Here is a 57,671-nt window from a genome sequence, read left to right on the forward strand (position 1 = left end):
ATCGTATTTCCCAATCATTCCGCCGGACAATGTTGAGAAAAAAAAATCTCCGTCTTTTCCCACGGCCGGTCCTTCGGTGTAGTAGGGAAGATCCAGCAGTTTCCTCGTTACGTAACTATTCATAAATCTCCAGATTCAAATGGGAACATGGGTTTCCTTCTGTTGTGATAGGTAAACAGCGTCATATCCGCCTGAGTTACACCGGGTGTATCGACTTGCACAATGGATGGGCAAACCTCTTTGTATGCCGCGATGGGCGCATTTACGCCTTTGGCCACGATAACTCCGAAAGAACCCGGATCAAGACCAAAGCCCGTGAGCTGCCCCAAACTATATGGTGGCGTTCGGTGGGTCGTTAGCATGATCACATTGCCTTTCAGCGTTTTCACAATGGCCGTGGGGCCCATGTCATAGCCCGAAAAACCGCCGTGTTTTGGTGTATTTTCAGTAAATTTTCCATCCACCAGTTGTAAAAGTTCGGCCCCGACACGACAGATTTTGTCAACCCCTGCAATACTGAGTTCAAAAAAGTCGTCGGCTTTGTATTTTGCCGACTGCAAAACTGCCTGCGGATCATGAATGCAAATAAATGCCTGACTGGCAGTCTCCTCTTCCAGTGCTTCAAGCAGGAAAGTGCTGTTGCCGGGTGCGCCACCTCCTACGTTATCGCCCATATCCAGCATAAGAACCGGCTTGGGTAAACTGGCAAGTGTAGACATCACGGACCCAATTGAAACTTTTTCACCACTGAAGTCTTCTTTTCCGGCCAATATAAAACCAGCCAGTTCATCGGCACATGCCTTGTTTATAGCTATTGCATTGTCATTTACTCTCCCATCACTAACGATAATAAAAGCAGAACCCATTTCAACGACATCGGCATAGGGAAATCCCAGTATTACACTCACAGACAAAAGGTTATTATCCAACCGGACATTATCGGCATGAACATACAGGCTCCTGCAAGGGTCTTGCGAAGTATACTGCTGTTCAATACTGATTGCCAAAGGAAGCTGTACCAATTGCTGCACAGGCCGGATATTTCCCCTTAATGTTTCTACCATCCAACCCGCAGCCTTGCGTCCCGTTTCTTTTTGATCAATATGGGGATTTGTCGCATAGGCCACCAGTGCATTGGTGGCTGATGTCATCGCTTCACTCACATTGGCGTGCGGATCAAGGGTGCCGATCATGGGTATTGAGCTTCCCATTTTTTCACGCAGTAGGCTCAGCCAATGCCCATCCATATCCGGATAACCTGCTGCCACACCTGCACCGTGGGGAACAACGATACAGCCGTCCACAACACCTGCCTGATCCAGCGCCTCCATCATGGCCTGCACGATGTATTCGTAAGATGCCTTCTCAATAAGACCGCCCGGCGTTGCAGATGCATACAACACCGGCACGAGTTCCATGTCGGAACAACCGTCGAGTACTTCTATTATGCCGCTGATCTCGTGGTGGCCCCCTTCAAATCCGGCACGGATGGCTTCGCCTTCCAACCAGTAACCACTTTTAAAATCGTCCAAAGTGGTTGGAAGATTTATAAAAGTATTGGTTTCGTGGTAAATGCCGAGCAAGGCAACCCGTTTGGCATTTGTCGACTTTACTGACATAAATTGTTGCTTTTAGCGACTACTGATAGCCAGCTCATGGCCAAAAGCTATGAGCTAATGGCCATGAGCTGTTGGCTACACTTATTTTCCAATATAAACCACTACATCAACCTCGAACTTAAGGATATCACCCAGACAACCGATCAGGGTAGTTCTGGCCGGAAATGGTTCTTTGAAATATTCTCTGTAAATGGCGTTGAATTCTACCAGATCTTCCTGTTTAGACACATAATTGCGAACCTGAACGGCATCGTCCAGGCTGGCACCTGCGGCCTCAACAATTTTTTTAAGGTTGTCGAAAGAGCGGCGGCATTCCCCGGCAAACGTGTCGGTCACAATCTTGCCTGTATCATCCACGGATGCCTGACCTGAAACAAAAAGATAATCGCCGGCAATAATGCCCGGCGAAAATGGCAAATGGCTTTTAGGGAGGTTGTCTCCCTTTACTACTATTTTTGAACTCATAATACTCCGTATTTTAAATAGGCTTCTGTTGCTTTCATTCCATTTTTTATTGCATCGCGGGTGATGTTTTCAGCGGACACTTTTTCCAGGGCTGCCTTGATCACCTGCTCCTCCAAATGCTGCGGCACGACAACGATCCCGTCCTCATCGGCCATTACCAAATCGCCCGGTGCAAATTTCACACCATCGATTTCCACAACCACGTCCACATCCACCACCCGCTGGCGGTTCTGGCTGTCGTAAGGATTTTTGCCCGTAGCGAACACCGGGAACTGCATATCACGCATCTTATCGATATCGCGTACGGATCCGTGCACGATCACCCCCAAACACCCGCTGTTCCTGGCTGCTGTCGACAAAAGCTCTCCCCAGATTCCTGAACGGTTGGAACCTCCCGCTGCGGCAATCAGAATGTCGCCCGGCTGGCAGGAATCCACGGCCTGTAATTCCAGTTCATAAGGATTTTGATCTGTATCATACATGTCCGTCCACAGGGTCGTTTTACATCGGCCCATAATCTTATTGATACCTGTATAGGCATGAAAAGATGTTCTGGTCGCCTGCTGCTTATACCCAAGCTGGTCAAGCACATCAGATAACACTGCCACGTAGAGTTTTTCTTTTAATTCGTCAAAATTCATATTTTAGATTCATTTGAATTGATTTGCCCGTTATTTCCTATTTTAATATACCATAAGACAACCGTACACAATAACATGATCCCGGAAGCCACCTTGAACATCAGGGAAAGGTCTACCTGCGCATCCCGCAGCCATCCGCCCGCATAAATGCCTAGTCCGCCCACGATACAGCTGAACATATTCAGAATACCATAGGCCGTTGCACGGTAACGGGCATCGACAATCATACTCAGAATTGGCATCATATTGGCATCGGAGAATGTGCGTGTCAATGCAAACAACATGAAACACGCAATCGCAACCGATAAAACCGCTGTATTGCTTGCCAGAAAAATGGCGGGGGCGCCGATCAGTAATCCATACAGCGGCACCAGTATACGTGCTCTTGGATTGCGCCTACTCCAACGGTCGGCCAGGTAACCGCCAAGCAGTACACCTGCCAAAGAAGCGGCATGAAAATACCCGGTAGAGTACACACCGGCAGCACTTTGTGAAAGTGAAAAATGTTCCTTGAAATAAGTGGGAAGCCAGCCTACGACAACCCAACCCACGATACTGATCAGCGACCAGTATAGAATGGCAAGTACGTAGGCTCTTTGGGTAAAAAGCGCTCTGACTGCGTTTCTGAAACCAATATCCCGGCTTTTATCCACGGCTGCGATGGCTCCATTCGCCCCCTTGACAGGATCTTTCAGGGTAAGTACCAAAATCACCGAATAGATAATCCCGAACCCGCCGAATATCGTAAAGGCAAAATTCCAGGAATGATTTTCAGCCAGCCAGCCCCCGACAAAACCCAGACTTTGTCCTATCATCACACCGCCCATATGGATACCGGCCGCCAATGATTTAGTCTTTTCGGGATGATAATCCATGATTAAAGCAAGTGCCGCAGGGATATAACAGGCTTCGCTCACGCCCATTAAGGCACGTGTAGCCAGCAATTCCTCGAAAGTGGTTACCTGCGAGGTAAGCCATGTTACGAGCGACCATACAAACAGACTGCCAATAATTACTTTGCTTCTACTAAAACGATCAGCCAGAAAACCCGCTGCCGGACTTAACAATCCATATATCCACAAAAAAACCGAGGTAAGCAACCCGAACTGCGTATCAGACATGGGTATTGCATCGATGATCGAGCTACGCATCGTCGTAATCATCATCCTGTCAAGATAGTTCAGGCAGCCTACCAAACAAAGCAGCGCCACAACGGTCCACGCATAAGTCGAGGGCTTGCTTTCTAAAAGTTTTTCTGCTTTCATATGGAGTAAGTCAATTCAGGGCGAATATTACACAAAAGATTTATTACACGATCAATGCGCGGCGACAGTGTTGCTGGCGGGTATATAAAACCGGTCAACCTCGTCCATCATGGCAATAATTTCCTGATCCGTCCAGGGAAGCTTATGGCTCATCAATGGTCTTCTGGCCTCTCCGATGGTGATGTTATGGCGCAGTTGCATCGATTTATTGAAGAAGGACCAGGCGTAAGGCAAAATCTTTTCAATAAATTTCTGGAAAGTCAACATAAAATCGACAGCCATCTGTGTTTCGCCATCCAAAAACCGCTGACGGATCTGCTTACACGTAGGTCCAAACATGTTGTAAGTGGTTCCAATAGCACCCACCGTACCGCATAAAGCCGCCTGACATATCAGCTCGTCGGCTCCGCTGAAAAGTTTCCATTTGTCTCCAACCCGGTTTCTGATCGAGCTTATTTCCAACATTTTATCGGTCGTAAGCTTCATTCCTAAAACTTGTGGCAATGATAGTAAATTATCAATCATTTCTCCACTGGCCGCATTTCCGATCTGGTATGGAAAAAAGGGAACCTCAGTCGCCCCGGCAATAAGCTTGTAATGTTCAAATGCCATTTGCGCATTGCTCCCATAATAAATGGGCCCTACCGATGATATTCCGCACGCACCCAGTCCCGCAGCATGTTTAGCCAGACGAATGGATTCGTCTGTGCTCATGGCTCCCACCTGAACCATAACCGGAAGACGGTTATTGACAATTTCGATGGTCGCGCTGGCAATTTCTTTCCGTTCTTTTTCGCTGAACAAAAACCCCTGGCCCGTAGAACCCAGTAAATATATACCATCCAGCTCCTGAACGATCATTAGTTCAAGGAGTTTCTCCAATTCCTTAACGTTTAAAGCTCCGTCGGGATGAATCGGCGTAAAAAGTGCTGGCCATACGCCCTTAAAAATACTCGTGCTGCTGCTCATAGCTTGGTTGATTGTAATTATAAAAATTTTAAAATGCTTTCAATGGCAACTTTTTCATCCAGCGGAGATACCGCCGCCAATGAAAAATTATTTTCTACAGACAACATGTCTTTAAAGCCGCTTCCCGTGATCAGGCACACAACGGCATCATCCTGATCGACCTCCTGCCTTTTTAGCGCTAGGCTCAAACCGGACAGCGCAACGGCGGCCGCTGGTTCGCAAAAAATTCCTTCCTGACGTGCCAGAGCTTTCTGCCAGCCAAAAACCGCTTCATCTGCAACGACATATCCGTTTCCACCCAGTAACCTTACATTCCCGACCACCGCGTCTCCGTCGAGCACATTGGCTACCTGCAGGCCACTCACAGCCGTGGTGGAATATTTTACGGCATTGGCATGAGCCCGCAGTTCTCTGATCGCAGACGCAATCGTGTCATTCCCTTCTGGCTGCACACAGCTTACTTTCGTTGTGGCCGAATTTCCGCCGGTAAGCACACCTTTGGTAACAGCCAGGGTAAGGCCACCACCGCCTGCCGGAGAAAAAATATGGCAATTTTTATCTCCCAGTTCTTCCGCAATTTCATAACCAATCGTTTGTACACCCTGCATGGCCGACGGACAATAACGGTATCCGCTGATGGGCAAAGGAAGTCCTTGTGCTTTACTTATCGTTTCCAGTTCATCGAAAATCCGGGCTGTAACCTCAGGGTCTTTCCCAAACCCTTTCACCATTAAAATATGGGCGCCGTAAAGCTGCATTTGTTTTACCTTCGGCAACGGTGCGCCGTCCACCACAACGATGATACAGATTATTCCCGCAGCCGCACAATAGGCTGCCAATGCCGCTCCGGTGTTTCCGCTGGAAGTCGCAATACAAACTTTCTGGCCCCTGGCTACCATTTCACTTACCAGAATTGAGGCAAAACGATCCTTGTAAGAACCGGTCGGGTTCAGATTTTCGAGCTTAAAATACAGGTTATTAATCCCAAGCGCCTTGCCTATGGATTTTGATTTTACCAAAGGCGTCTGGCCTTCTCCCAGCAGTACACGGTAAGGTTCAGCTACCTGGGGCAGGAACCTTTCATATTTCCAGATTGTGTTCAAAATTCGTTCGGGAATTGTAATTTTTTACTTGAATACTTACTAAAATTCGGCTTAAAGCCGCCGTCGATTACCAGTGATGTTCCTGTGATATACGATGCAGATTCTGAACTCAGCCAGAAAATAGCCTCCGCAATTTCCCTTGGCGCACCACCCCGGTTCAGGGGAATAAACGCTGTAAGATCATTGATCAGCCGGGTACTGATGTTTTCCCCGTCCGACGCTTCATAATCATTGCTCAGTGAAGTTTCTACATAACCCGGACAAACGCTTACCACCCTTATCCCGCTTCTTCCGTAGGTTACAGCGAGCTCCCTTGTAAGGCTTTCCAAACCTCCTTTGGCTGCAATATAACCGGAAGCCATTCCCGATGGACGTTCCGACATCACGCTGGATACATTGATAATTACACCGCCATGCCCGGTTTGTTCCATCACAGCAGCAGCCCACTTGCTGAGAAATGCCGGTACCGTCAGACAGATTCTCAATGTTTTTTCCCAGTCCTCCAACTCCATATTACGCATGCTTTGCAGTGTGCGCCAGGCTGCATTATTTACCAGGACATCAATCCTTCCCCAGTTCTTTACGGTTTCATCGATACAATTTTTCAGAAAACCAAAATCACCCAGGTCGCCGGCGAGCACCAAACATTCCGTCCCGAATTGTTCTTGTATTTCTACCGATACTTTCTGTAAAGCAGCAGCATTGATATCTGACAACGCAAGGACATAACCTTCCTCTGCGAATCTTAAAGCCGTTTCCTTTCCGATACCACCGGCTGCGCCCGTGATAAAAACTACTTTTTTATTATTCATAAATCACAGTTTTTGCAATCTGCTGAACAGGTAAAATTCCTCCCAGAGAATCCCCCTGATTTACTTTTACAATATTGCGTATCAGAAAGGCCAGCCCGTCCATATCCGCGTAAACCGGTGTATAATCACCAGAAACCGGGTTGATGACGCTTCCCCACTTTTGTCCTCTTAAAACCACATCACCTATGCTGACATCCTTTTCAAAAATACCGTCGGTCGGAGAAGGCATTTTTCCCTGCAGAAATCCACTGTCAAGGCGGTGGTCCTCTAACCAGTAACGGCCTTTCAAAGGCAGTGTATCAGGCTGGTTATCGATCATCTGTAAATGTTTCAACAGATTAACTACGCCATCTTTGTATGCCTGTACAACCTGTGTGCGAAAACCCGTTCCGCCTCCGTACTCAAGATATATGGCCGGAATATGCGCATCGCGCGCAATGGACAGGGTTCTTCCTTCTGGACCCGGTTCTGTTCCCCAAACAATGGGCAGGTTAAATGCCATGGCCATATTCCGCTGTTTTTCCAATACGTCGTCAGACGGATGTAACATGTAACCGGCCAATGGTAAAATATCATACATCAGTCCTCCCGTATGCATATCCACGAGATAGTCGGCTTCCCTAATGAGCTTACTGATGTGATAGGCAGTCTGCTCCGTGATACTTCCATTCTCCTTTCCGGGGCATGTACGGGCGAGATCGAGGCCATCAGCTCCACATCTTGCCTGGCTGAGGTAGGCGCTGCTATTGACCACGGGCACCACCATTACCTCTCCTGCCGACAGGATTTCAGCAAGTTCGCTGATCAGCGCAGTTGCGGCCAGCATCGGTTCATACTCGTCACCGTGGACGCCTGCAATCAGCAAAAGCCGCGGACCGGGCCTCCCGCCGGACAACTTTTGATATTTGATAAATTCTCCGTTTACACTCATTTATTTATCTCACAATAATCATTGTTTTAAAAATAACCTTCCGCATGACCCGCCCTTCTGTTATTTCTGATCAAGCATTTTCTGGCTTAACCGGGTAATATTAAGAACGGACAAATGTGTCTTTTTAGATTGGCTTCCAGCGCAATAGCCAAGCAAGACGTCCTTTTTTGTAAAATGAATGGCCGTGTAACAAAACCAGCCGTCCGGGTCTGTTTCTATATCCCTGCTATTGATCCAGGTTTTACCTTCATCCCTGGAAATCGCCATGGTCAGCGGCGTTCTCTTTCCACCATGCCAGCCGGTTTCTCTTATTTTATTGTTATTCCAAACCATCAGCAAATTGCGTGATGACGGAATACGGACAATCGACGCCGGAGAAACGGGCGAATGAATATTGCTGGTTTCGATGTGACTCCACGTTTCTCCCTGATCACGCGAATAGGAAAGCATCTGAAAACCTTCGCTTGCCCGGATGAACATCATCACCCTTCCGTCTTTCAATTCAATGACACCCGGTTCCTGGGTCACGATGGAAGTTGTATCCGGAATCTGGTTCCCCGACTTCCAGGTAATCCCGCTGTCGTCCGAATAATAGCTAAACAATGCCCCTTTATTAACCCATTTGGTATCCGGAGTCCTGTGACGGGCAACAGCCATTAGCAGCCTGCCATTGCCGAGTTGGATCACACGATTGTTATTCAATACAAAGTATCCTTTCCGGTCAGTAATACATGCCGTTGGTTCACTCCATGTGCGGGCTTCATCCGTTGAAAATCTGACCATGGGGATACAATCTGTTTCGGCATTCTTTCTCAGGTAAAACATCGCAATTTTGTCGTTCTGCATTCTCAAAAAAGAAACGGACATGATATTCATATCCCCTTCACCCTTTAAAATTACATCGTCCTTATCCGACCACGTTTTGCCGCCATCCGATGAATATCTTCCGGCCAGAAAAGCGGGAGCGTGATCATCCGTTGACACGCCCGTGTAATGGGTGTAGACAAACAAAATCCGGCCATCCCGAAGGGTAATAAAATCGCCTTCGCTGTTTCTGGGATTATCGGTCCCCGGATTGAGCTGAAGAGCCAGCTCAGGTGACAAAGATTTACCGGCTTTCTGCCCCAGGCTTTGATAAACCGTGCAGACAGCAAAAAGCATGACAACGCCAAACTGAAATATACGTTTCATAAGGATTCTGTTTTTTATCAGGACCTAACCCGCTGTTTGTTATTTTGCGTCAATAAAATCTTTTTCCAGGAGCTTCATTTTCAAACCTCCCTGCATGGTTGTGATCCATAATTCGCCGGGTTTCGCCTCAAAAGCAAACGGATACGCAATCCAGGATTTGACTCTGTCGACATTTTGAAGTTTGTAAGACTTCGCAATTACCTTGGGAGTGCTCCACGTTTTCCCCTCATTATCCGAAAATGCAATGGATAATTCCTCTCTGTGATTGCTTGCCGCTATCTCGGAAAACTGCCCATCACCGCCTCTTAACGGATAAGTATTTTTGCCAAATGGAAAACGTCTGTTCCATAAAAGCACCAAACGGCCGCTTTCCATTCTTTTAAGCAACCCGGGTGCAGAACTTGCGTCTATGGTCGTGGTTCTGATATCCTTCCAGGTCAGGCCCTCATCACTTGAAAAAGCCTCCCAGAAAGTGCCCCAGTTGGTTCTCATCAGCTGCCATATTCTGCCATCCTTTAACTGTGTGATCGTGGATTCCGTTACCCCACTATGATCACCCTTTCCTCCCAGATCGATGATGTTTGACCGTGTCCAGTCCTGTCCGTCATTGAAAGAAGTATAAGTAAGCACGGTATGGTGACAAGGGTTATGGAACATCATCATCGAAGTGAAAACAATATTCCCGTTGCGGGTTTCAATGATGGTCCTGACGGCACCCGTCCAGGTGTTATGGAGCTTTTTAATATCCTGCCAGGTCTTTCCACCGTCCAGGCTTCGGGCCGCATAGGTGGGCAGAATTGCGTCCGGGAAATCCGAAACTTCCTTTTGCCATTGCAGCTTGGTTGCCTCCTTCATATTCATAAAGGCCAGGATCACCACACCGGTTTTGGTCTGAAGCAAAACCCTTTCGCCCGAAATATGGAAAGCTTCGGGTTTGCTAAAAATCTGATATTCCTCCCAAGTTTTACCTTCATTCCTGCTGATAAGACTTTTTGTTTCGTTAACAGTCAGAATACCGCCATCCTGTAAACGGATAAAAGGACCAGTTTGGCCAAGACCTTTCAGTTCCTCCGTGTTTTTAGGTATCCAAAGATCATTGGACGTAATGCTTCCGGTTTTTTCATCGAAAACAACACCCTCCTGAGCCAGGACAAACGTGATATTCGTCAGGATCATCAGCACCGTCAACAACATTTTTTTTGTATGCATCATCATTTAAAATATTTACTTAATCGTTCATTGTGCGGCGATCTGTCCACGCTTCAATTGTAGCCAGGATTTTGCTTAACCTTTGATTCCAGACTTAATGTCGACTCCGGAATCGGAAATAATAAAAGGTAATCCTGTGTATTTCTATCCTTTAACGAGGCTACTTTCTCGAACGCCTTACCAAATCGTAAAAGATCCCACCAACGTTTTCCTTCCAGGCCAAGCTCAAGCATTCTTTCTTTTAAGATTGCCTCGTCATTTGCATCTTTGGTTCCTGAAACAAATTCGTGCATTGCAAAATTGGTCTGATAAGCACGTTTTCTCACCAGATTTATTTCCACAGCAGGATCCTGGCTCATTGCGTTTTTTGCTTCTGCGATCATCAAAAGCACATCAGCATATCGGTAGACAACGTAGTCATCGAGGAACAACCGCGCGCCGGCATTGATAAGGCCTTTAAACTTAACATTGAAGGAGCCAAAAAACTTTCGTGTTCCGGTTACAGAGGAGTAAATCTCCCTAAAAGTGCCATTTTTACGCTGGTCATCACTGGTAAACTGACTGCGAAAGGCCTCAGCGGGTGCCCATGTGTTCAGCCCGGCCGCTACCCCAAGCGCGGCGGACGTTTCGCTGTCCATATCCTTGGGTATGTAGGTAGCCGGAAAGTACATGTTCGCATAGTCATTGTCTGTCACCTCATTTTGTTTGAAGTTTACAGCAAGCAAAATTTCCTTATTTCCCTTATTGGCATACTCAAAAATGCTGCTGTAATTGTCTAACAGCGATACATCTGCCGCTTTTACTTCATTTAAAGCGCCCAAAGCCACGGCAAAATCTGCTTGTCCCCCGGCAAGTCTTTTGGCGGTCCATAAATAAACTTCTCCTTTCAAAGCATTTAGCGCGGGCTTCGACCACATGTTCCGGCCAGCAGCAAAAGAATTATTTGAAAACAAGTCCTTTGCTGCGTCTATATCCTTTTTTATCAGCGCAAAAACCGACTCAACCGGGGCTCTTTCCTTCTGAATTGCTTCCGGACTAAAATCTTCTGTGGGTTCGGTAACAATTGGAAGTGCCCCCCATGTTTTCACCATACAGAAATATACGTAGGCCCGCATGGCGTAGGCCTGTGCCAAAATATTGTTTTTTGACGCTTCGGACGAAAACGGAATGTCCGGTACATATTTGAGGATCAGATTGGCATGATGCACGATCGTGTACATTCCCTGCCAGTTAGGCCCCGCATTGGTGGCATTCAGCTGGTTCAGATAATAGGCATCCCGGCCGTCCAGCCCCTGAACACCACTTCCTACGGTTTCACTTCTTGCCTCGCCCAGAAGAAACAAATTTTTGGTAGCCTGAGCCCGCAAGTTGACATACATACCATTCAAACCTCCGGTGGCATTGTCCTCGGTCTTCCAAAAAGACGCGTTACTGATCACACTCGTCGGTTTCAGGTCAAGGTTATCGCTGCACGAAACCATAAAAATGGCCAGGACCGCTATTTTCAGATTTAAGTATTTAGATATCAATTTCATAATCATACAATTATCAGATAGAAACATTAACTCCCAAAATGAATGTGCGTGGTATCGGATACCTGCCACGGTCGGTACCACCATCCTCAGGATTTAGCCCCTTATATTTCGTTAAATAGCCCAGGTTATTGGCAGTCAGGTTAAACCGGAGATTACTTACCTTCACCTTGCGCAACAAACTCTTTGGCAACTCATAGCTCAGCGAAACCTCTCTCAAACTAAGGAAATCTCCCGATTCGTAATACCTGGAATTCCCGCCATTGGCCGACAATGCCCCTCTGAAAAGGTTGTTCTGTGCGTTCTGATCAGCCCAGTAATATTTGGGAACATCGGTAACATCACCCGGTTTCTTCCATGAACCCAGCGCTTCTTTGGATATCGCAACATCTCCCTGAAACTGGCCTATCATTTGAGCCCGTGGGTAATTGAAAATTGTGTGTCCGGTGGTATAATCCATTCTTACAAACAAATTAATCCCTTTATAGGTAAGCGAGTTTGAGAAACCTCCGGTCCATACCGGATATGGATTTCCTACATACACCCTGTCGGTAGCATCAATAATACCGTTGCCATCCGCATCGAGCCAGTTTACATCCCCGCCGTATTTGGTTTTCCTGGCTCTTGAAATAAGGTTGTCGACTGGCGCTTTTGCTGCTTCTTCGTCGGTTGCATAAATCCCCAGTTGCTTGTAAGAAAACATATCGCCAACCCGGCCGCCTTCCTGAAGACCGCCTTTCCAGGCCAGCGCACCCAGTTTTTCGTCCCAAATCTGTACGCCGCCAATCCGGTTATTCTCATTCAGGTTATCGGGTAGTTTAAGTATTTTTTGTTTCGTTTTGGCAGCATTAAAGGAAACAACCCATTGCAGGGTAGATGATACCGGCAGGATAGCCGCTCTTATTTCAAGTTCTACTCCCTTGTTTTCCAAACTTCCCAAATTCGTACTCACCGCAGCAAAACCGGTAGATTGCGGCAGACTTAGGTTCGTTATCAGATTGTCTGTTACACGACGATAATAATCAAACATAATATTGATACGGTTGTCAATCAGCCCGATATCGGTACCGAAGTCGATCGTTTTTGATCGTTCCCATTGCAGGTTTGGATTAGGTAAAATCGTGTTGGTGATCCCCGCGTTCCCGTTGTACTGCGAACCTACACCGTATTGACCCTGGGATTGAAAGTCGCCCAGCCCGCTAATGTTTCCATTGATACCATAACTTGCCCGAAGTTTTAACCGAAGCAGGTTTTCAGGAATATTCTTCCAAAATTCTTCTTTGTGCAGGTTCCAGCCAGCCGATACGCCCGGGAAAAATCCCCATTGGTGGGTTGCACCAAGATTTGAAGCACCGTCGTATCGCGCACTGAATGACACCATGTATTTCCCATTATAATCGTAATTGATCCTTGAAAAATAGCCCACCAGTACCTGCTGACTTTCCGACCCCGAAACGGAAACCGGTACCGCCGAAGAATTCAGCGTCGGTATCAGGTCCGAAGATGCCCCCTGACCGGCCGCATACAAGCTCACGGTATCCCGCTGAAAAAACGACAATCCGACTTTTGCATCCAGATTATGTCCTTTTCCAAAAGATTTGGCATAAGATAACACCGCATCCGCCTGGTATTGCGTACGCTTTCCGTACGTTCCGGTTGCTGCACGGGTGCTGATATACGACGTTGGCCCGTTGTAATATGCCTCCTGAAATGACCGGCTGTTACCATCGGTTTTATAAATCGACAATTGCGGATCGAATGATAGCCCCGGTAGGATTTCCCAATGGCTGCCTATTGCAATGGAAAGGTTATCGGTACTGTTTTTACCCTTTAATTTATCCAAATGATAAGCCGGATTGCCTATGGATTGCCCCAGACCCGGTGCCAGCGAACCATCTTCGTAGGTATACTTGGTCGTAGGTGCCACGCCGATCGACCTTTCGAAAATACTGTTATTTGAGAAGACCTGATTATTCCCCGAATTGGAATACATCATCCTTCCGAAAAATTTAAGCCGGTCGTTCACATGCAAATCGCCGTTAAGATCAAAAGTAAGCCGGTTGTATTTCGTAGCAATGGCAATACCCTCTGCCTTCATATAACCAAGGCCTGCACTAAAAGTCGCTTTTTCAGAACCTCCTGATAGGGATACATGGTGGTTCTGAGACACACTGGTACGGAATAATACATCCTGAAAATCAGTCCCTTTATAGATAATGGTTTTTGAAGGATCAAGCGGATCCGCCATGCTTTCCCAACCCTCATTGAGTTTGTGCCGGTTGGCATCCGTAAGGAGCTGGGGTGTATAGGCTGTATTTTTGCTGAGGTCATTGCCCGTACCAAAGCCCATACTACCGGTAAGATATGTCAGGTAAGCGGAGTTCCCCGATACCTGTGAAGTAGCAACAACTCCCTGACGCTGGTAGGCGATGTAATCGGCAGCTGATGCCAGATCATACCCCTTAACCAACTGAGAGAACGAATGATTGTGCTGATAAGAGACCCGGATTTTCCCCGCCTTCCCCGATTTTGTCGTCAAAATAACCACACCATTCGAAGCCCTCGCTCCATAAATGGCAGTAGAAGCCGCATCTTTCAAAACCTGCATCGACTCAATCTCCTCCGAGCTGATATCGTTCATGTTAGGTCTGATCACCCCGTCTATAACATACAATGGAGCCGCGCCGTTGGGATTATTGATGGATGTCCCGCCCCGGAGTATCACACGAGGTGCCGCGCCGGGTTGCCCCGACGTGCTTTGTACCCTTACCCCGGCAATGCTCCCCTGAAGAGCAGAGGCGGCATTGGCGTAGGGAACGTTCTCCAAAACTTTAGTATCGAGCTTAGAGATGGCCGAAGTAACGTTTTCTCTGGACTGCGATCCATAACCGATTACCACTACTTCATTTAGATTTTTTTGATCCGGTTGTAAAAAAACATTCACCGTTGTTTGGGCCCCCAGCGTAATTTCCTGAGTCTGGTAGCCTACAAAACTAAAAATCAGTACCTGTCCGGTCCCCGCATGCACGGAATATCTGCCTTCCGCATCCGTATTTACACCCTGCTGGGTTCCTTTGACTACGATTGTTACAAATGGCATCACCGATTTGTCTTCACCAGACCTGACCACGCCGTTAACCTGTTGCTGCGCTAGAGCGCCTGGCACCAGGCCAAACAATATACAGCAAAGGATAATCAATGGACAAACAAACTTCCGCTTTGTTTTCATATACATAAAAGTTCAAATCATAAATATTTTATACCACCTTTTACTAGAAACAACAAATTTTATTCTTAATTTCATTTGTAGGACAAATGTAATAATAGTATTTTAATATAAAAGGAATTGTATGTAAAATAAATTTTCATAGTCATATGGGCATAATAATGTTACTTTTGCAGCTTCATACTGAGAGAGTAAAAAAGATAAAAAACGTTATCACAGCGACATGCTAGAGCCCCTTGAAAGCTTATCAATGACCGATCGGGTGGAAAATATCCTCCGTGAATATTTTGAACAAAATGCGTTCAAACCAGGAGATTCCCTCCCCAATGAAATGGAGATGGCTAAAAAACTGAACGTAAGCCGGAATGTGGTGCGCGAAGCTTTGAGCCGCCTGCGTATGTTGGGCATGATTGAAACCCGTCCCAGAAAAGGCATGATTATGTCTCAGCCGGATCTGTTAACCGGCATGGAAAAAGTCCTCAATCCTTTTATATTGGGGACCGAAAATTTAAAAAACATCTTTGAATTAAGGCTAATCCTCGAAATGGGTATAGCCGAGTTCCTGTTTGCCCGTAAAACCGAAAAAGACATTGAAGAACTGGAAGCGATTGTCTCCCTGCAAAGCAATGACTTCGAGGCAACCAAAGAAGAAGAAATAGCCTTTCACGGAAAACTGTATGAAATGACGGGCAATGATACCTTCAAAAGGTTTCAAATTTTGCTCATGCCCGTCTTCAATCATGTGTTCACCGACTATTATAAAGAAAAGGTTCATGTAGAAATATCCAAACCCGTAACCCACAGAGATCTGCTGGAAGTGATGCGCAATGGCACCTCCTTCGAATTCAGGGAGGCTATGTTCAAACATCTGGAGCCTTATTATGCCACTTCGTTGAAAAAGAGATAATTTGTTAAAAAATTGGTCCTCTAGTGCTATCAACCCAACGCCGGGTAATGAATTCTAGCATTCATTGCCGGGCGTTGGCACTATTCTTCCAAGGAAATTTTCAAATTCAGCTCAAATCTCAATCAAATCCCGAAGCACTACCGAAGCGCAAGTTGCGCCAAAAGTCGCCGGCAAATAGGACATCGTACCGTATGCTGACTTTTTATAGTTACTGCCGTCCGTCAGCATCAAGGATTCTTTCAATTGCTCTTCCGTCGAAAAAACAGCTTTAATTCCCTTATAAATCCCTTCCTTTTTCAGGTTCTTCCTGATCTGCTGGGCAAAATTACAATTGAAGGTTTTAGAAATATCAACGACCTTTAACAGGGTAGGGTCGATCCTTCCCCCCGCGCCCATCGAACTCACGATGCGCATCTTACGCTGAAATGCTTCTTTTAAAAAAGTAATTTTAGGCGTTACGCTGTCAATGGCGTCGACGATGTAGTCATAGGGATATGCAGAAAGCATGTCTGCGACAGCGTCCGGATTGATAAATGTCTTAATCACATGGAGCGTCAATTCAGGGTTAATCGCCTTCAAACGCTCCGCCATAATATCCGCTTTGCTTTCACCGTGATTGGTCGAAAGTGCAGGCAATTGCCTGTTCCTGTTACTTGGATCGACAATGTCGCCATCTACGATGGTCATCGTACCCACGCCGCCTCTGCAAATAAATTCCGCTGCGAAGGATCCCACGCCGCCCAACCCAATCACCAAAACATGCGCTTTGCTAAGTTTGACTAATTTTTCTCTTCCAATTAACAATTCGGTTCGGGACAGCCAGGCGAAATCTTCCATGATCGGTCAAATACGTTTAAAAAGTTTTTTTCGAGCTGCAAAAGAATCTCTTTTTCAGCTATATTCTTAATCCGCGCCGCGGATTTATAAATTTCTCTGATGTCCACATCGGCATCATCGGTTTCCAAAAAAACCTGTTCCAGGGGTGTTGATTTAAAAGTTTTAAGAATTGCCTCATTAAAACCTAACAGCGATTTTCCGAAAGACAGATAAAAACCGCGGTCAATAACCGGCTGAATAATGGACAGCTTATTGTTGATTCCATGGAAAATAACCGGCACCTTCACATGCTTCAACTGTGATAAAACTTCACTATGGGCTTTCACGCAGTGGATGATCAGTGGTTTTGCCAACGCCTGAGCCAACGCTATCTGCCGTTCAAAAGCATTAAGCTGCAAAGACCAAGGGGTGGAAGAAAGTTTGTCCAGCCCGCATTCACCGATGGCAAGCACTGCTGGCTGGCCGGCATTATTTTCCAGACTTTCCCATTGCTGTTCTAAATGGTCTGCATCCAGATACCACGGATGCAGCCCCATGCTCATTTTATTCCCGGTAATATCTTTTTCAAAACCCTGGTACAGATTTTGAATGAAAACAACATCTGCTTCCGAAGCATTGTGATGGGTGTGAATGTTATAAAACATAGCGGTCAATAATCAAATCTTATAGCGATATTCAAATTCGCAGCATTATTTAAATAAAAGACTGGCTTTAAACAATAACAGAAATAATTCTATTTTTTGATTAAGCGGGTATTTATTCTTAAACTTATCAACTTTATTTACGTTCATCAATCTTATAAAAAGCCGGTTTCTAACAATATGAATTATTCTATTTGGTTTAGTAATAAGGACAACAAACTTAAAATCATAATACTTGCATTTATAGTCCTTCTTTTCCCTTTTATCATACTCTCGTTTTACGTCTTCCCCACTACCGACGATTATTGCCACACACTCGGTGTACGTGATATGGGCTATTGGGGCTTTCAGGTACATTATTGGAAAACCTGGTCGGGGCGTTACATCGGAACCATTATTTCAGCCACACAACCACTTGCCTATGGCTCTTACCTGGGCTATAAAATTGCCGCAGTTGTAATCCTTGGCCTGTATACCCATGCGATCTTTCGTTTTGTCAGGGCGATTACACTGGGTAAACTTGAATCCTGGCAAACTGCACTGATTACGTTTCTGTTTTTATTTGTCCTGATCGCGGAACTGCCTATTGTTTCGGGGTATTTTTACTGGTACACGGGTTACTACTATACCCTTGCCGATATTGGCACGCTCCACTTGTTTGCATACTTTTTCCAAAAATATGCACGGTTAAGCCGTTCAAACATAACTGTCATTTGTCTGGCCCTGATCATTCTTATTGGAACCAATGAATACACCCTGGTATGGCTGGTCGCCCTGACCGGTGCTTTATTCTTCTTCGGCTCACTAACCCAAAAGAAAATCCAGTTCCCGGCGCTGATCATGTTTCTGGTCGCCCTGGCCTTTGGTGTCTTATCAATAACCGCCCCCGGAAACGCCGTACGGGCAGAATCAGGGTTATATCCGACACCTTTAAAATTCAATCTGGTCTATTCCATCCAGCATAGCCTGGTCGCGAGCGTCACCAATTTTTCAAAAATGGCGCCTTCTTTATGCATTTTGGCACTGGTACTTATCCCTTTTGCCGCCCAGCTTTATCATAAAAGAGACAAAAATGAATTCCGGTTTTTAGCCGTTCACCCGGTCATTTCATTAATTGTTTTCTTCGGCTGTCTTTTTCTCACTTATTTTCCGACATACTGGTCCATCGCCGGTCCGCCGAATTTACGCGGACAATGTGTGATCACTTTCTGGACGCTGATCGGTTTTAGTTACAATGTTTTTGTGATCACTTTCTGGACCATTGAAAAATATAATTCGAAAATAACTACCCGTTTCGGATTGCTTGGATGGGTGATCGCTTTATACTTTGTTACGCTTTATACCAGCAACTTTAATTATAGATCTGCCTGGTCGGATGTGCTTACCGGCCGAGCTGCACGCTTTTATAAGGAAATGGAAGCACGTACACAACAGGTTTACGACACACCGGAACATTCGGTTTATGTTCCAAAACTGAAAAATATTCCTTATTCCATTTTGATCATCACCGAAGCACCGGACCCGGCCTGGGGGTCCGTAGAATATAACAACGGCTGTGCTGAATGGTACTTCAAAAAGAAATTTTTCTTAAAAGAATAATAAACCTATAATCCACTGGCGCAGCCAAAAGAAGGCTGAAAATTCTATAAATTTCATAGTACCTGCATGTTATAATTAAAAAAACAATTCAGGTCTTGTCTTAATTGGAAAATTTATTTACCTTTGCAAGCCAAAATTACGGGTAGAAGAGATTTATAGCGCAATAATTTGATAATGAGATGAAACGTACCTATCAACCATCGAATCGCAAGAGGAGAAATAAGCACGGATTCCGTGAAAGAATGTCTTCGGCTAATGGCCGGAAAGTTGTAACGGCCCGTCGCAAGAAAGGTCGTTGGAAACTAACTGTTTCAGACGAAAAACGTCATAAGCAATAATCAAGGTTTGAAAGTTTGAGTAGGGTAATGCCTGGTTGGTAGTACCAAATCGGAGACACCTTGTCTTTAATCGTGTATTAAGTTCGATTAATTCTCAAACTTAATACACGTTTTTTTCTACGAGAACTTGAAACAAACATTTGGTAAAAATGAGCGTTTGTGTAGCCCACGAGTAATCGGACGGCTTTTTCAAAGGGGTAGTGCGGATGTACATACGTTCTACCTCTTTCCTTTTCGCGTATTGTATATCTACGATTCCGAAACTCCTCCCCCATTTCCACAGCTTTTATTCTCGGTTTCCAAACGGCAATTTAAAAAGGCCGTCGACAGAAATCTGGTAAAAAGACGCTGTCGCGAAGCCTATCGCCTCAACAAGGCTGCATTACTTTCTCTTCCTGCCGAATCACGCCCTGCTTACATTGCTTTTTTGTATATTGCGAAAGAAATATCAACTTTTGACGTTATTGAAACGGCCATGAAGCAATCGGTAAATCGTTTGCTGAAATTGCCTTCCGCTCTCCGGAAAAATCAAAGTCAATGATTTACGACTATCGATGAAAAAGTATCTTCGTTCAATCTTAATTGCTACGCCGGTTGTTGCCGGACTGGTATTTGTGTCTTTCAAGCAAGATGACCGTCTGTTTGAAATTGCGCGCAATCTGGATATTTATGCCACGCTTTTTAAAGAGCTGAACGCATACTATGTCGATGAAATCAACCCCAATCAGCTGATTAAAACCAGTATAGACGGCATGCTCCGGTCACTGGACCCCTATACCGTTTATTACGCGGAAGATGATATCGAAGATTACATGACAATGACCACCGGAAAATATAACGGCATCGGCGCCATGGTAAATTCTTCGGAAGGGAAACATACCGTCATGATGGTTTATGAAGATACCCCTGCACAAAAAGCAGGTTTGCAACTTGGGGACGAAATCACAAAAATTAACGGGATTGATCTTTCAACCCGTGAAGATTTTGACTCGGGAAAGCTGTTAAAGGGACAGACACAAACCAGTGTTACGCTGACGATCAAGCGCTACGGGAACACAAAGCCGCTGGAAATCACATTGAACCGTGATATCGTGAAGGTTACGAATGTTCCTTATTATGGCATGATCAGTGAAGACGTCGGTTATATTGATCTTAAAGATTTTACGGCAACGGCTTCACGTGAGGTAAAAACCGCTTTTCAGGAGCTGAAAGGAAAAGGCATGAAACACTTGGTGCTGGATCTGCGCGATAATCCGGGAGGTTTGCTGAATATGGCGATTGAAATTTCGAATATTTTTATCCCAAAAGGAGAAGAAGTTGTTTCAACAAAAGGCAAGGTGAGTGAGTGGAATAAGTCGTATACGGCATACAATCCCGCTTTGGATACTGAAATTCCTATCGCAGTTTTGACCAACAACCGCAGTGCCTCGGCAGCGGAAATCGTTTCCGGGGTTATTCAGGATTACGACCGTGGGGTACTGATCGGACAGCGGACTTATGGAAAAGGTCTGGTTCAAACGACACGTGATCTTTCTTATAACACCAAGATGAAGATCACAACCGCGAAATATTATATTCCAAGCGGCCGCTGTATTCAGGCCATTGACTATGCGCACAGAAATGAAGACGGTAGCGTTGGAAAGCTTCCTGATTCGTTGATGACGGCTTTTAAAACACGGAATGGCCGGGTGGTTTACGACGGCGGAGGAATTTTGCCTGATATTATTACCGAAAAAGAAACATTTTCTCCTTTGGCAACTTCGCTTGCTCGGAACCGCTTGTTCTTTGACTATGCGATCAAATACCATTTTGAGCACCCGACCATCAAACCTGCCAGGGAATTCCATCTGACGGATGCCGAATACGGTGATTTTGTAAAATGGCTGAATAACAAAGAATACGATTATACCACCCAGGTTGAAAAAGACCTGAATAATCTGGAAGCTTCTGCGAAAAAAGAGAAATCGATTGACGTTATCCAGGATCAACTAAAAGGGCTCAGAGCCAAACTCGCCCATAGCAAGGATAACGATTTGCAGTTATCAAAAGCAGAAATCAAAATGGTTCTGGAAGAAGAAATTCTTAAACATTATTATCTGGAAAAAGGTATGCGCGAAGCTTCGTTCAATGAAGATCTTGAAGTAAAAGAAGCTTTGAAATTGTTTAAGGACCAGAATCGTTACAGCGAACTTTTAAAGGGAACGAAAAAATAAGCTTTTGGCTATCGGCTATTAGATATGGTCAAAATTGGATTGTAGCGAGTTCCCAGCCAATTGCTGACAGCCGAAAGCCGACGTTATTAATTTATGCTTTTACTTAGTATTGATACTTCTACGCGCGGTTGTTCCGTAGCGCTTCATGGCGATGTCGGCCTGCTGGCCAACTATGAATTATATACAGACCGGTCATCTTCGGCGATGCTGACAACGCTGATCAGCAGTGCTGTTGAACATGCCGGATACACTTTACAGGATCTGGATGCGGTTGCTGTTGCGAAGGGCCCCGGCTCTTACACGGGCTTACGCGTGGGTGTTTCTACCGCCAAAGGGCTGTGCTATGCATTGGATAAGCCACTGATTGCCATCAATACGCTGGAGGCAATGGCACTTCAGGTTAACGCTTTTTTTCCGAAAGATCACCTTTTTTGTCCGATGATTGACGCCCGGCGCATGGAGGTTTATTCCGCAGTTTTCGACGCTGAAAACAATATTGTGGAGCCAACCAAAGCCGTTATTCTTCAGGAAGATTCATTCGGCGTTTTACTTGAAAACAATAAAGTTGTTTTCTTTGGTGATGGTGCTGCCAAGTGCAGGCCGTTATTTGACCATAATCCGAACGCTGTTTTCATTTCAGAGGATATCAAACCTTCTGCGCGAACAGTTGGAAAACTGGCTGTTATTTCTTTCGAAAAAGGTGAATTTGAAGATGTTGCAACGTTTGAGCCTTTTTATCTTAAAGATTTCATGACCCCTCCTTCCCGAAAAGTCAGTCCGGCGGTTCAGTAAAATTTTAGTTTTGTCGGCGTTAAAGAAAACAAACTACCGCCATTTCGTGTTATGCTATGCAAACACCAGAATTTCCTATGCAAACCGAAGAGATTGTCAACCGTGTCGCTACCAGTGGTCTTATTTCTTTTGACCTTGAAGAACTGTACCATCCCGGCGAGCGCGTACTGTATGATATAAAAGATAATTTATTCATGGGTATGATCCTTAAGGAAAAGGATTTCCGTGACTTCCTCAAGGCGCATGACTGGGCACAGTATACCGGCAAAAATGTAGCCATCATCTGCTCGGAAGATGCCATTGTACCAACCTGGGCCTATATGTTACTCGCCATCCAGCTTGAACCTTATGCCAACGCAGTTGTTTTTGGAGATTTAACCGCCCTGGAAGACAAGCTGTTTTCGGACGCGATCGGTAAAATTAATCCGGAAGAGTTCAGTGGAAAAAAAGTGGTTGTGAAGGGATGTAGCAAAGTGTCGGTTCCTATTTCCGCCTATGTTGCCATTACGAACCTCCTGAAACCGGTAGCGCAAAGCCTCATGTTTGGAGAACCCTGCAGCACCGTTCCGCTATACAAAAAACCAAAAGCTTAAACATCTTCCGGCGTTTCTTCCTCTTTCAGCAGCTTGAAGCTCATGCGATGATGCTCGCAGGTGCCGTGCAATTTTATGGCTTTTCGGTGATGCATGGTGGGATAACCCGCATTGGTTTCCCAGCCATAATACGGAAACTGTAACGATAAGCGGCTCATTAAGTCGTCCCGGTAGGTTTTTGCCAAAACAGAAGCCGCCGCAATTGACAAATAATGCGCATCACCCTTGATAATGCAGGTATGCGGGATCATCGGGTAAGGCGTAAACCGGTTTCCATCCACCAGCAAATGCTCAGGCTTCGTATGCAGCTTATCCACGGCATAATGCATCGCCAGAAAACTCGCCTTTAAAATATTGATCCGGTCAATTTCAAAATTATCCACCTCGGCAACGGCCCAGGCGATAGCCTCCTCCATAATTTCCTTTTGCAAAACATCACGCTGCACGCGGGTAAGCTGTTTGGAATCGTTGAGATAAAGATGAAAATAGTCTGGTGGCAGAATGACTGCCGCAGCAACAACCGGTCCGGCCAGACACCCTCTGCCAACCTCATCCAATCCCGCCTCCCGGACGTTCTTATTATAAAAAGCTTTTAACATTAGTCTTCAAGAATATTGGCCATAAAAGTACTCTTTGTGCTAAGCGCGATCAAGAGCAGCAAAATGCCCCAATAAAGATAAATACGATAATAATCACTCACATCCCGCGACACGACATTCCGGGATTTCACTTTCTCGATCTGGTTGATCTGTTTAAAAACGGCTCCCAAAGCCGTATTATCCGTAGCCCGAAAGTATTTCCCGTTTCCCAAAGCAGCAATCTTTTGCAGTTCACTTTCATCCACGAGTGCATTCGAAATATTTAAAGTATCCTTTTTCAACACCTTAACCGCTTTACCTACCGAAATACTATAAACCCGGACGCCAAATGCTTTTGCAAGCTGGGCGGCCGTCGTTGGCCCAAGGTTTCCGGAAGTATTATCCCCGTCACTGATCAGAATCGCCACTTTACTTTCGCCTGAGGTTTCCCGCATCCGGTTTACAGCCACGGCCAGGGCACTTCCTATGGCCGTTCCGGCTATCGGGATCATGGTCGGCTGAATTTCATCCAGAAAACCATACAACAGCTCATAATCCGTCGTAAGCGGACACAATGAAACGGCTTCTCCCGCGAAAATGATCAGTCCGATCCGATCCTGCAAACGGCCCTGGATAAATTGACGCGCGACGAGTTTGGCCGCTTCCAGCCTGTTTGGGCTCAGATCTTTTTCCATCATCGAATCGGATATATCGAGCAAAAGCATGATATCAATCCCCTCAGAAAACTTATCCGTTCTTTCCGTTACAATTTGAGGGCGGGCCAGCGCAACAAGCAGCAAGACCAAAGCCAGCGCCACGCAAATGGGCTGTAAAAACCGGAGCCACGTAAACCAATCCTGTTTGGCATGTTCGGTGCTATAAGTAACAAACAGCCGTTGCTGGTGTTGCCTGTGAAATGCACTTCTCAGCCAAAACAAAAAGGGAATGGCCGGTAACGCGTACAGAAAATAGGGATAAGCCCATTCATATGACCTTAGGACATCCCACGTAAACCATCTCGGCGACAACCATTCTTCCATAACTCAAATATCGGCGGATACATTACCTTCTAAAACTTTCCTGCGCTTGTTTCGGTAAAGACGCATCGCGCCGGCTTTTAAAACCTCAAGAGATTTTTCCATATCCTTGGACTTTACCTGTCCATAAATAATTCCGTCCATATTTTTCAAGGCGGCAGCAAGGCCTTCGTCCGGCAAATTATCCATAATTTCTCTCGTCGTATAAGTCGCAAACGGCTTTTTTTCCAGTTTTTCAAGATAATTTTTCCAGACAATAATCGCCTTTTCTGCATCCCTGATATCTTCCCGCTCCTTCGCATTTCGAAGCAAACGGTTATAGGAACGGTTATATTCCATATGCCTGCGCTGTAATTTGAACAACTGCCACTGTTTATAAATATCCGTTCCGAAAAGCCAGTAAATACTTCCGGCAATACCTATTGCAAGGGCCAAAAAGCCGATAAATACCGAAAAGTTAAATTCATGGCTTAACGGTAATAACCCCAATTCAGGTTTCAGGGACGTTGTGTCGGTAATATTCTGAAAATTATCTTTTCGTAAAAAAATGGTATCCGTGCTGCTGTACAACGCCGTACAGTCCCGGTCTTTGCCTTTAAAAACAAAAACAGGCATTTTTAACGACTGCCCCGGTGAAACATTAAAAGAAACCAACTGATACACGGCGCTATCGAGACTGCCTCTTTTGTCCGTTCTCGTTGTAAAATTCTTTTTGGAAATTACTTCAAAAGGAGAAAAATTATAACTCGTATCGGGAAAAAAAACTTCGGTTTGCGGCGGATGCAAAAAACTCAAGGAGAAAAAAAACGGCTTGCCAACCTCAATACTATCCGATAAAAATTTCCCGTCAGGCACTTTACGCTGCGCCATAACCGACTGCCCTGATTGGAGAAGTCCAGTCAGACAGAGGCATAACACGTAAAAAACTCTTTTGAAAAGGGGATCAATACCGGCAGTGAACGACAATTTCTTTAACCATTTAGTAAGTTTTAATACATTTTTCCCGTCAGGATGAAGCCATGCCGCTTTTTGCGTAACGCCTTACCTTAAACAAACGAATAAGTGCCGGAACATAATCTTCCTGTGTGTTAATAGAAATATAATCTGCCCGGTTCTGGCGACAAAGCTTTTCCAGTTCTGCACTTCTTTTCTGAAAACGGTTGGTCATATCCTCCCGGTATTGTTTGGAAGAAGTATTAACCCAGGTTGTCCGTTGTTTTTCAGCATCATATAGCGGAATAATACCCAGTTTAGGCAGATTTGTTTCGCGAAGATCATACAGATGGATCACGATCAGATCATGCTTCCGGGCAATTGCTTTAAGGTTGTGCTGATAATCCGAATCTATAAAATCCGATATCAAAAAAATCAGGCTCCGGCGTCTCAAAACATTCAAAGTCACTAAAATAGCCTCAGAAATATTTGTTTTTGTAGATTCCGGAACCAGTTTATAAATTTCTGACAAAACGCTGTACCCGTGTTTCATGCCGTCGGAAGGGCGGATATAACGCTCATTCCTGTCCGAAAAACAAAGCAGCCCTACCCTGCTAGCCTCCTGAATTGCCGACAAAGTCAATACGCCGCAAATTTCTTTGGCAATATCAATTTTAAGACGGCCCGCCTCTCCCACTTGCTGCGAGGCACTCACGTCCAGCATGAAAAAAGCAGTTTGCTCTTTATCCTCCTTAAAGATCTTGATGAAAGTCCCGTGTCCCTTGGCCGAAGTATTCCAGTCAATAGCGCGGACATCGTCTCCGTATTGGTAAAGCCTGAGGTCATCAAATTCCAGACCCGAACCTTTAAAAACCGAATGAAAGTTTCCATGCCGCTCACTCGTGACCGCTTTCCTCATCCGTATTTCATACTTTCGGAGTTTCCCCAAAAACAGTTCAAACATATGTTTTCCGAAAAAATTACCACCTTTGTACCTTAGAGCAGCTAAACAAAGATAGGTATTTTGAGAATTATGACGCGACGGATTATTAATTTCTCGTTCAGTTTAATGCTGGCAGGGAGTATGGCAATCATTTTTGCGGGCTGCACTAAGGAAGAAAAACCACCCGAAGGTACTCTTTCAGAGGAAAAAATGGCCGACATTCTGACGGATATACACATCGCAGAGTCCCGTGTGACCCGTTTACAATTGAAATCTCTCGATTCTTCGATTCTTATATTTGACCAGCTGAAAAAGCAGATCTGGCAAAAAAATAAGGTCGATACGGTTTTGTACCGCAGCAGCTACGCTTATTACATGACTCATCCGGAATATATGACCCGTATTTATGAGAAAGTTGCCAAAAAAATTGAGGTCCGGGAGAAAAAAAAGGACATTAAACTTTAAAAAAAGTTAAATTATTGAATACCCGAAGACACCACTTGTAATATCAATCGTTTAAAATAACCGGCAAAACCTTTTTCTGTAACCCTAATTTGAACCACAGTGAACCACAGTATTGTAGTGATCCCCACCTACAACGAAATAGAAAATATTGAAGCGATCATTAGAAAGGTATTCAGCCTTTCCACGCCTTTCGATGTACTGATTATTGATGATGGATCACCGGATCAAACTGGTGCTGCGGTAAAGGAATTACAGAAAGAATTTGGCGAATCACTTCATCTGATCGAAAGAAAGGGAAAACTCGGCCTCGGCACGGCTTATATTCAGGGCTTCAAATGGGCACTGGATAAAGGCTACGAATATATTTTTGAAATGGATGCCGATTTTTCTCACCCACCGGAAGATCTGATCCGTTTGTACCAGGCTTGCGCCGAACAAGGCCACGATGCCGCCATCGGTTCGCGATATATCACCGGTGTAAATGTGGTAAACTGGCCGATCAGCAGGGTTTTGATGTCTTATTTTGCAGGCTATTATGTGCGGATGATAACCGGCATGCCGATCATGGACCCTACCGCCGGATTTATCTGCTACACACGCAAGGTATTGGAAACGATCGACCTGGACAAGATTCGGTTTATCGGCTATGCGTTTCAGATTGAAATGAAATTCAATTCCTGGAAGTTCGGGTTTAACATTGTAGAGGTTCCAATCATCTTTACAGACCGGACAAAAGGAGCCTCTAAAATGTCTTCGGGAATTTTTAAAGAAGCTATTCTGGGCGTTATCAGCCTGAAAATTAACAGCTATTTTAAAAGATATATTCCTGCTAAAACGCAAGTTCAGCAATAGCCAGCCAGCTCATAAGTCCCGGTGCTATTTCCAGCGATGTTTCATCGACATCAAAAGTGGGGGTATGCACGCCGGAAATGATTCCTTTGGCTTCGTTACGCGTCCCCAATCTGTAAAAACAAGAATCGACAACCTGCGAATAAAAGGCAAAATCTTCGCCGGCCATCCATAGATCAAGATCGATAACATTTTCTGCGCCCATATATTCCGTAGCCGCAGTTCTGACGCGACGGGTCAATTCAGGGTGGTTTTTCAGGAAAGGATATCCTTTTACGATCTCAAAAACACAGCTGCCTCCCATGGCTTCGGCCATTCCTTCCGCCATTTTTTTCATTTTCCGTAAACCCTCTTCCCGCCACTGTTCATCCATACAACGCCAGGTTCCCTGCAAGGTTACTTCGTTGGGAATGACATTGGTAACCCCGTCGGCAATAAATCTTCCAAAGGATAAAACCGAGGGATTGGAAGGCTTGCGATAACGGCTGATGATCTGCTGCAAAGCCACAACGATATGCGAAGCGATCAAAATCGGGTCTATCAACTGGTCGGGTGCAGCCGCATGGCCGCCTTTCCCAATCACTGTAACATATAACTCATCGGTACTGGCCATGTACATGCCCTCACGAAAACCGATTTTACCAACCGGAATATTCGGCGCCACGTGCTGACCCACCATACTGGCCGGCCTTGGATTTTCCAGTACACCTTCCTTGATCATTAGCGAAGCGCCGCCCGGTGCTTTTTCCTCAGCGGGCTGGAAAACCAGCTTCACAGTTCCTTCAAACTGGTCACGCAACTGGTTCAAAATCCGGGCTGTACCCAATAAAGACGCCGTATGCACATCATGCCCGCAAGCGTGCATGACACCGGGCACTTGTGATTTGTAAGGTACATCATTCGCTTCAACAATAGGCAAAGCATCCATATCTGCCCGTAAACCTACTATTTTCTTCTCTGGATTTCTTCCTTCAATCAGTGCAACAAGTCCCGTTCCGGCAATACCTTCCTGTGGGGTAAGGCCAATGGCACGCAGTTCTTCTGCCACAAAACGCGCCGTTTTAAATTCCTCAAAAGAAAGCTCCGGATGCGTATGTAAATGCCGGCGATTAGCAATAACACTGGCCGCCTGGTCTTTCGCGAGTGACTTTATTTTTTGTTGCAGGTCAAACATATGTTCAAAGAGAAAATTGAGAGTTTTGAGAATGCCCGAACTTGGAGGTATTCAGGCAAAAGCGATCCAAAGGTACAAAGAAATAGAATCGGGCAGAATGCGGGATACCTATGATTGAGAAAAATCAGCAGATTTATGCAGCCCTTTTGATAACAAGGGTGTCTAATTTTAAAGTACTTCTAAGAAAAAAAAGTAATTTTGGCTTAATACATCAATATAGCAAAAAACATAATGACGCATCAGGATTTTCTAAAAGCGTTGGTTTGTCCGCTTACCGGCAGTCCATTGACAATCGCCGAAGACGGCAAAACGCTTACCAGTGAAGATGGTACAATATATGAAGTAGGTGATACTGGCATTGTTAATATGCTTTATCCCAAAGAGTTACTTCCAGGCGACGCGCATGAGCAATATCTTTACGATCAGGCATTTCTTCGCTACGACAAAGGTGTTTCATGGGTTTTCGAGTCGCTGAACCATTCTGATGAAGCAGCCACACGCCGCTTCTTTATTGATCTGATGGAATTGAAACCAGGTATGAAAGCGCTGGAAGTTGGAGCCGGAACCGGAAAAGATTCTGCACTGATTCTTGAAAAAGTTAAACCGGGCGGAACGGCTGTTTTGTCAGATTTATCCCCAAACATGCTTAAACTGGCTCAGGAAAAACTTCCTACGGAGGATGTGAATGTTCATTATTTCCTTGGCAATGGCTCTTACCTGCCCTTTGCTGATGATACATTTGATGCGGTTTTCCATTTTGGCGGCATCAATACTTTCTCTGAAAGAAAAAAAGCATTTGACGAACTGACACGCGTTGTCCGTCCTGGCGGAAAAGTTGTTGTGGGTGATGAAAGTGTTGCGCCGTGGTTACGGAACACGCCGACTTATGCTACTTTATTGAAAGCGAACCCGCTTTTCCGTGCAGAGGTGCCTCTTGAAGATGTTCCTGCAAACATAGAAAATTTCAAGTTACACTATGTTTTCGGTAACGCCTTTTACGTAATGGAATACACCGTAACGGCAAAAGCACCGGAAGTTGACATTGATCTGCCGATTCCGGGAAAAGATTTTGTAGACAACTGGCGCCTGCGTGCTGAAAAAGCGGAGGCATAATTATTGATCGTATTCATTCATTGATTTTGCAGCCATAACCGACTGCAAGTGATTTGCCGGAAGGCAATGCTTTGAAAAAATTATAAATATGTGGGTTAAAAAGGGAGTTGTATATAAGCCCGATGGAACTTTGCCGCACAGCCTTTCGCATGCACAGGTTCCGTTTGCTTACAAGCATAAAGATTTTTTACGTGTCTATTTTTCATCACGTGATGCCAGCGGCCAGTCCAGGCCTACATTTATTGATGTAGATTACGAGGATCCGACCAAGATCCTGTACATACACGACAAACCGGTCCTGGAATTGGGTGGACCTGGTGAGTTCGATGAAACCGGTGCCATGCCGGCCTGGTTTGTAGACATGCCCAATGGCGACATCTGGCTGTATTACACGGGCTGGAACAGAACGCATAATTCTTATCGCCTTTCCATGGGGCTGGCGGTAAGTCATGACGGCGGGTTAACCTTTGAAAAAATGTTCAAAGGCCCAATTATGGACCGCAGCATTCAGAACCCGATCTGGGCCGCGCAGCCATCTGTAATCCGTGAAGACGACGGAACGTGGCGAATGTGGTACATTTCAGGGCATAAGTGCGAATATATCCACGGATATCCTGAGCCGTTTTACCGTGGTCAGTCGGCAACATCAAAAGACGGAATTCACTGGGATATCAGCGATATTCCAACCCTTGATTTTGACGATTTCCTTCATGCGGTAGGCCGCCCGAGTGTGTTCAAAGAAGATGGTATCTACAAAATGTACTATTCTTACCGACACACCCGTGATTACAGAACCGATCGTAACCAAAGCTATCGTTTGGGTTATGCCGAGTCAGTAGACGGAGAAAACTGGGAGCGGAAAGACAATCTGGTCGGTATTGGAAAATCTGACAATCCGGAAGATTTCGATTATCAAATGATTAATTATGCCAATTTTTATGAGCATAACGGCAAAAAATATTTGCTGTACAATGGCAATGGTTTTGGCGCTGCCGGATTTGCCTATGCTGTTTGGGAAGATTAAGTTTCTCAATCATAAAAAAGAATAACGAAAGTCATTATTCTGACTTCAAAAAGAGTTATAAATTTGCGTGTAACAAATAAACGGATATCGGTATAATTATGTTTATGTAGTTTTCTGGTTTTCAGAGCAATAAACATAATTATACACGTATCCATTTTCATTTTTTCAAAATCGCAAAAATCAATAAAAAATGAGCACACTTCAGCAGCAATTCAATAGCGACGGATACGTTATCCTGCGCAATTTTTTAGATAAAGATTTAATCAGTTCGATCTATACAGAAGCCCGTAAGATCTTCGCTGCACAGATCAAAAGAGTAACCGGAAAATCCGTAGACATTGACGATAAAGATGCCTTCGAAAATGCAATGTTTGAATTTTTCGAAAAAGACTTTAACGCTTTTGTAAATACCGGAAAAACCGTTCAGCATTCTTTTTCACTTCACAGGCTGGGTGTTGACCCTCAGATTGAAAGCCTGTTAAAACAGGTAGGCCTGGAAAATCCGATCATCGGAGCTCGTCCGGCCATGCAGTTTAACAGTCGTTTTTTATCAAAAGACGGTAGTAAACACTGGAAACTGGATGCGCATCAGGATTGGCGTACCGGTCAGGGCTCACTGGACAGCACGGTGATCTGGTTCCCGATGGTTGATGCCGGAGCCGACATCGGCGCTTTACAGGTCATTCCGGGAAGTCACAAGACAGGGTTGCAGGAATCCAACACGTCCGGCTATCAGGGTGGAATCACTTCGGGTATTAAAGACGAAGATTTTATACAGACAGAATTTTCAGTTGGCGATATCCTGGTTTTCTCGGCTTTTCTTGTGCATCAATCCGGTAACAACATCACCAATAACATCCGCTGGTCGGTTCAACTCCGGTATAATAACCTGGAAGAGCCAACATTTATAGAGCGCGGTTATCCGATGGCCTATATTTATGCCCCTGAAAAAGAACTTGTCACACCTAATTTCCCGAGTGTGCAGCAGTTGCAAAATGTATTTAGCTGAAAAGATTCCGGCTCAGGCCATTTCGGGTAAAAGACACGTGAAGAATATCAGCTAATCTATTGACAATACAATATTATGATCAAAGTAAGTGTCGTTATACTTACGTTTAACCAGGCGGCTTTTATAGGCGATACCATTGAAAGCGCTTTAAATCAAACAACAAATTTCGAGTATGAAATTCTTGTTGGGGATGATTTTTCGACGGATGGAGCACGAGATATTATTTTAGATTATCAAAAACGTTATCCCAATAAAGTAAAGGCCGTGCTTCATTCCCAAAATCTGGGACAGAACGGCCTTTTCAATACCATTGAAACGCTTAAACTAGCCCAGGGCCAGTACATCGCTCCCCTCGACGGTGACGATTACTGGACGTCCCCGGACAAGCTTCAGAAACAGGTCAATTTCATGGATGCACATCCTGATTACTCCGCCTGTTTCCATAATGCACTGATTACTTTTGAAGACGGCTCTCCTTCGGTAGAGGTAAATCGTCCGGACCAGAAGAAAAAAATCGAGGTGGAGGACCTGATCGGGGAAGATGAAATCTGGTTTATGGCAACCTCGGCGGTGATGTTTAAAAACCATCTGATGTATTATCCGGAATGGTTTTTGAAGTCAACCAGCGGGGATATTCCGCGTTATGTCATTCTGGCAAAACATGGTCCTATTGGCTACATTCCGGGGTTAATGTCTGTTTACCGAAAAAACAAAGGCGGTGCCAGTTTCAAGGACCATTACCGCGACGAGCGTTTTTTGACAAACCGGATCATGATGTATGAAGGCATCAATAAGGAAACGGATTATAAATTCGACAAATCGATGCGCCGGAACATTGCAAGATATTACCGCATGATGCTGGATGCCAGACAATTGTCCGGAAGTTATTTTAAAAAAGCAGCACTGGCAGCAAATTATTTGCTCATGAAAGGTGCTGATCTGGCCGAATGCAAGGAAATCACCCGTGATTACATTTTACCAAAATGGATCATGAGCACCTATAGCTTTTTTGCCCTGTTGCCTTATAAAATCCGCCAGTCAAGTCATTGATATCATTTCACTCCCAAGACTATGAGCAAGGTTTCTGTTTGTGTCCCGACTTTCAATCATGCGCGCTATATCACGCAAATGCTGGAAGGTGCCCTGAATCAGAAAACCACATTTCCATTTGAAATTGTGATCGGTGATGATGGCTCCACAGACGGCGCACAGGACATTATCAGCACTTTTTCAGCACAAAATCCCGGCAAAATCAGAGCCTTTTTACACGCCGAAAACCAGGGGCCTTTTGAACCCCGGGAATTCGCAGGCAGGAATAATGTTCTGCAATTGCTGAAAGCCTGCCGGGGCGAATACGTGGCCATGTGCGAAGGCGACGACTACTGGACGGATCCTTACAAGCTGCAAAAACAAGTGGATTTTATGGAAAATCATCCCGAGTTTTCCATTTCCCATCATAACGTACTGGTTACTTACGAAGATGGCTCTCCGAGCCATCATTTCAATAAAGAAACCCAGCCATCCATTTCAACCATCGACGATATCCTTCAAGATCAGTGGTTTATGGCAACGGGGAGCTGGTTGTACCGCAATTATTTCCGCACCGAAAATTTTGCCGACTGGCACGCGAACGCCGCTGCCGGTGACTGGGCCTTAAGTATCCAACTGGCTGCCAAAGGAAAAATTGGTTACCTGTCGGACGTGATGGGGGTTTACCGGAAACACAGCGCGGGGCTCAGCCATGTACATTCACATAACAACACCTGGTTTTTGAGAAACAGAAAGGAAATGTTTGAAAATGTAAATCTGTGGCTGGATAAAAAATACGACAGAACGATTATCCGGACCGTTGCCCGGTATGAGGAACAACTCGAAAAATTAGAAAAAATTGGCAGTTCGCTATAATAATCTTTAATTTGTACTGTTTTTCAATCCAGACATACATGAAGCTAAGTGTTGTAATTCCAGCATATAACGAAGAAGAATCTATTACTGACACACTAAGGTCACTTTACAATACCTTAAATAAGTACAATGTCCCGCACGAAATTTTCGTGACGAATGACAACTCAAAAGACGGAACACTGCGCGTTCTGGATGAACTTTCCCTTGAAATACCAACGCTGGTTTATCAGACAAATCCCGGCCCAAACGGCTTTGGCTATGCCGTACGTTTTGGTCTTGAAAGATTTTCAGGTGATTGTGTAGCCGTATTTATGGCCGATTTGTCGGATGATCCTGAGGATCTTGTCAAATATTATTTCAAGATGCTGGAAGGGAACTATGACTGTGTTTTCGGCTCTCGCTGGGAAAAAGGCGGAAAAGTGATTGACTATCCGGCTTTGAAAAAGGTAATTAATCGGGTGGCTAATCTCATCGTCCGCATGGTGATGGGCATCAAATACAACGATACCACGAACGCATTCAAGCTTTACAAAAGAGAAACCATTGATGGTATCAAGCCTTTTCTTGCTCCTCATTTCAACCTCACGATTGAACTTCCTTTAAAGGCCATTGTGCGGGGTTATAACTACGCCGTTGTTCCGAACAGCTGGACGAACAGAAAATATGGCGAATCGAAATTGAAAATTAAAGAAATGGGAAGTCGCTATTTCTTCATTCTGATGTACTGTTTCATCGAGAAATTTTTCTCCCGCGGCGACTACATGAAAAAATCGGTCGCGCCGAAAAAAGAAGTCAGCAGATAATAAGACTACAAATATAGATTTTCAAAAAGCGTACAGCGATGTGCGCTTTTTTATTTTATCCATTCCTGAATAAAAGTCATTTTGTGCGCAATGTAGGAGACGAAAAAGCCCCAGCCCAACGCGCTGAGCGTCATCCATAAAAAAATGGAAGCTCTTGGCACACGGAAAGCAACGGCCAGTGCCGTTCCAAAAATGGGTGTAAACAACGGTGGTGTCAATAGCGCAATACCAATGATCCCGAATTTCTTCCAGATTCTCACGGCAATACGATTTGTTTTGCTGAATTTCTTTGGCGTTTCTTTTCTGTATTTTTTTAGAAGTGCCTGAATGCCTTTCCCCACATAGGTAACCACCAGGACGCTGAACATCATGCCTACAATGGAGCAGACTGCCGTTTCAATCCAGTTCAGACGCAGGACAACCCCTGTGATAGGGCCTCCAAAAAATTTCAATGTACTTGCGAGTGCAACAGATATATACTTCAAAAAAATGGCTTTCATTTATACTTTTACTTGAATCATTTCCAGGGCAAAGCGCCTTGTAGCTTCATTGGTTTCAACATAATCAAGGTATGCCGGATTTTCAATATAGGCAATTTTGGCAATGCATGCTATAATCACATCGGATATTTCTAAAAAACCGATCCTGTCTTGAAGAAATGCTTCTACGGCAATTTCATTTGCTGCGTTGACAGTACAAGCTGCATTTCCGCCTCTTTCCAGCGCTTCATAGGCAATCGCCAGATTACGGAATGTGTCCAGATCCGGCTTTTCAAAGGTCAGGGACGGATAGGCCGTAAAATCAAAACGGGGGAAAGAAGATTTTAAACGATAAGGATAATGCAGTGCGTACTGGATCGGCAGCTTCATGTCAGGCAAACCCATTTGCGCTTTGATGCTCCCGTCTTCAAACTGCACCATCGAGTGAATAATACTTTGCGGGTGCACGATCACGTCAATCTGACTGGCTGAAAGATCGAACAACCATTTGGCTTCAATCACCTCCAGACCCTTATTCATCAGCGTAGCCGAATCGATGGTGATTTTGGCCCCCATACTCCAATTCGGATGTTTCAGTGCCTGCTGCTTGGTAACAGCTGCCAAAAAAGCACGATCTTTTCCACGAAAAGGCCCACCCGAAGCGGTCAGGATAATTTTTTCGACCGGATTTTTTTCTTCACCAACCAGACATTGATAAATCGCCGAGTGTTCCGAATCCACCGGATAAATGCTAACGTTATTTTCCCTGGCAAGATTCGTGATCAGCTCACCCGCCACCACCAGCGTTTCCTTATTGGCAAGGGCAATATTTTTGCCCGCTTTGATCGCGTGAATCGTTGGCAAAAGTCCAGCATAACCTACCATGGCCGTCAGGACAATGTCAATGGAATCGGATTCCACGACTGAAACCAGCGCGGAGTTTCCGGAATAAACCGTAATGGGGAATGACGCAAGCGCAGCGGTAACTTTGTCGGCCAATAATGCATTACCAATAACGACTACTTTGGGCGCAAATTTCACCGCCTGCTCGATCAATAAATCTGCATTGTTTTGAGCGGTCAGCACTTCCACGGAAAAAACATCCGGGTTGGCTTCAATTACCTCAAGTGCCTGCGTTCCGATTGATCCCGTGGAACCCAAAATGGCTATTCTTTTCTTTGACATATTATTTTAATATTAAACTTTACAACGCATTCATTTTCGTTAGCTCGTCGGCTATCTTACGATCGTTGGAAAGTCTCGGTACTTTATTCTGCCCGCCCAGCTTACCGCTGGCACGCATATAATCTATAAATGAATTTTTTCGCAAAGGCGTCATCACCAGCTGGCGCAGAATACTTCCCTTGATCAGATCATCATAATAAACATTCAATTCCGTCAACCGGCGGTCGATATCCTGAACAAACTGCTCCATGTTCACGGGCATTGTCGCGAACTCGACAAACCATTCGTGGTATGGCAATGTGCCCTGATTCGGCGCTACCATGGGTGCCACGGTAAATTCGACTACCTCAACCTCCGGATGCCTTTCCATGGCATACCGAAGCGCCTTTTCTATTTCTTCTCCAATGACATGTTCACCAAAAGCAGAAATAAAATGTTTTATCCTGCCCGTAACCAGAATGCGGTAAGGGTTCGTGGAAACAAATTTGATCGTATCTCCAATCGAATAACCCCAAAGTCCGGCATTGCTGCTTACGACAACTGCATAATTTTTTCCAACCTCAACTTCTTTGATCGACAACCTTTTCGGATGCTCGTCAAAATAATTCTCCACCGGAATAAATTCGAAGAAAATCCCTGAATTCAGCAGCAAAAGCAGTCCTTCCTCCTTCTGAGAATCCTGATAGGCGAAAAAACCTTCTGAGGCAGGATACAATTCTATGGAATCAATCCTTTTTCCGATAGACTCATAAAGTTTGGCTCGATAAGGTTCAAAATTAACACCTCCGTAAATAAATAAGGAAAAGTCAGGGAAAACATCCTTGATCTTTTTTCCGGTGCGATCGATGATCCTGTCGAAATACATCTGGACCCAAGGCGGAATTCCGGAGATCAGCGACATCGGCTGGTCAATGGTTTCGTCAATGATTTTATCCAGTTTCGTCTCCCAGTCCTCGATACAGTTCGTCTCGTAGGTTGGCATCTGGTTTGCACGCAGATAAGCCGGCACATGATGATTTGAAATACCGGATAAACGGCCTGTCAGCACGCCTCCTGTCTCCGTCATCACAGGGCTTCCCGAAAGAAATATCAGTTTTTTATCAAGAAATTCTGCCTTGCCTGTTTCAGCAATATAGCTCAAAATCGCATTCCGGGCCGAATTGATATGATTTGGAATGGATTCGCTGGTGATCGGAATATATTTGGTGCCGGATGTGGTACCGGATGTTTTGGCAAAATAAAGTGGTTTACCGGGCCAGAGAATATCCGGTTCCCCCGCTTTCAGCTGAGCGACATAGCCTTTCAGGTCTTCATAGTCCCTTACAGGTACTGCATTTTTAAAATCCTCATAGGTATGAACGTCCTTAAAAAAGTGATCTTTACCAAACTGAGTATTTGCAGCTTTTTCGACCAGTTTCATGCGCCATTCTTCCTGTACTTCCGTACTTCTGGCGATCCATTTTTGCTGTTCTTCAATGATATATTTCGCCAGCGGCTGGCTCAAGAGTGCTCTGATTCCCATAGTAAAAACAAATGTACACAGGATTTATAAATTCTATTCTACAAGCACAAATCACAGCCCCCGAAAGGTTAAAAATCATCCCCTTAGGGAAATTTGTTAAATGCCTTTGTTTGTGGGTAATAATCTGTAATTTTGCACACCTGAAATCAAAGTGAGCGAAAATTTTAAAAATATATATGGGATTGTTTGATTTTTTGACAAGTGATATAGCGATTGATTTGGGTACGGCCAATACTCTGATCATCCATAAAGATACCGTAGTTGTTGATGAGCCCTCCATTATTGCCATGGATAAAACCACCGGCAAGGTGTTAGCGATAGGCCACACAGCGATGCAAATGCATGAAAAAACGAATGAAAATATAAAAACCATTCGTCCCCTGAAAGACGGCGTAATTGCCGACTTTACCGCTGCGGAAATGATGATCCGCGGTATGATCAAGATGATCGATACCGGCAGTCGTTTTTTCACGCCATCCCACCGCATGGTTGTTTGTATACCATCGGGAATCACTGAGGTTGAAAAACGCGCCGTTAAGGATTCGTGTGAGCATGCAGGAGCCAAAGAAGTTTACATGGTTCATGAGCCTATTGCAGCGGCCATCGGTATCGGCATCGATATCACCCAGCCAAACGGTGTGATGATCGTTGACATTGGCGGTGGTACTACTGAAATTGCCGTTATTGCACTTTCGGGTATTGTTTGTGAGCAGTCTGTGCGTATTGCCGGTGATGTCTTCACAAGAGATATCGTTGACTACATGCGTCGTGAGCATAACCTATTGATTGGTGAGCGTTCTGCTGAATTAATTAAAATGGCCATTGGTTCAGCTTCTCCGGAACTGGATACGGCGCTGGAAGACTACCAGGTTCGCGGCCGTGACTTAATGACGGGTATTCCAAAAGAAATTCGTGTTACTTATAGTGAGATCGCATATTCATTAGATAAATCAATATCTAAAATCGAAGAAGGCGTTATGAAAGCCCTGGAAATCTCTCCTCCTGAACTTTCAGCCGATATTTTCAAAAACGGTATCTGGCTAACAGGCGGTGGTGCTTTGATCCACGGTTTGGACAGACGTATTTCCCAAAAAACTAAATTGCCTGTACACATTGCAGAGGATCCGTTAAAGGCGGTTGTGAAAGGAACCGGTGAGGTTCTTAAAAATCTGGAATTGTACAAACCCGTATTGATTTCGTAGTATCGGATCGTTCACAGGATGTCAGTTAAAAGGCCAGATCTTTAACTGACATCCTGCGTGTGAACATATTAGCCCATGCTTCAGCTTGTAGATTTCGTTGCCCGGAATCGGTTCTTTTTGGTTTTCGTTTTGCTGGAAATATTCAGCGGATGGTTAATTGTGCGCAGTAATTCCTATTGGGGTGCCACGTATTTCAACACGTCCAACTATTACGTTGCCAAAACACTTTCTCTTTCAAATTCAGCCCGCGAGTATACGCGCCTCGGCGAGATCAACGCCGACCTGGCGAATGAAAATGCCCGTTTAAATGCACTGGTTGCTACATTAAGTCAGAAAAACGCGAAAGACGCGCCGGCAGGTTATGTCCCGGATTCGGCATTTAATTCAAGGTTTACTTATACCGTTGCGAAAGTTGTCGACAACGAAACCAACAGAACCAACAATTACATTACGATCGATAAGGGCACGGATGACGGCATTCAGCCGGACATGGGTGTCATATCGGCGACAGGTGTCGTTGGTAAAGTCCGTTTCTGTTCAAAGAATTACTCGATCATTACATCCATCCTGCATTCACAGTTTATGGTTTCGTCCAAGCTCGTACGCAGCAAAGAGATCGGCACAGCCAAGTGGCCCGGGAAAGATCCTGATTTTATCGACCTGGTGGACGTTTCCCGTTATACCAAAGTTTACAAAGGAGATTCTGCGGTAACTTCCAATATGAACTCCGTTTTCCCTCCCGGCATAATGGTGGGGAAAGTTAAATCTGTCACGGTACATCCTGATCAGACGTTTTATAACATCAGCCTGGAATTAGCAACGGATTTCAGAAACCTTTCCTATGTCTATGTGGTGAAAAATCAGCAACTTGGGGAACAGGAAAAATTAAAACAACGTATAGGAGAACGTCAATGAGCTTACGCGAGGCAATACAATATTCTTTAATGGTGCTCATGTACCTCTTGCTGCAAATTTTCTTTATGCGCAATATGGTCCTGTTCAACTATGCATTTTGCTTTGTTTACGTTGGGGGTATTCTCATTCTTCCTACCGAAACCAGCCGGATGTATTTGCTTTTTATCGGTTTTGCTTTGGGCTTCACAGTCGATATTTTTTCAAATACTTTTGGCATGCATGCGGCCGCAGCCGTGCTTATTGCCTATCTGCGCCCCTTCCTGATCCGGTACCAAATGGAATCCAAAGGTGCCGAACGTGTTGATATCGGGATTAGAAGCCAGGGCATTGGCGCATTTCTGGCTTATATCGCTCCGTTAATTCTGCTGCATCATGCCATGCTTTTTTTTATGGAGATAAATAATTTGGGCATGATACTGCACACACTGATCCGTATCATAGCCAGCACCCTCTTCACACTGATCATGATAGTTCTTTTGGAACTTTTTTCAAAAAGGTAACCTGACAATTTGACGGTACCAAATAGACTTGGCTCGAAATTTGATGTTTATACATCAATAAGCGGTGATAGCATTTTTAGATATCACCAATGTCAGGTAAAGTCCTTTCAGCGAAAAAATGTGCATCCCGAAATAATGGCAGTTCAGGAACTTATAACCGCCATTCATCAAAATTTGCTTTGTACGATTTGGAGCTGTTGATAATCTTTGTAAATTCAGCATTCCTATGTCAGTTGCCATGCCAGAATCGATCACCACTAATGGATACACCGACGATCTCCGCTACGAGATTTTCAACCGTGAATTCATGCCACACATAGACTCCATGTATAACTTCGCCTTCCGCCTAACCATGGACGAAGACGATGCAAATGACCTGGTGCAGGACACATACCTAAAAGCTTTCCGGTTTATTTCTTCTTTTGAGCAGGGCACGAACGCCAAAGCATGGCTTTTCCGTATCCTGAAAAACAGCTTTATCAACGATTATCGTAAAAAAAGCAAAGAACCTTCAAAAGTTGATTATCAGGAAGTAGAAACAACTTATAATTCAGAGGAAGCTTCCGATACGACTTACACGGTCGATCTTCGGGCCGACGCCGTGCAGGAACTTATCGGTGACGAAGTGGCCAATGCATTGAATGCGCTGCCTGTTGACTTCCGTACCGTGATTATTCTTTGTGACATTGAAGGGTTTACCTACGAGGAAATGGCCAAAATTCTGGACATTCCCATCGGTACAGTAAGGTCCAGATTACACCGTGCACGTAACCTTTTGAAAGAAAAACTGAAAAGTTATGCCAGTTCAATGGGATATGATTCTTAACTCATGAAACTTTTTTCATAAACAAATGAGTTATAGGGTACAGTCGTACATATATATTCCAAAAAATTAATTTACCAGCATAATTTGTGATGAATGCATCTTCCCATACGCCTTCTGATACAGAAGACGCGCAAAAACAACCCATGAAGCATAGCTGCGAGCATCATGCCGAATGTATGAAAATCATTCAGTCGATTCTCGACGACGAAGCTACGGAAGCGGAAAAGGATCATTTCAGGGAAAACATGGATAAATGCCTGCCTTGTATCGAAGCTTATCGCCTTGAAAAGTGCATTAAGGAGTCATTGAGTATCAAACTTGTGAAAAGACCTTGTCCACAAAGCATTTTGGATACTATTTTGTCCAAAGTAAATAGTTAATCCGGTTACGCGTGAAAGGTAAGCTTATCATATTTTCTGCCCCATCAGGTTCTGGGAAGACAACCATAGTCCGGCATCTCTTAGATACATTTTCTTCGCAGCTGGCGTTTTCAGTTTCCGCGTGTACGCGCACGAGACGGGCATATGAAGTGGATGGAAAAGATTATTATTTTTTATCCATTGAAGATTTCAGACAACGGATTGCAAACCAGGAATTTGCCGAATGGGAAGAAGTTTATGCCGGTAATTATTACGGTACCCTGAAAGCAGAAATCCAAAGGCTCTGGGATGAAGGAAAACATGTGGTTTTCGATGTGGATGTCAAAGGCGGCCTGAAACTCAAGGAAGCATACGAAAAAGATGCCCTGGCCGTATTCGTAAAAGTTTCTTCAGAAGCAGAAATTGAACGCCGGTTGAATAGCCGCGGCACCGAGACAGCAAAAACAATGGCAACACGTCTTGCCAAGGTTCGTTACGAACAAAGTTTTGAACACGAATTTGATACCGTGCTGATTAATGATGACCTGGGTGAGGCTTTGAAAAAAGCGGAAGATCTGATTCAGGAATTTGTTAAGGAATAAAGCGGATTGCTGTCATAGGTTTGTCAGTAATTTGTCGTTTTTGTCATGACTCCCCCAATATTATTTTATGAAAATAGGTCTGTTTTTCGGATCCTTCAATCCTATACACATCGGTCATTTGATTATTGCCAACACCATGGTAACGTCCACTGATCTGGAACAGGTTTGGTTTGTGGTAAGTCCGCAGAATCCATTTAAGAAAAACAGCAGCCTGCTTCATGAATTCGACCGTTATGATCTGGTACAGCGGGCCGTTGCGGATAACGCTTTGCTCAAAGTGACTGACGTAGAGTTTCATATGCCAAAGCCCAGTTACACCATTGATACACTGATCAGGATGCAGGAAAAATTTCCTCAGCATGCGTTTAAACTGATCATGGGTGAAGATAACCTGGCCCAGTTTCCGCATTGGAAAAACCATGACAAAATTCTTGAATACGTTGGCTTATACGTATACCCAAGGCCGAATTCATCGGCCCACAATTTCAAAGATCACCCCGCCGTTAAATTCGTACAGGCTCCGTTGCTGGACATTTCTGCCACATACCTGAGAGCCTGCCTGAAAAAGGGTATTTCGATCCGTTACATGGTTCCTGAAGCAGTAGAATCTACGATAAGGATTAAGAAGTTTTATTTGTGAAGGATTTTATTGATACTGCTTTGATCAAATCTTACAAGCTACTATTTTGCGCCGTAGGTACAATTCGTGGGTAGAAATAATTGCCGATTTATTTATTAGTCTTGGCAAGTCTAATATCACCCCACCTTTTTCAATTCATCAATCATGGCGGGTCTTCTGGGATATCTTGATCTTAAAATCTGCGCTGCTTCCAGGATTTTACTTTTACTTGCAGGCATCAGCTTAATAATTTTTTGCATGTTCGATGCAATCTGTGCATAGTTCGATCTCGAATTAGCCTTGTCGCCTGCAAGCAATAATACCGGGAAAAGCAAGTCGGTCAGTTGTGGTTGAAAATGTGGCGCCAGATATTTCAGATATTCGAGCAATACCTCCTCACTAGGGTAATCCTCAACAAGATTATACAATGCATCCCATTGTTTTTCCTGCACATAAAGTGGGGCTAGCCTGTTTAATAAAGCTTGGTTCTTGGACCACCACGGATGGTTAAAATGCTTTTTTGCTTCCAACTCAACCCCATCAACAATTTTCCGAATCAAATTGTCAAATTCAATTTCCCATTCTGCTTTCGGGAAAGTCTTTTTCCAATTTTCATAGTACTCTTTTGCAAAACCACGATCAAAGGCAAAAAGCAGGTTAAAATGCCTTTGCATCGTCATATCTCCTTCCAGCACTGCAATTTGGAGGAGCACTTTTTGCCATTGAGAAACCGTTCCTGGATGACTTAACTTCTCCGCCAATACAATCCCCTGATAAATCAACTCTTTTGCTTCTATATAATCTTTCCTATTAATCGCTTCATCAACAACACCCTTCCTTACTTCCACGATGTCCAGATTCTGCCATATCATCTTTTCGGCATCAAGCATCTTTCCGGTTTCCTTTAAAAACAGGATGGTTTGTTTGGTAAAATACTCTGCCCGGTAATTGCTAACACCCGGTTCAGCACTTTTTTTGGAAAACCGGCTTGTGAAGGAGAGAAAGGTTTCGTTCCGGTTTAATTGTACAGACAAATTTCGAAATACATCAAATAAGTCATCTCCGAAATCGCCATAATCAAAATAAACCCCGTTACTGAGTTCTGTTGCCAAAAAATCATGTATACTTTCTTTCAACGTCCGTGCGCAAAGCGCAGATTCCGCAATTGAGCCCAGGATGGAAATTGCATCTGAGATGGTAGCCCCAATACTGCCATTGGAGTCATCAGCCTCCGGAATAACATCCACTATCAATTGTTTCAGTACCACCCGGACAATAACTGAAGCGTCTTTGAAATTGTCGGCATCTATGGCTTTCTCCGCTTTGGCAAGAATGGCATCGGCTTTGCTGGACAAGTCCCCGGCGGAATAATAATCCACAAAACCTCCACTCATGGAAGAGCGGATTATCTTTTTGACCAGATCTGTATATTGCTTTTCAACATCAACGTGTTCGTCCTTGTGTGCAAAATGCAATTCAAACTGGTTTTTGAAATTTTTGTCATTTCCGGCAAATAGCGCAACGAATTCTTTCAATTCCGAAACGGTAACTTTCTTCAGTAATTCGGTAAATGACAACGCCTGGCCTTTCTTCGCAGGTTTTAATTTCACGGTTTTAACCCGTGTTTTCAGTTCATAAAACACTGCCACAATATGCTTGCACACGTCGGCATCGTGCGGACAATCGCAGGAATAACCCTCTATTTCATCATTGCCAATAAGCTCAACTTCAACCGAGTAAACCTCCGAACCTTCCACCTCCGCGCACCAGACCCCATTTTCTTCTTCTTCAAGAATGCTCACGGATCCTTCATCGAAATATGCTTTTCCACGCTGGAGAATGACAGGGGAAATTTGGGTCTGGAAGTTTTTCAGGTTCATTGAGGTATGGATTATTTTATCAAATTTAACCGCCAGCGTTGATTTTTGAAATAGGAAAACCTGATTTTTTTCTACCCTCATTGGTAAATCAACATCGATTTCGTCTTGTTAAGGTATTCTTTTACCTTTCCCCGCCGCTAGCTGATGAAACGCCGAAACTTTATTCAAACCGCTGTTGCCGTTACAACGGGCACTGCCATTGCCGGGCATGCGAAAGCCGGAACGCTCTTAGAACAGAGAAGCAAGTTTTCACTGGATCAGAATAAAGTCAAAATTCATTCCCCCGACTTCACCACGCCGGTGAAAGTATTACTGGTCTCGGATACGCATCTTTGGATGGATGACCAGCGTGGAGAGCCTTTTGTCCAATACAGCGGGCGAATGGCGAAGGCTTACAATCAGACGACGCATTTCCAGACCGGCCAGCCAACCAATCCCAATGAATCGTTTGAGAAGATGATCGCATTAGGTAAAACGTTAAAAGTCGATCTGCTTGCCTTGCCCGGGGACCTTTTCAGTTTCCCTTCGGAAGCGGCTATCGACTGGGTTACACGTCAACTGAATGAATCCGGTCTGCCTTTTCAATATGCCGCGGGAAACCACGACTGGCATTACGAAGGCATGGAGGGCAGTCTCGCAAGTTTGAGGAAGCAATGGTCTGAAAGCAGATTAAAACCGTTGTATCAGGGAGATCATCCTTTGATGACGGTAAAAGAAATTCATGGAATCCGGTTTGTCACATTGGATAATTCCATTTACGAGATTCTGCCGGAGCAACTCGCATTTTTTCGTGAGCAGGTCAAAACCGGAAAACCGCTGGTACTTTTTGTGCATATCCCTCTCTACGCGCCTGGTCGGCCGATGGGTTTTGGATGCGGACACCCGCAATGGGGATGGGAAGCCGACCAGGGCTTTACCCTCGAACGGCGCCCGCGCTGGCCAAAGGCAGGCCACACGACCACAACCATGGATTTTCACAAAGAAGTATTTGCCGCCACCAACCTGTTAGGTATTTTCGCCGGACACACCCACAAGCAATCCCTGGACGTAGTCAACGGCATCCCGCAATTTGTTACCGCGGCAAATGCGATGGGCGGGTTTATGGAGATTGAATTTTTGAGGGAGAATTAACATCTCCCTCCTGCGCTAAAATATCGGGTTGGAAACGGTCACAGCGGCCTGCTCTGATACGTAATTTCCGACAACAGGCCTATCGCATTAAATTTCAGTATTATTTTTTTCGCCTCCGATTTTTTGGTGATATCATCACACTGCGGTCCTTTTTCTAAAAAATAAACATAGAACTTCTGGTTTCTTTCACCCAGCTGATGAATATCCGGTCTTCCCAGAATCTTTCCGATATCGTCGGCAAATTTCCCGATCAACTGTTTTTGTTCTCCTCTGAGATCAGCTACCAACGCAGAACGCTCATTCTTGCATCCTCCGCGGTCCTGACGCCACTTTTTCAAGTCAAGCTTGCCAAGTGTATCCGGCGGCGTAGAACAGGCTACAAGTCCTAAAAACAGCCCTGCCAGGGATATCCACGTTTTAACCTTCATCATATCTTTTCGTATTGCTATCGATCCGTAAAACAAACGCGAATCTAATCATATATTCACAAGGGAGGAAACTTTGGGGCTCTCAGCTTTCGGCCAGCATCGGTCGGCTTCTGCGCCGAATAGAAGCCAACGACCGATCACATAATTTTTCCATAAACATTTTACTAAAAATTTGTACAGCATCAGACTTTTTTGCAGCTTCCCAAAACATTTGCTAAAACACGATCAATAAACGCTTTATGAAAAAATTAATGCTTTGTGGTTTGCTTGCACTGGGCTCGCTGACAACCTATGCGCAAGCCAGTTTTTCGCGTCCGCAGGATGCAACCGAGTGTTCCAATGCCTTTTTTAAGGCACTGTTGGACGAAGACAACAATGCGCTAAACAATATTCTGGCCGACGATTTTTCAATTGTGAGCTTCGATGGCCAGCAGGTGGATCGCGATATGCTTTCTCAGGGTGTTGCCCAAGGCTATATCGTCGTGGATACGGGCATGATTTCCGGCACCCGCACACGCGACTATGGCGATGTGGGCGTGGTTACAGGAACCTGGAATGTGAAAGGAAAAATCGAGAATAACGGCTTCCAGAATGAAGTAACTTATACCGTGGTTTCCGTTAAAAAAGGCGGAAGCTGGAAAGTTTCAGCCGTTCAGCTTACGCCGGTCCAGTAAAATTTCGGCAATAAAAAATGGCTGCCGGGATATTTCCCTCGCAGCCATTTTTTATTAATGCTTGTGTTGTTGTTTATTTTCTACCAACGGGTAAGAGAACGCCAACGTTGATTGAAGCCCCACGGTTATACAGTTTTGATTCGTTTCCGTCAAAATGCCCTACCAGGTTGTTGATTCCAAAATGATAACGCGCTTCGCCAAATATTTTCACCGCACCAATCGGGTAAGCCGCACCTACACCCGCCACCAGACCAATATCAAATTTCCGGATGCCATCGTCTCCGCTTAAAGACTGATCATCTTTTTCTTCTGAAACAAGCTCTCCGTTTACGTACGTCTTGGTTGTACTCTTGAATTTAAGGGGTGTTGTCAGATAACGTAATTCAGGCCCGAACGATACAATGCCTTCCAGTTTGCCAAATTGCGGTTTATACTGAAACAAGATGGGCAACTCAATATAATTTGCAACAACCTTGCCTTTTCCTTCAATTCTGTAACGCTGGTTATTTTGTACAGCCTCTATCGTGTTGGAGGTTTTGGCACCACGCTGAGAAAACCCGGGCTCAACCTGAATACTCATAGTCGGTGTCAGGGCATAATTAAATAATACAGCAAAGTTAAATCCGGCCCGGGTCTTAAATCCCGGTGAGTCATCATACGATTGTTCTTCCTCATATGAAAAATTTGATAGGTTAACACCCGTTTTCAAACCCACACTCATTTGCGCCCAGGCTGATGAGCTAATAAATAGGCTGACTAGAACAGGTAAAAACAGACGTGTGGATTTCTTCATCATCAACATGGCTTTTATTTCGGCGAGTAAGTTTTGTTAAAGTTATTCTAAAAGAAATAAAAGTTTCAAACATTCAAAGTAAACAAGCGGTAAATAATTTCTGCCAATAAAAAACCGATACGGTTACGCACAAAAAAAAGCCGTCCTTTTGGAACGGCTCATTTTTCAAAACATTTATAATCAGAATACTAAACATTCATAAGTGATTCACGACGACGCATTTTACCCGCAGGGATACCAAACATCATCTTGAAACGACGGCAGAAATAGGCCGTGTCTTTATATCCAACATCAGAACCGATGGCGCGGATACTTTTCTTCGAGGTACGAAGTAAGTCCACTGCCTTTTCCATACGCTGATATTCGATATAATCCTGAGGATTGATACCCGTCAGCATTTTGAAATACTGTCCAACATAATCTTCGGAAACGTTGGCAACGTTAGCCAAAACCTTGTTAGAAAGATCACCACCCAAATTATCTTTGATGTAAGCAAAAATATCAATCAAACGAGGATCCTTGAAATACGTACTGTTTGTAACAAGTTGTTCAACAAACAATTTATTTTTAAGGATGTAACGGATGATTTCGATAACAACCTCTTCTGTTTTGATTTTAATGATACGTCCTTTACCAGGAATATCAAGCATGTCTTCTGTCAGGATCTGATTGATCGTGATTGCGATCTGATCGTCTCTTTTGATCAAAAACGGAGGAACATCCAGTGAAGTAAAGAAGTTAACGGTATCAAAAACCTTCGCTTCGAAAGAGATCAAACCGAAAGAATTCGGCAGTTTTCCGATTAAAGCAGGGTCATGTCCGGCTTCTATATAATTATCCCGGTTTGTCATGAACTCTTCGTTCGACACGGTTTTCGCAGATTGCGTATTTCCGTATGTCACAGTCGCATGTTTTCCGCCTGGGATAAACAACATGTCACCTTCTTCTACCTTATGAGATTCTTCGCTTCCGAACGAAACTTCTCCATCGTACAAAATTGTAAGTGAATTCTGTACGTCGTAAAAATTTTTGATCGTGATAGGTTGCAGGATACGAATGTGTCGTGCCTTCACAAACTTCACTCCCAATGATTCGATAATCTTATTATAGTCTTCCATACATGTATATATTTAAGGGGCCGAAAAGACCTTTTACTCAATTTTTGTACAAATCTAATAAATTGTACAAAACTAATACAAGCATGCAATAACAAAAAATATAAAAAAAGTATCTTTTTAAGACTAAATTAATCCAACATTTAGAACAATATGTAGAAATATGCCCTCAACAGCCTATTTTAGCAACTCGCGAGCGATTACCAATTTTTGGATTTCAGAGGTACCTTCATAGATTTGTGTAATTTTTGCATCGCGCATCAACCGCTCGACGTGAAATTCCTTCACATAACCGTAACCCCCGTGAACCTGAACGGCTTCGATTGTAACCCACATGGCAACATCGGATGCATACAACTTGGCCATAGCAGCTGCCTGAATATAATCCTTGCCCTGATCTTTTAACCTCGCTGCTTTGTAAACCAGCAATCTTGCCGCTTCAATCCGCGTAGCCATTTCGGCAAGTTTAAACTGTATCGCCTGATGGTCACTGATCGGTTTTCCAAACGTTTTTCGTTCCTGCGCGTATTTTAATGACAATTCGAAGGCTCCGGCTGCGATGCCCAATGCCTGCGCCGCAATGCCGATCCTCCCTCCGTTTAAAACGTTCATGGCAAATTTGAAACCGAAGCCATCGTCACCAATCCTGTTTTCCTTCCGCACCTTCACATCCGAAAACATCAGCGTGTGCGTGTCCGAAGCCCGGATGCCCATTTTGTCTTCCTTCTTTCCTACTATAAAACCGGGCGCCCCTTTTTCTACGATTAAAACATTGATCCCTTTGTGCGCCTTTTCGGGATGCGTCTGCGCCATGACCAGGCATACACCCGAAGAATTGCCATTGGTGATCCAGTTTTTGGTACCGTTCAATAAATAATGATCGCCCTTATCCTCAGCCGTTGTATGCTGCGAAGTTGCGTCAGAACCCGCTTCCGGCTCCGAAAGGCAAAATGCGCCGATCATATTCCCCGAACTGAGCTGAGTCAAGTATTTCCTTTTTTGTTCCTCAGTTCCATAAGCCTGAATACCCCAGCACACCAGGGAATTATTTACCGACATAATTACCGAAGCAGATGCGTCAATTTTAGAAATCTCCTCCATCGCAATCACGTAAGACAGCGTGTCCATGCCGCCTCCGCCATATTCCGGACGCACCATCATGCTTAAAAACCCAAGCTCGCCCATTTTCCGGATTAGAGCCGGATCAAATTTTTGTTCATTATCACGTTCAATAACTCCGGACAACAATTCATTTTGAGCGAAATCTCTGGCAGCAAATCGTACAGCCTCATGTTCCTCACTCAGGTTGAAATCCATTCCGATAAGTGGCGCATTATACGGCATAAGAAAAGTACTTTTGGTGGTTGTGAAACAATCAAAAATAAGGCTTTACATTATAGTATGCAAGCATACCAATTTGTAACGCATTAAATCTTTGTGTTTTGCTGATCATTTTGAAAAAAAGTTATCTTAAGTTTGCGCCTTGATATTGATTTTTACCGATAAAACAGACACACTTCATACAAAGATATTCTAGCTCACATGCCCGTTCTTACCGTTTTTTATATTAAGCTTCTCATCAATCTCGGCCTCACGCTGGGCATTTTCTGGGTGATAAGCCGATCTGATCTTTTTGCAAAATGGCAGCAGGAAAAAGAGAAGCTTGTTTTCGCAACAGGTTTTGTTTTGCTCCGGCTAATTCCATGGATCGGTATTTTCCTGATCATCAATGAAGATCCCCGGGGAGACATTCCCTTCTTTTTTTACAAAGCCGATGCCGCCAAGGCCGGAGGTTTTGTCTACCGCGATTTCTGGTCGTACCATGCGCCCTTGTATGCTTACATCATCAGTATCCCCGTTTGGATCTGGCATAATGCCCGAGCCATTGTCCTCTTTATGGTGTTGATGGAAAGTGCCATTCTCTGGCTGACCTACAAAACATATCAGGTCAAAAGCAGCAAGGCGTTACAGTATGCCATGATTTATCTGTTGCTTCCGGCCGGATTTATGTATATCCTGGTGGACGGGCAGGAAGAAGTCTGGTTTTGGGGAGCCGCGTTGCTGATCTGGCGTTATACGATCAAACACAAAGACAATTATGAAGTGGGTGCCGGTTTGCTTTTTGCGCTTACCTTGCTTACAATCAAAGTAACTTTTATCTTTCTGCTTCCTGCGATTTTAGTGGTTGTTAAAAAACCAATAAAAATGCTTTTGGTTATGGCCGCTGTCGGGATACCCGCCGTTGGTTTTTTATACTGGCAAATTGGCGATCTGTTTCTTATGCCAATTCAGCATACGGAACAATTGATGACACCGAATCTTTTTTCGGTAAGCCGTCCTTTTGTAGAGTTATTCATGCATATCAATGAAAAGAAATCTACGATGATCAACTGGGTCGGATTGTTGTTTACCGTTTTCCTGCCGGCCTATATGGCTTTTAAAGCACGTCACAGACACATCAGTGAAATCCTTCCGGGTATTTTCATCGCCGTTTTTGTATGCATGATGATCTTCCAGGCCAGCGCCATGGGCGCCTATCTGATCGCTTACCTGATGGCCGTTCTTTTTGATATTATTGACCTGAAAAAAACCTGGCACGTTGTGGTGCTGCTTGCCGTAAACTGGCTGACGGTTGTGCAGCCTTTTGTCTGGGTTTATATTCACCAACCATCTTATACCTCTTTTGGTATGTTTGGCAACATCTCGAATCTCTTCGAATATGTTTTACAAATCCTGAACGTATTATGTTTCGTCTGGATCCTGCGCCAAACTTATCAGAACGTAGTACATCCTGAAAAACTGGCCGTGGCATGAGTGTAGTTCTAGCAAAAACAGGCATCAGCCTTGTATGTATCCTTCTTCTGGTGGTGGTACTTTCCCAACGGAAAAGACTGTCCGGCTGGCTTGAAAATAAAAGTGTCCGGGTTTCATTGATCAGTGGCTGGGTATTGTTCCGCTTAATCCCTTTTATTGCCGTTTACCTGATCGCAAACATCACGCCTACTTCGGACGTTCTGGGTTTCTGGGATGAAGGCAGCAAGGCATCCATGGGCCAGGTTGTTTACCGCGACTTCTGGTCTCCGTATTCCCCTTTATACGCCTATTTTCTGGGCATCTGGTTAAAAATTTGGTACAGTCCGAAAATGATCGTACTTACGATGGCCGTGATGGATGGTGTGGCATTATGGATTTCCTGGCATTTTTTCCGTCCCTTTCAGTCACGCGGGGCATTTTTGTTTAAAGCATTGATGTACCTCATCCTGCCGGGTTCGCTTGTCCTTTGTATCGTGGGCGCACAGGAAGATGTATGGATGTGGCTGTTTGTGGTGCTTGCCTATCTGGTGAGAGAAAGGACTGTTAGGGTGGAATGGTACGCCGTCATTCTTGGAATAGGTCTGTTGATGACCAAAGCCATTTTTGTCCTGATACTCGTGCCATTGTTTCTGATTGAAAAACAAAAAATCCGTTTCCTTATTCCGATGGTGATTATCGGGATACTTTCGCTGGGTATTTTGTATCCGCTGGTTGGCCTGGAATTTATGCAGCCTATGGACGAAGCCAAAGTGTTACGCGCACCGAATATCCTCTCGATCATCAATCCATGGTTTTTTGATGGCATCGGCGTGGGTGAAAAATTCTGGAACTGGGTGGGGCTCGTTACCTCGGTAGGTTTGGCAACACTGGCCGCTTTCCGCCTTCAGCATGCAGATTTCCGGATTATGCTTTCACGCGTTTGGGTTGTCCTTTATGCGACGATGATGGTGATCCAGCAAAGCGCATACAGCAACTACATTTTCCTGTTTCTGATACCATTGGTTTTTTATATCATCGACTGGACAAGCAGCAAACAGGTTATCCTTTTATTGATTTTCAATATCCTTTGCGTTGTCCATCCCTCTTACTGGTGGCGGCTGGGTATGCCTCGTTATCTGAGTCCTTCGGATATCACGGCAACGCAGGATTCACTTATTGATTATTTGGTCCAGGTGAGCATCATCATCTTAACCGGCTATTTTGTCTGGCTGGCTTTCCCTAAAAAAGGTGTGGCTGACGGTGCAAACCAATAACCTAACCGGCTGACTTTTAACTATTTTTAAGAGAATTACTTTCCCGGTTCTGCCTACTTTTGGAGATGTCCTAACTTCTTCAAAATGCACGCTGTTGACCCGCAAACGCTTTACGAATTACAAATACAATCCCGGAATAGTAAGGAAAGCAGCATCCTGCATTTCTTCGATCAGACCAAAACACAGGGCGGGCAGGACGCCTTGAAAAGGATGATTGGCAGTCCCAAAAATACCTGGGAAGAAATTATTTCGTCTCAACAGCTTCTGAAATTCGTGAGTGCGCATGTGGATTTATGGCAGCTGCCCGTTTCCCGCGCCTACATTGCGGCTGCGGAAAGTTATTACGTCTCCAACATTGCTTATACAATGTCTCAGGATGTTTTCAAACATTGGGTGGACACACTTTTATATTCCTGGCGAAATCCCGGGGAGTTTTACCTGGTTCGCAGCGGACTTACTGCGCTTCTGCTCGTGATACGCGGTATGCACGATTTCCTCCGTCGTTTTGAAAATAGTACCATACCAGATAAAATTGCAGACGATTTTGCATTCCTCCGCAAATTCCTTTTTTCAGATAGTATGGAATCCTTTCTCAAAACAAAGGACGAGCGGATCTCACTCACCTCTGTTTTTTACCGGGATTATTATTTCCGGGTTTCACATAAAGAATCATTTCGTCGGTTGCTTGATGTCTGTTACACTTTTGACGCCTATCGGTCCATTGCCCTCACCAAACAGGTTCACCAATTAAGTTTTCCTGAATTCACGGAAAGTCATTCTGTTTTTGAAGCAAATAAAATCTGGCATCCCTTAATCGCACACGCCATATCCAACAATTTTACCTGCAATGATAAAACCCACCTGTGTTTGCTGACGGGCGCCAATACCAGCGGGAAAACTACTTTTTTGAAAACCTGCGGTCTGACCGTTTATCTCGCACACCTTGGCTGGCCGGTTCCTGCCGGCAAACTTCGGTTGTCATTTTCCGATCAACTGTTTACCTCCATTCATCTTTCGGATAACCTTGAATTGGGTTACAGTCATTTTTACAATGAGATCATGCGTATCAAAGCCATTGCAGAGGCCTTACATGCGGGAAATAAATGTTTTGTGATCATCGATGAACTCTTTCGCGGAACAAACCAGGAGGATGCTTTTTATTGCTCAAAAACAGTGTTAGACGGATTTGCAAATCACCCGGATTCATCTTTCCTCGTATCCACACACCTCTATGAGTTAATGGAGAAATACAAGGATTCTGCCTCCGTTTCTTTTCGTTGTTTCAAAACAAAAATTACCGGTAACGACTTCGAAAATACTTTTCAGATTGAAGAAGGGATTGCTTCGGAGCGAATCGGGCAATTGATTTTGAAGAAAGTAGGCATTCCAGAATTATTAAATGAAGTTGTTTAAACTTGTAGATAATCCCGAAGGGATGGCATTATTATAGCAAATACGGAAACAGCCAGGCCATAACCCCAAAAAGGGTGACATAACCATTTCAAAATTATTCCGTAGCTAATCACAACCAATCGGCCACCCCCACGGGGTTTGACGGAACGGCCTGACATTTACGTTCTACAATAATACCATCCCTCCGGGATTTTTTCGGGTTAATGGATTTTTTGTAGCCGTGTCAGTAAGCGGTGCACCCCAGGCTATCAAATTAAGGCAAGGGTAAAAATTTCATTTTTTTAGACAATGTAAAAAATAGAAGACCAGTGTTTTTTAACAGAAAAAGCCTCCACAAATTTATGTGAAGGCTTTTCCTAAATTTATTTTCAACAATATTTTACTCGATCGTATCAAAACCACAATAAGGTACCAAAACAGCCGGCACACGGATTGTTCCGTCCGCTTGCTGATTGTTTTCCAGCAATGATGCCAAAATACGTGGCAACGCCAAAGCAGAGCCATTAAGCGTATGCAATAGCTGTGTCTTTTTATCGGCAGTTTTATAACGCAGTTTCAAGCGGTTTGCCTGGTACGTTTCGAAATTGGAAACAGAGCTGCATTCCAACCATCTTTCCTGTCCTGCAGACCAAACTTCGAAGTCAAACGTCAGCGCCGAAGTAAACCCCATATCGCCTCCGCACAAGCGCAGGATACGGAAAGGCAATTCCAGTTTTTCCAGCAAGCCTTTCACGTGGTCGGACATCGCTTCCAAAGCCTGATAAGAATCTTCCGGCTTACAAATCTGCACGATTTCCACCTTATCAAACTGATGCAAACGGTTCAAACCACGAACATGCGCTCCCCAGCTTCCAGCCTCACGACGGAAACAGGGTGTGTAAGCTACATTTTTAATCGGCAGATCATTTTCCTGCACAATCACATCACGGTACTGGTTTGTAACCGGAACCTCAGCCGTCGGGATCAAATATAAATCATCAGCGGCATCATGATACATCTGGCCTTCTTTATCCGGCAATTGTCCCGTACCAAAACCGGAATCCGCGTTGATCAGGATCGGCACCTGGACTTCGGTATACCCCGCTTTGCCCGCTTCATCCAAAAAGAAAGCGATCATGGCACGCTGTAAACGGGCCGCTTTTCCTTTGTAAACCGGGAAGCCAGCAGCGGTAATTTTATTGCCTAGTTCAAAATCAATGATCGGAGCCTGTTTTCCGCCCAGCTTTTTGATCAGTTCCCAGTGCGGCTGAGCACCTTCCGGAAGCACTGGTTTTGCACCTTGTTCCAGCTCATTTATGTTATCCTCGGCAGTACGACCTTCCGGAACACTTTCATGAGGAAGGTTAGGAAGTTTTACCAATTCACTTTGCAGCTCCTCCTCAATTGATTTATGTTGCTCGTCAAGTTCTTTGGATCTTTCTTTCAAAACAGCCGTCTCACCTTTCGCGGTTTCCGCTTCGGCTTTTTTCCCCTCCTTCATCAAACCACCGATTTCCTTCGCTTTTGCGTTGGATTGTGTTAATACAGCATCAAGCTCCTGCTGTGTCTCGCGTCGCAGCCGATCCAGTTCTATAATCCGGTCAACAGCTGCTTCCGGGTCCTTGTAATGTTTTTTTATTAACCCGGCGATCGTGAGTTCCCTGTTATCGCGGATAAAGGTTGTTTGTAACATATTGGCTGTTAGCTTTTAGCGATTGGCTATTAGCTAAACGCCAACAGCTAATCGCTGAGTAAGTTAGTCTCGGTTAAATCAGGGAGCCGTAAAAATTCCCTTCATCGCATCTTCATAATAAAAAAGACGCTCGTTAAGCACATTTAATGCCTCAGCTTTGTATTTCGAATGAATTAACAAGGAAAGGTTATGCTCCGAAGCTCCGTACGAAATCATTCGTATAGGAATATTTTTCATGGCATCAAGCACTTTCAAAGCAATTCCTTCTTTATCTGCGCTGAAATTTCCAACGATACAAATGATATTCTGATCGCTGTCATTCTCTTCCAGATCTGCGAATTCACGCAGTTCAGCCGTGATTGCTTCCAGGTGCTCCGAGTTATCAATCGTAACCGATACCGATACTTCCGAAGTCGTGATCATATCGACTGGCGTTTTGTATTTTTCAAAAATTTCGAAAACACGACGCAGGAAGCCATATGCATTCAGCATACGGGTCGAATGAATATAGATCGCTGTAATATTATCTTTTGCAGCGATTGCTTTTATTTCTCTGTCAGAAGACTGGTTAGCGATCAGCGTTCCCGGCGCTTCCGGCTGCATCGTGTTTTTCAAACGTACCGGCACACCACGAAGTTTAGCGGGTGTGATTGTACTTGGATGAAGAATTTTTGCTCCGAAATAAGCCAGTTCTGCGGCTTCTTCAAAAGTCAGCTCACGGATCGGGAAAGTGCGTTTTACGATACGGGGATCGTTGTTATGCATGCCGTCGATATCCGTCCAGATCTGGATTTCCTCGGCACGGATAGCACCACCAATCAGCGAGGCTGTATAATCCGATCCGCCGCGTTTCAGGTTATCCACTTCTTCACGCGGGTTTCTGCAAATAAAACCTTGTGTAACGATGGTTTGCTTGTCGGTATGCTGTGCAAGAATAGCAGTCAGTTTTTCCTCGATCGTCGCTAGTTCCGGCTCGTTGTCCGCATCAATGCGCATAAATTCCAGTGCCGGAAGCAAAACGGAGTTATCGCCTTTTTCTTCCAGATATCCCTGGAAAAGCTGCGTGCTCAGCAATTCTCCTTCGGCAACAATTTCTTTTTCCTGTTTCGCCGAAAAAGGTTTGATGCTTACCAGAGAACGGATAAATCCAAATTCATTATCAATAATTTCCTGGCCTTTGGCAAGACCAGCTTCCGTTGCATAAAGTTCTTTGATAAAAGCATCATAATGTGCCTTCAAATCATCGATCTGCTTTGCTGCCGAGGCATCTTCGTTGGCCTTGGCAGCCTCTCCTATCGCAATAAGCGCATTGGTTGAGCCCGACAAAGCGGATAAAACTACAATTTTACGACTTGGATCCGTAAGAAGAAGCTCACGAATTGAATGCATACGTTCCGGTTTTCCTACCGAGGTGCCGCCAAATTTCCAGACTTGCATAAAATATTAATGATTGAATTTTGATTACTAATTTAAGTTGTCAAGGGTTGTCATTTTTGGTCAGAAAATTGTCAGGGGTTGTCAGGGATCGCAAAACGAATCATAACCATTTCCTGCCTACCCTTGACCATAAATG

57 protein-coding genes (1 of these 57 only partly in view) are annotated in these 57,671 nt (G+C 44.5%); 27 read left to right on the forward strand and 30 right to left on the reverse strand.

Annotated features, from left to right (window positions below):
• From RB622_RS21570 to RB622_RS21630, 13 genes are all read right to left on the reverse strand, one after another.
• Nucleotides 1–123, reverse strand: the start of a protein-coding gene (locus RB622_RS21570; protein WP_308048747.1) for an SMP-30/gluconolactonase/LRE family protein. The gene continues 723 nt to the left of window position 1, outside the view; the window shows 123 of its 846 coding nt (coding positions 1–123); it begins with the start codon at nucleotides 121–123; the stop codon falls past the left edge of the window.
• Nucleotides 120–1,619 (reverse strand): M81 family metallopeptidase, encoded by a 1,500-nt coding sequence (locus RB622_RS21575; protein ID WP_308048748.1) that lies wholly within the window; start codon nucleotides 1,617–1,619, stop codon nucleotides 120–122. Before RB622_RS21575 ends, RB622_RS21570 begins: the two co-directional genes overlap by 4 nt.
• An 81-nt stretch (nucleotides 1,620–1,700) precedes the next feature.
• A complete protein-coding gene (locus RB622_RS21580; protein ID WP_308048749.1) occupies nucleotides 1,701–2,084 on the reverse strand; it encodes a RidA family protein in 384 nt (127 codons plus the stop codon).
• Entirely contained in the window at nucleotides 2,081–2,725 is a 645-nt protein-coding gene (locus RB622_RS21585; protein WP_308048750.1) for an RraA family protein, read from the reverse strand. The genes RB622_RS21580 and RB622_RS21585 overlap by 4 nt, the downstream gene beginning before the upstream one ends.
• Nucleotides 2,722–3,990, reverse strand: coding sequence for an MFS transporter (locus RB622_RS21590; protein WP_308048751.1), 1,269 nt, complete (start codon nucleotides 3,988–3,990; stop codon nucleotides 2,722–2,724). The genes RB622_RS21585 and RB622_RS21590 overlap by 4 nt, the downstream gene beginning before the upstream one ends.
• Nucleotides 3,991–4,041: 51 nt before the next feature.
• Nucleotides 4,042–4,959: a dihydrodipicolinate synthase family protein gene (locus tag RB622_RS21595; RefSeq protein ID WP_308048752.1), complete on the reverse strand. Its 918-nt coding sequence runs from the start codon at nucleotides 4,957–4,959 to the stop codon at nucleotides 4,042–4,044.
• A gap of 17 nt (nucleotides 4,960–4,976) precedes the next feature.
• A complete protein-coding gene (locus tag RB622_RS21600; protein ID WP_308048753.1) occupies nucleotides 4,977–6,062 on the reverse strand; it encodes a pyridoxal-phosphate dependent enzyme in 1,086 nt (361 codons plus the stop codon).
• Nucleotides 6,059–6,874: an SDR family oxidoreductase gene (locus tag RB622_RS21605; RefSeq protein ID WP_308048754.1), complete on the reverse strand. Its 816-nt coding sequence runs from the start codon at nucleotides 6,872–6,874 to the stop codon at nucleotides 6,059–6,061. Before RB622_RS21605 ends, RB622_RS21600 begins: the two co-directional genes overlap by 4 nt.
• Entirely contained in the window at nucleotides 6,867–7,805 is a 939-nt protein-coding gene (locus tag RB622_RS21610) for a M14 family metallopeptidase (protein ID WP_308048755.1), read from the reverse strand. Before RB622_RS21610 ends, RB622_RS21605 begins: the two co-directional genes overlap by 8 nt.
• Before the next feature lie 60 nt (nucleotides 7,806–7,865).
• A complete protein-coding gene (locus RB622_RS21615; protein ID WP_308048756.1) occupies nucleotides 7,866–8,996 on the reverse strand; it encodes a sialidase family protein in 1,131 nt (376 codons plus the stop codon).
• A 39-nt stretch (nucleotides 8,997–9,035) separates the two neighbouring features.
• On the reverse strand, nucleotides 9,036–10,211 hold the full coding sequence (locus tag RB622_RS21620; RefSeq protein ID WP_308048757.1) for a sialidase family protein: 1,176 nt from the start codon (nucleotides 10,209–10,211) through the stop codon (nucleotides 9,036–9,038).
• Nucleotides 10,212–10,258: 47 nt separating this feature from the next.
• Nucleotides 10,259–11,740 (reverse strand): RagB/SusD family nutrient uptake outer membrane protein, encoded by a 1,482-nt coding sequence (locus tag RB622_RS21625; protein WP_308048758.1) that lies wholly within the window; start codon nucleotides 11,738–11,740, stop codon nucleotides 10,259–10,261.
• 13 nt (nucleotides 11,741–11,753) lie between these two features.
• On the reverse strand, nucleotides 11,754–14,966 hold the full coding sequence (locus RB622_RS21630) for a TonB-dependent receptor (protein WP_308048760.1): 3,213 nt from the start codon (nucleotides 14,964–14,966) through the stop codon (nucleotides 11,754–11,756).
• Between the two features lie 220 nt (nucleotides 14,967–15,186).
• Here RB622_RS21630 and RB622_RS21635 point away from each other — a divergent pair, with 220 nt between their 5' ends.
• Nucleotides 15,187–15,870: a GntR family transcriptional regulator gene (locus RB622_RS21635; protein ID WP_308048761.1), complete on the forward strand. Its 684-nt coding sequence runs from the start codon at nucleotides 15,187–15,189 to the stop codon at nucleotides 15,868–15,870.
• Between the two features lie 111 nt (nucleotides 15,871–15,981).
• On the opposite strand, the gene RB622_RS21640 is transcribed toward RB622_RS21635, so the two are convergent.
• On the reverse strand, nucleotides 15,982–16,707 hold the full coding sequence (locus RB622_RS21640) for a tRNA threonylcarbamoyladenosine dehydratase (protein ID WP_308048762.1): 726 nt from the start codon (nucleotides 16,705–16,707) through the stop codon (nucleotides 15,982–15,984).
• Complete coding sequence (locus tag RB622_RS21645; protein ID WP_308048764.1) at nucleotides 16,668–17,351, reverse strand: TatD family hydrolase; 684 nt, start codon at nucleotides 17,349–17,351, stop codon at nucleotides 16,668–16,670. The genes RB622_RS21640 and RB622_RS21645 overlap by 40 nt, the downstream gene beginning before the upstream one ends.
• A gap of 177 nt (nucleotides 17,352–17,528) precedes the next feature.
• On the opposite strand from RB622_RS21645, the gene RB622_RS21650 reads away from it, so the two are divergent.
• From RB622_RS21650 to RB622_RS21675, 6 genes are all read left to right on the forward strand, one after another.
• Complete coding sequence (locus tag RB622_RS21650) at nucleotides 17,529–18,947, forward strand: hypothetical protein (protein ID WP_308048765.1); 1,419 nt, start codon at nucleotides 17,529–17,531, stop codon at nucleotides 18,945–18,947.
• 179 nt (nucleotides 18,948–19,126) lie between these two features.
• Nucleotides 19,127–19,285, forward strand: coding sequence for a 50S ribosomal protein L34 (gene rpmH / locus RB622_RS21655; protein WP_090336744.1), 159 nt, complete (start codon nucleotides 19,127–19,129; stop codon nucleotides 19,283–19,285).
• Between the two features lie 127 nt (nucleotides 19,286–19,412).
• A complete protein-coding gene (locus tag RB622_RS21660) occupies nucleotides 19,413–19,826 on the forward strand; it encodes a ribonuclease P protein component (RefSeq protein WP_254412773.1) in 414 nt (137 codons plus the stop codon).
• Between the two features lie 13 nt (nucleotides 19,827–19,839).
• Nucleotides 19,840–21,498, forward strand: a complete 1,659-nt coding sequence (locus RB622_RS21665) for a S41 family peptidase (protein WP_308048766.1) — start codon at nucleotides 19,840–19,842, stop codon at nucleotides 21,496–21,498.
• 93 nt (nucleotides 21,499–21,591) lie between these two features.
• A complete protein-coding gene (gene tsaB / locus RB622_RS21670) occupies nucleotides 21,592–22,290 on the forward strand; it encodes a tRNA (adenosine(37)-N6)-threonylcarbamoyltransferase complex dimerization subunit type 1 TsaB (RefSeq protein WP_308048767.1) in 699 nt (232 codons plus the stop codon).
• A 77-nt stretch (nucleotides 22,291–22,367) separates the two neighbouring features.
• Nucleotides 22,368–22,883 carry a DUF2480 family protein gene (locus tag RB622_RS21675; protein WP_308048768.1) on the forward strand — a complete coding sequence of 172 codons (516 nt, stop codon included), beginning with the start codon at nucleotides 22,368–22,370 and terminating at the stop codon, nucleotides 22,881–22,883.
• On the opposite strand, the gene RB622_RS21680 is transcribed toward RB622_RS21675, so the two are convergent.
• From RB622_RS21680 to RB622_RS21695, 4 genes are all read right to left on the reverse strand, one after another.
• The gene (locus tag RB622_RS21680) at nucleotides 22,880–23,482 is read right to left on the reverse strand and encodes a ribonuclease HII (protein ID WP_308048769.1); all 603 of its coding nucleotides are present in this window, start codon (nucleotides 23,480–23,482) and stop codon (nucleotides 22,880–22,882) included. The two genes, RB622_RS21675 and RB622_RS21680, sit on opposite strands and share 4 nt — an antisense overlap.
• Nucleotides 23,482–24,501 (reverse strand): VWA domain-containing protein, encoded by a 1,020-nt coding sequence (locus RB622_RS21685; RefSeq protein ID WP_308048770.1) that lies wholly within the window; start codon nucleotides 24,499–24,501, stop codon nucleotides 23,482–23,484. Before RB622_RS21685 ends, RB622_RS21680 begins: the two co-directional genes overlap by 1 nt.
• A 3-nt stretch (nucleotides 24,502–24,504) precedes the next feature.
• Nucleotides 24,505–25,368, reverse strand: coding sequence for a hypothetical protein (locus tag RB622_RS21690; RefSeq protein ID WP_308048771.1), 864 nt, complete (start codon nucleotides 25,366–25,368; stop codon nucleotides 24,505–24,507).
• A gap of 136 nt (nucleotides 25,369–25,504) precedes the next feature.
• Nucleotides 25,505–26,395 (reverse strand): DUF58 domain-containing protein, encoded by an 891-nt coding sequence (locus RB622_RS21695; RefSeq protein WP_308048772.1) that lies wholly within the window; start codon nucleotides 26,393–26,395, stop codon nucleotides 25,505–25,507.
• A 120-nt stretch (nucleotides 26,396–26,515) separates the two neighbouring features.
• On the opposite strand from RB622_RS21695, the gene RB622_RS21700 reads away from it, so the two are divergent.
• Together RB622_RS21700 and RB622_RS21705 are read left to right on the forward strand one after the other, a co-directional pair.
• Entirely contained in the window at nucleotides 26,516–26,839 is a 324-nt protein-coding gene (locus RB622_RS21700; protein ID WP_308048773.1) for a DUF4296 domain-containing protein, read from the forward strand.
• A 99-nt stretch (nucleotides 26,840–26,938) separates the two neighbouring features.
• A complete protein-coding gene (locus tag RB622_RS21705) occupies nucleotides 26,939–27,691 on the forward strand; it encodes a polyprenol monophosphomannose synthase (protein WP_308048774.1) in 753 nt (250 codons plus the stop codon).
• On the opposite strand, the gene RB622_RS21710 is transcribed toward RB622_RS21705, so the two are convergent.
• Nucleotides 27,669–28,862, reverse strand: coding sequence for a M20 family metallopeptidase (locus tag RB622_RS21710; protein WP_308048775.1), 1,194 nt, complete (start codon nucleotides 28,860–28,862; stop codon nucleotides 27,669–27,671). The genes RB622_RS21705 and RB622_RS21710 overlap by 23 nt on opposite strands.
• A gap of 231 nt (nucleotides 28,863–29,093) precedes the next feature.
• On the opposite strand from RB622_RS21710, the gene RB622_RS21715 reads away from it, so the two are divergent.
• From RB622_RS21715 to RB622_RS21740, 6 genes are all read left to right on the forward strand, one after another.
• Nucleotides 29,094–29,975 carry a class I SAM-dependent methyltransferase gene (locus tag RB622_RS21715; protein WP_308048776.1) on the forward strand — a complete coding sequence of 294 codons (882 nt, stop codon included), beginning with the start codon at nucleotides 29,094–29,096 and terminating at the stop codon, nucleotides 29,973–29,975.
• 88 nt (nucleotides 29,976–30,063) lie between these two features.
• A complete protein-coding gene (locus RB622_RS21720; RefSeq protein WP_308048777.1) occupies nucleotides 30,064–30,999 on the forward strand; it encodes a hypothetical protein in 936 nt (311 codons plus the stop codon).
• A gap of 190 nt (nucleotides 31,000–31,189) precedes the next feature.
• Complete coding sequence (locus tag RB622_RS21725) at nucleotides 31,190–32,008, forward strand: phytanoyl-CoA dioxygenase family protein (protein ID WP_308048778.1); 819 nt, start codon at nucleotides 31,190–31,192, stop codon at nucleotides 32,006–32,008.
• Between the two features lie 75 nt (nucleotides 32,009–32,083).
• Nucleotides 32,084–33,058, forward strand: a complete 975-nt coding sequence (locus tag RB622_RS21730; RefSeq protein WP_308048779.1) for a glycosyltransferase family 2 protein — start codon at nucleotides 32,084–32,086, stop codon at nucleotides 33,056–33,058.
• Between the two features lie 21 nt (nucleotides 33,059–33,079).
• The gene (locus tag RB622_RS21735; RefSeq protein WP_308048780.1) at nucleotides 33,080–33,913 is read left to right on the forward strand and encodes a glycosyltransferase; all 834 of its coding nucleotides are present in this window, start codon (nucleotides 33,080–33,082) and stop codon (nucleotides 33,911–33,913) included.
• Nucleotides 33,914–33,951: 38 nt separating this feature from the next.
• Nucleotides 33,952–34,716 (forward strand): glycosyltransferase family 2 protein, encoded by a 765-nt coding sequence (locus RB622_RS21740; protein WP_308048781.1) that lies wholly within the window; start codon nucleotides 33,952–33,954, stop codon nucleotides 34,714–34,716.
• Between the two features lie 50 nt (nucleotides 34,717–34,766).
• On the opposite strand, the gene RB622_RS21745 is transcribed toward RB622_RS21740, so the two are convergent.
• Genes RB622_RS21745 through RB622_RS21755 form a run of 3 tightly spaced genes read right to left on the reverse strand, consistent with a single transcriptional unit; the run spans nucleotide 34,767 to nucleotide 37,902 of the window.
• The gene (locus RB622_RS21745) at nucleotides 34,767–35,216 is read right to left on the reverse strand and encodes a hypothetical protein (RefSeq protein WP_308048782.1); all 450 of its coding nucleotides are present in this window, start codon (nucleotides 35,214–35,216) and stop codon (nucleotides 34,767–34,769) included.
• Nucleotides 35,217–36,380, reverse strand: coding sequence for a 1-deoxy-D-xylulose-5-phosphate reductoisomerase (locus RB622_RS21750; RefSeq protein WP_308048783.1), 1,164 nt, complete (start codon nucleotides 36,378–36,380; stop codon nucleotides 35,217–35,219). It lies immediately after the preceding gene.
• A 19-nt stretch (nucleotides 36,381–36,399) separates the two neighbouring features.
• Nucleotides 36,400–37,902 (reverse strand): GH3 auxin-responsive promoter family protein, encoded by a 1,503-nt coding sequence (locus tag RB622_RS21755; RefSeq protein ID WP_308048784.1) that lies wholly within the window; start codon nucleotides 37,900–37,902, stop codon nucleotides 36,400–36,402.
• 176 nt (nucleotides 37,903–38,078) lie between these two features.
• On the opposite strand from RB622_RS21755, the gene RB622_RS21760 reads away from it, so the two are divergent.
• From RB622_RS21760 to nadD, 7 genes are all read left to right on the forward strand, one after another.
• The gene (locus tag RB622_RS21760; RefSeq protein WP_308048785.1) at nucleotides 38,079–39,104 is read left to right on the forward strand and encodes a rod shape-determining protein; all 1,026 of its coding nucleotides are present in this window, start codon (nucleotides 38,079–38,081) and stop codon (nucleotides 39,102–39,104) included.
• A 75-nt stretch (nucleotides 39,105–39,179) separates the two neighbouring features.
• Nucleotides 39,180–40,019, forward strand: a complete 840-nt coding sequence (gene mreC, locus RB622_RS21765) for a rod shape-determining protein MreC (RefSeq protein ID WP_308048786.1) — start codon at nucleotides 39,180–39,182, stop codon at nucleotides 40,017–40,019.
• Nucleotides 40,016–40,519: a hypothetical protein gene (locus RB622_RS21770; RefSeq protein WP_308048787.1), complete on the forward strand. Its 504-nt coding sequence runs from the start codon at nucleotides 40,016–40,018 to the stop codon at nucleotides 40,517–40,519. The genes mreC and RB622_RS21770 overlap by 4 nt, the downstream gene beginning before the upstream one ends.
• A 226-nt stretch (nucleotides 40,520–40,745) precedes the next feature.
• A complete protein-coding gene (locus RB622_RS21775) occupies nucleotides 40,746–41,345 on the forward strand; it encodes a sigma-70 family RNA polymerase sigma factor (RefSeq protein ID WP_308048789.1) in 600 nt (199 codons plus the stop codon).
• Nucleotides 41,346–41,434: 89 nt separating this feature from the next.
• A complete protein-coding gene (locus RB622_RS21780) occupies nucleotides 41,435–41,725 on the forward strand; it encodes a phosphohydrolase (protein WP_308048790.1) in 291 nt (96 codons plus the stop codon).
• Between the two features lie 11 nt (nucleotides 41,726–41,736).
• Entirely contained in the window at nucleotides 41,737–42,306 is a 570-nt protein-coding gene (gene gmk, locus RB622_RS21785) for a guanylate kinase (RefSeq protein ID WP_308048791.1), read from the forward strand.
• A 67-nt stretch (nucleotides 42,307–42,373) separates the two neighbouring features.
• The gene (gene nadD, locus RB622_RS21790) at nucleotides 42,374–42,946 is read left to right on the forward strand and encodes a nicotinate (nicotinamide) nucleotide adenylyltransferase (RefSeq protein WP_308048792.1); all 573 of its coding nucleotides are present in this window, start codon (nucleotides 42,374–42,376) and stop codon (nucleotides 42,944–42,946) included.
• A gap of 116 nt (nucleotides 42,947–43,062) precedes the next feature.
• Here the strand turns inward: nadD and RB622_RS21795 are convergent, their stop codons facing one another.
• The gene (locus tag RB622_RS21795; RefSeq protein ID WP_308048793.1) at nucleotides 43,063–44,886 is read right to left on the reverse strand and encodes an SWIM zinc finger family protein; all 1,824 of its coding nucleotides are present in this window, start codon (nucleotides 44,884–44,886) and stop codon (nucleotides 43,063–43,065) included.
• A 63-nt stretch (nucleotides 44,887–44,949) separates the two neighbouring features.
• On the opposite strand from RB622_RS21795, the gene RB622_RS21800 reads away from it, so the two are divergent.
• Nucleotides 44,950–45,936 (forward strand): metallophosphoesterase, encoded by a 987-nt coding sequence (locus RB622_RS21800; protein WP_308048794.1) that lies wholly within the window; start codon nucleotides 44,950–44,952, stop codon nucleotides 45,934–45,936.
• A gap of 38 nt (nucleotides 45,937–45,974) precedes the next feature.
• Here the strand turns inward: RB622_RS21800 and RB622_RS21805 are convergent, their stop codons facing one another.
• Nucleotides 45,975–46,367 (reverse strand): hypothetical protein, encoded by a 393-nt coding sequence (locus RB622_RS21805; RefSeq protein WP_308048795.1) that lies wholly within the window; start codon nucleotides 46,365–46,367, stop codon nucleotides 45,975–45,977.
• A 236-nt stretch (nucleotides 46,368–46,603) separates the two neighbouring features.
• Between RB622_RS21805 and RB622_RS21810 the strand changes: the two genes are divergently transcribed.
• Nucleotides 46,604–47,038 carry a nuclear transport factor 2 family protein gene (locus RB622_RS21810; protein WP_308048796.1) on the forward strand — a complete coding sequence of 145 codons (435 nt, stop codon included), beginning with the start codon at nucleotides 46,604–46,606 and terminating at the stop codon, nucleotides 47,036–47,038.
• A 73-nt stretch (nucleotides 47,039–47,111) separates the two neighbouring features.
• Here RB622_RS21810 and RB622_RS21815 read toward each other — a convergent pair whose 3' ends face one another.
• The 3 genes from RB622_RS21815 to RB622_RS21825 form a co-directional block, all read right to left on the reverse strand.
• Nucleotides 47,112–47,834, reverse strand: coding sequence for a porin family protein (locus RB622_RS21815; RefSeq protein WP_308048797.1), 723 nt, complete (start codon nucleotides 47,832–47,834; stop codon nucleotides 47,112–47,114).
• Nucleotides 47,835–48,019: 185 nt separating this feature from the next.
• The gene (locus RB622_RS21820; protein ID WP_090336674.1) at nucleotides 48,020–48,949 is read right to left on the reverse strand and encodes an AraC family transcriptional regulator; all 930 of its coding nucleotides are present in this window, start codon (nucleotides 48,947–48,949) and stop codon (nucleotides 48,020–48,022) included.
• A gap of 174 nt (nucleotides 48,950–49,123) precedes the next feature.
• Nucleotides 49,124–50,263, reverse strand: coding sequence for an acyl-CoA dehydrogenase (locus RB622_RS21825; protein WP_308048815.1), 1,140 nt, complete (start codon nucleotides 50,261–50,263; stop codon nucleotides 49,124–49,126).
• Nucleotides 50,264–50,488: 225 nt separating this feature from the next.
• Here RB622_RS21825 and RB622_RS21830 point away from each other — a divergent pair, with 225 nt between their 5' ends.
• The 3 genes from RB622_RS21830 (at nucleotide 50,489) to RB622_RS21840 (ending at nucleotide 54,426) form a co-directional block, all read left to right on the forward strand.
• A complete protein-coding gene (locus tag RB622_RS21830) occupies nucleotides 50,489–51,760 on the forward strand; it encodes a hypothetical protein (protein WP_308048799.1) in 1,272 nt (423 codons plus the stop codon).
• Entirely contained in the window at nucleotides 51,757–53,013 is a 1,257-nt protein-coding gene (locus RB622_RS21835; protein WP_308048800.1) for a hypothetical protein, read from the forward strand. Before RB622_RS21830 ends, RB622_RS21835 begins: the two co-directional genes overlap by 4 nt.
• A gap of 84 nt (nucleotides 53,014–53,097) precedes the next feature.
• Nucleotides 53,098–54,426 carry a MutS-related protein gene (locus RB622_RS21840; protein WP_308048801.1) on the forward strand — a complete coding sequence of 443 codons (1,329 nt, stop codon included), beginning with the start codon at nucleotides 53,098–53,100 and terminating at the stop codon, nucleotides 54,424–54,426.
• 379 nt (nucleotides 54,427–54,805) lie between these two features.
• Here the strand turns inward: RB622_RS21840 and serS are convergent, their stop codons facing one another.
• Together serS and RB622_RS21850 are read right to left on the reverse strand one after the other, a co-directional pair.
• Entirely contained in the window at nucleotides 54,806–56,098 is a 1,293-nt protein-coding gene (serS, locus tag RB622_RS21845; RefSeq protein ID WP_308048802.1) for a serine--tRNA ligase, read from the reverse strand.
• A gap of 78 nt (nucleotides 56,099–56,176) precedes the next feature.
• Nucleotides 56,177–57,535, reverse strand: a complete 1,359-nt coding sequence (locus RB622_RS21850) for an aspartate kinase (protein WP_308048803.1) — start codon at nucleotides 57,533–57,535, stop codon at nucleotides 56,177–56,179.
• Nucleotides 57,536–57,671 lie beyond the last annotated feature (136 nt).

Origin of the sequence: Dyadobacter sp. LHD-138 (assembly GCF_030929615.1) — a bacterium.
Classification (GTDB): Bacteria; Bacteroidota; Bacteroidia; order Cytophagales; family Spirosomataceae; genus Dyadobacter.

Bases quoted from the DNA above. Each gene is read 5' to 3' on its own strand.
- RB622_RS21630 (WP_308048760.1), bottom strand. From the start codon at position 14,966: ATGAAAACAAAGCGGAAGTTTGTTTGTCCATTGATTATCCTTTGCTGT.
- RB622_RS21800 (WP_308048794.1), top strand. From the start codon at position 44,950: ATGAAACGCCGAAACTTTATTCAAACCGCTGTTGCCGTTACAACGGGC.
- RB622_RS21735 (WP_308048780.1), top strand. From the start codon at position 33,080: ATGAGCAAGGTTTCTGTTTGTGTCCCGACTTTCAATCATGCGCGCTAT.
- RB622_RS21710 (WP_308048775.1), bottom strand. From the start codon at position 28,862: ATGTTTGACCTGCAACAAAAAATAAAGTCACTCGCGAAAGACCAGGCG.
- RB622_RS21805 (WP_308048795.1), bottom strand. From the start codon at position 46,367: ATGATGAAGGTTAAAACGTGGATATCCCTGGCAGGGCTGTTTTTAGGA.
- RB622_RS21680 (WP_308048769.1), bottom strand. From the start codon at position 23,482: ATGTTAAAAGCTTTTTATAATAAGAACGTCCGGGAGGCGGGATTGGAT.
- RB622_RS21730 (WP_308048779.1), top strand. From the start codon at position 32,084: ATGATCAAAGTAAGTGTCGTTATACTTACGTTTAACCAGGCGGCTTTT.
- RB622_RS21635 (WP_308048761.1), top strand. From the start codon at position 15,187: ATGCTAGAGCCCCTTGAAAGCTTATCAATGACCGATCGGGTGGAAAAT.
- RB622_RS21755 (WP_308048784.1), bottom strand. From the start codon at position 37,902: ATGGGAATCAGAGCACTCTTGAGCCAGCCGCTGGCGAAATATATCATT.
- RB622_RS21740 (WP_308048781.1), top strand. From the start codon at position 33,952: ATGAAGCTAAGTGTTGTAATTCCAGCATATAACGAAGAAGAATCTATT.
- RB622_RS21835 (WP_308048800.1), top strand. From the start codon at position 51,757: ATGAGTGTAGTTCTAGCAAAAACAGGCATCAGCCTTGTATGTATCCTT.
- RB622_RS21725 (WP_308048778.1), top strand. From the start codon at position 31,190: ATGAGCACACTTCAGCAGCAATTCAATAGCGACGGATACGTTATCCTG.
- RB622_RS21625 (WP_308048758.1), bottom strand. From the start codon at position 11,740: ATGAAATTGATATCTAAATACTTAAATCTGAAAATAGCGGTCCTGGCC.
- RB622_RS21685 (WP_308048770.1), bottom strand. From the start codon at position 24,501: ATGGAAGAATGGTTGTCGCCGAGATGGTTTACGTGGGATGTCCTAAGG.
- RB622_RS21620 (WP_308048757.1), bottom strand. From the start codon at position 10,211: ATGATGATGCATACAAAAAAAATGTTGTTGACGGTGCTGATGATCCTG.
- RB622_RS21810 (WP_308048796.1), top strand. From the start codon at position 46,604: ATGAAAAAATTAATGCTTTGTGGTTTGCTTGCACTGGGCTCGCTGACA.
- RB622_RS21770 (WP_308048787.1), top strand. From the start codon at position 40,016: ATGAGCTTACGCGAGGCAATACAATATTCTTTAATGGTGCTCATGTAC.
- mreC (WP_308048786.1), top strand. From the start codon at position 39,180: ATGCTTCAGCTTGTAGATTTCGTTGCCCGGAATCGGTTCTTTTTGGTT.
- RB622_RS21640 (WP_308048762.1), bottom strand. From the start codon at position 16,707: ATGGAAGATTTCGCCTGGCTGTCCCGAACCGAATTGTTAATTGGAAGA.
- RB622_RS21820 (WP_090336674.1), bottom strand. From the start codon at position 48,949: ATGGAAGACTATAATAAGATTATCGAATCATTGGGAGTGAAGTTTGTG.
- RB622_RS21595 (WP_308048752.1), bottom strand. From the start codon at position 4,959: ATGAGCAGCAGCACGAGTATTTTTAAGGGCGTATGGCCAGCACTTTTT.
- RB622_RS21850 (WP_308048803.1), bottom strand. From the start codon at position 57,535: ATGCAAGTCTGGAAATTTGGCGGCACCTCGGTAGGAAAACCGGAACGT.
- rpmH (WP_090336744.1), top strand. From the start codon at position 19,127: ATGAAACGTACCTATCAACCATCGAATCGCAAGAGGAGAAATAAGCAC.
- RB622_RS21575 (WP_308048748.1), bottom strand. From the start codon at position 1,619: ATGTCAGTAAAGTCGACAAATGCCAAACGGGTTGCCTTGCTCGGCATT.
- nadD (WP_308048792.1), top strand. From the start codon at position 42,374: ATGAAAATAGGTCTGTTTTTCGGATCCTTCAATCCTATACACATCGGT.
- RB622_RS21585 (WP_308048750.1), bottom strand. From the start codon at position 2,725: ATGAATTTTGACGAATTAAAAGAAAAACTCTACGTGGCAGTGTTATCT.
- RB622_RS21815 (WP_308048797.1), bottom strand. From the start codon at position 47,834: ATGATGAAGAAATCCACACGTCTGTTTTTACCTGTTCTAGTCAGCCTA.
- RB622_RS21610 (WP_308048755.1), bottom strand. From the start codon at position 7,805: ATGAGTGTAAACGGAGAATTTATCAAATATCAAAAGTTGTCCGGCGGG.
- RB622_RS21695 (WP_308048772.1), bottom strand. From the start codon at position 26,395: ATGTTTGAACTGTTTTTGGGGAAACTCCGAAAGTATGAAATACGGATG.
- RB622_RS21775 (WP_308048789.1), top strand. From the start codon at position 40,746: ATGTCAGTTGCCATGCCAGAATCGATCACCACTAATGGATACACCGAC.
- RB622_RS21720 (WP_308048777.1), top strand. From the start codon at position 30,064: ATGTGGGTTAAAAAGGGAGTTGTATATAAGCCCGATGGAACTTTGCCG.
- RB622_RS21830 (WP_308048799.1), top strand. From the start codon at position 50,489: ATGCCCGTTCTTACCGTTTTTTATATTAAGCTTCTCATCAATCTCGGC.
- RB622_RS21750 (WP_308048783.1), bottom strand. From the start codon at position 36,380: ATGTCAAAGAAAAGAATAGCCATTTTGGGTTCCACGGGATCAATCGGA.
- RB622_RS21580 (WP_308048749.1), bottom strand. From the start codon at position 2,084: ATGAGTTCAAAAATAGTAGTAAAGGGAGACAACCTCCCTAAAAGCCAT.
- RB622_RS21590 (WP_308048751.1), bottom strand. From the start codon at position 3,990: ATGAAAGCAGAAAAACTTTTAGAAAGCAAGCCCTCGACTTATGCGTGG.
- RB622_RS21605 (WP_308048754.1), bottom strand. From the start codon at position 6,874: ATGAATAATAAAAAAGTAGTTTTTATCACGGGCGCAGCCGGTGGTATC.
- RB622_RS21760 (WP_308048785.1), top strand. From the start codon at position 38,079: ATGGGATTGTTTGATTTTTTGACAAGTGATATAGCGATTGATTTGGGT.
- RB622_RS21645 (WP_308048764.1), bottom strand. From the start codon at position 17,351: ATGTTTTATAACATTCACACCCATCACAATGCTTCGGAAGCAGATGTT.
- RB622_RS21690 (WP_308048771.1), bottom strand. From the start codon at position 25,368: ATGGCGCAGCGTAAAGTGCCTGACGGGAAATTTTTATCGGATAGTATT.
- RB622_RS21650 (WP_308048765.1), top strand. From the start codon at position 17,529: ATGAATTATTCTATTTGGTTTAGTAATAAGGACAACAAACTTAAAATC.
- RB622_RS21745 (WP_308048782.1), bottom strand. From the start codon at position 35,216: ATGAAAGCCATTTTTTTGAAGTATATATCTGTTGCACTCGCAAGTACA.
- RB622_RS21700 (WP_308048773.1), top strand. From the start codon at position 26,516: ATGGCAATCATTTTTGCGGGCTGCACTAAGGAAGAAAAACCACCCGAA.
- RB622_RS21715 (WP_308048776.1), top strand. From the start codon at position 29,094: ATGACGCATCAGGATTTTCTAAAAGCGTTGGTTTGTCCGCTTACCGGC.
- RB622_RS21665 (WP_308048766.1), top strand. From the start codon at position 19,840: ATGAAAAAGTATCTTCGTTCAATCTTAATTGCTACGCCGGTTGTTGCC.
- RB622_RS21825 (WP_308048815.1), bottom strand. From the start codon at position 50,263: ATGGATTTCAACCTGAGTGAGGAACATGAGGCTGTACGATTTGCTGCC.
- RB622_RS21615 (WP_308048756.1), bottom strand. From the start codon at position 8,996: ATGAAACGTATATTTCAGTTTGGCGTTGTCATGCTTTTTGCTGTCTGC.
- tsaB (WP_308048767.1), top strand. From the start codon at position 21,592: ATGCTTTTACTTAGTATTGATACTTCTACGCGCGGTTGTTCCGTAGCG.
- serS (WP_308048802.1), bottom strand. From the start codon at position 56,098: ATGTTACAAACAACCTTTATCCGCGATAACAGGGAACTCACGATCGCC.
- RB622_RS21675 (WP_308048768.1), top strand. From the start codon at position 22,368: ATGCAAACCGAAGAGATTGTCAACCGTGTCGCTACCAGTGGTCTTATT.
- RB622_RS21840 (WP_308048801.1), top strand. From the start codon at position 53,098: ATGCACGCTGTTGACCCGCAAACGCTTTACGAATTACAAATACAATCC.
- RB622_RS21795 (WP_308048793.1), bottom strand. From the start codon at position 44,886: ATGAGGGTAGAAAAAAATCAGGTTTTCCTATTTCAAAAATCAACGCTG.
- RB622_RS21780 (WP_308048790.1), top strand. From the start codon at position 41,435: ATGAATGCATCTTCCCATACGCCTTCTGATACAGAAGACGCGCAAAAA.